At 58.8% G+C, this 57,671-nt stretch carries 53 protein-coding genes (1 of these 53 running past the window's edge); 14 read left to right on the top strand and 39 right to left on the bottom strand.

What is annotated here, in order from left to right:
• The 4 genes from tal to pgl form a co-directional block, all read left to right on the top strand.
• Positions 1-236, top strand: partial view of a transaldolase gene (gene tal / locus QP324_RS04505; RefSeq protein WP_239277701.1) — the end only. The gene continues 850 nt to the left of window position 1, outside the view; the window shows 236 of its 1,086 coding nt (coding positions 851-1,086); the start codon falls outside the window, past its left edge; it ends in the stop codon at positions 234-236.
• A 99-nt stretch (positions 237-335) separates the two neighbouring features.
• Positions 336-1,868, top strand: a complete 1,533-nt coding sequence (zwf, locus tag QP324_RS04500; protein WP_284814735.1) for a glucose-6-phosphate dehydrogenase — start codon at positions 336-338, stop codon at positions 1,866-1,868.
• Between the two features lie 14 nt (positions 1,869-1,882).
• The gene (locus QP324_RS04495; RefSeq protein ID WP_284814733.1) at positions 1,883-2,818 is read left to right on the top strand and encodes a glucose-6-phosphate dehydrogenase assembly protein OpcA; all 936 of its coding nucleotides are present in this window, start codon (positions 1,883-1,885) and stop codon (positions 2,816-2,818) included.
• 42 nt (positions 2,819-2,860) lie between these two features.
• Positions 2,861-3,622 carry a 6-phosphogluconolactonase gene (gene pgl / locus QP324_RS04490; protein ID WP_239277698.1) on the top strand — a complete coding sequence of 254 codons (762 nt, stop codon included), beginning with the start codon at positions 2,861-2,863 and terminating at the stop codon, positions 3,620-3,622.
• Positions 3,623-3,769: 147 nt separating this feature from the next.
• Here the strand turns inward: pgl and secG are convergent, their stop codons facing one another.
• The 4 genes from secG to gap form a co-directional block, all read right to left on the bottom strand.
• Positions 3,770-4,003, bottom strand: a complete 234-nt coding sequence (secG, locus tag QP324_RS04485) for a preprotein translocase subunit SecG (protein WP_005324856.1) — start codon at positions 4,001-4,003, stop codon at positions 3,770-3,772.
• 184 nt (positions 4,004-4,187) lie between these two features.
• Complete coding sequence (tpiA, locus tag QP324_RS04480) at positions 4,188-4,970, bottom strand: triose-phosphate isomerase (RefSeq protein ID WP_225746913.1); 783 nt, start codon at positions 4,968-4,970, stop codon at positions 4,188-4,190.
• 39 nt (positions 4,971-5,009) lie between these two features.
• A complete protein-coding gene (pgk, locus tag QP324_RS04475; protein ID WP_284814731.1) occupies positions 5,010-6,227 on the bottom strand; it encodes a phosphoglycerate kinase in 1,218 nt (405 codons plus the stop codon).
• Between the two features lie 118 nt (positions 6,228-6,345).
• Complete coding sequence (gene gap, locus QP324_RS04470; protein ID WP_239277695.1) at positions 6,346-7,353, bottom strand: type I glyceraldehyde-3-phosphate dehydrogenase; 1,008 nt, start codon at positions 7,351-7,353, stop codon at positions 6,346-6,348.
• A gap of 480 nt (positions 7,354-7,833) precedes the next feature.
• On the opposite strand from gap, the gene QP324_RS04465 reads away from it, so the two are divergent.
• Positions 7,834-9,540 carry an L-lactate permease gene (locus QP324_RS04465; protein ID WP_284814729.1) on the top strand — a complete coding sequence of 569 codons (1,707 nt, stop codon included), beginning with the start codon at positions 7,834-7,836 and terminating at the stop codon, positions 9,538-9,540.
• A gap of 132 nt (positions 9,541-9,672) precedes the next feature.
• On the opposite strand, the gene whiA is transcribed toward QP324_RS04465, so the two are convergent.
• The 25 genes from whiA to pyrR all read right to left on the bottom strand — a co-directional run bounded on the left by whiA (position 9,673) and on the right by pyrR (position 37,402).
• On the bottom strand, positions 9,673-10,662 hold the full coding sequence (whiA, locus tag QP324_RS04460) for a DNA-binding protein WhiA (protein ID WP_239228818.1): 990 nt from the start codon (positions 10,660-10,662) through the stop codon (positions 9,673-9,675).
• Between the two features lie 174 nt (positions 10,663-10,836).
• Positions 10,837-11,820: a uridine diphosphate-N-acetylglucosamine-binding protein YvcK gene (yvcK, locus tag QP324_RS04455; RefSeq protein WP_284814726.1), complete on the bottom strand. Its 984-nt coding sequence runs from the start codon at positions 11,818-11,820 to the stop codon at positions 10,837-10,839.
• A gap of 23 nt (positions 11,821-11,843) precedes the next feature.
• The gene (rapZ, locus tag QP324_RS04450) at positions 11,844-12,725 is read right to left on the bottom strand and encodes an RNase adapter RapZ (protein ID WP_284814805.1); all 882 of its coding nucleotides are present in this window, start codon (positions 12,723-12,725) and stop codon (positions 11,844-11,846) included.
• 40 nt (positions 12,726-12,765) lie between these two features.
• Positions 12,766-14,841 (bottom strand): excinuclease ABC subunit UvrC, encoded by a 2,076-nt coding sequence (uvrC, locus tag QP324_RS04445; RefSeq protein WP_284814724.1) that lies wholly within the window; start codon positions 14,839-14,841, stop codon positions 12,766-12,768.
• Between the two features lie 3 nt (positions 14,842-14,844).
• Complete coding sequence (locus QP324_RS04440) at positions 14,845-15,393, bottom strand: PH domain-containing protein (RefSeq protein ID WP_284769214.1); 549 nt, start codon at positions 15,391-15,393, stop codon at positions 14,845-14,847.
• Between the two features lie 75 nt (positions 15,394-15,468).
• The gene (gene ribH / locus QP324_RS04435; protein WP_239277687.1) at positions 15,469-15,948 is read right to left on the bottom strand and encodes a 6,7-dimethyl-8-ribityllumazine synthase; all 480 of its coding nucleotides are present in this window, start codon (positions 15,946-15,948) and stop codon (positions 15,469-15,471) included.
• A 29-nt stretch (positions 15,949-15,977) separates the two neighbouring features.
• Complete coding sequence (locus QP324_RS04430) at positions 15,978-17,240, bottom strand: bifunctional 3,4-dihydroxy-2-butanone-4-phosphate synthase/GTP cyclohydrolase II (RefSeq protein ID WP_284814722.1); 1,263 nt, start codon at positions 17,238-17,240, stop codon at positions 15,978-15,980.
• A gap of 11 nt (positions 17,241-17,251) precedes the next feature.
• Positions 17,252-17,866: a riboflavin synthase gene (locus QP324_RS04425; protein ID WP_284814720.1), complete on the bottom strand. Its 615-nt coding sequence runs from the start codon at positions 17,864-17,866 to the stop codon at positions 17,252-17,254.
• Between the two features lie 35 nt (positions 17,867-17,901).
• Positions 17,902-18,924: a bifunctional diaminohydroxyphosphoribosylaminopyrimidine deaminase/5-amino-6-(5-phosphoribosylamino)uracil reductase RibD gene (ribD, locus tag QP324_RS04420; RefSeq protein ID WP_284814718.1), complete on the bottom strand. Its 1,023-nt coding sequence runs from the start codon at positions 18,922-18,924 to the stop codon at positions 17,902-17,904.
• Complete coding sequence (gene rpe, locus QP324_RS04415) at positions 18,924-19,592, bottom strand: ribulose-phosphate 3-epimerase (protein WP_284814716.1); 669 nt, start codon at positions 19,590-19,592, stop codon at positions 18,924-18,926. Before rpe ends, ribD begins: the two co-directional genes overlap by 1 nt.
• 19 nt (positions 19,593-19,611) lie before the next feature.
• The gene (locus QP324_RS04410) at positions 19,612-21,165 is read right to left on the bottom strand and encodes an RsmB/NOP family class I SAM-dependent RNA methyltransferase (protein WP_284814714.1); all 1,554 of its coding nucleotides are present in this window, start codon (positions 21,163-21,165) and stop codon (positions 19,612-19,614) included.
• Entirely contained in the window at positions 21,162-22,109 is a 948-nt protein-coding gene (fmt, locus tag QP324_RS04405; protein WP_284814713.1) for a methionyl-tRNA formyltransferase, read from the bottom strand. The genes QP324_RS04410 and fmt overlap by 4 nt, the downstream gene beginning before the upstream one ends.
• 75 nt (positions 22,110-22,184) lie before the next feature.
• The gene (gene def, locus QP324_RS04400; RefSeq protein ID WP_284814711.1) at positions 22,185-22,697 is read right to left on the bottom strand and encodes a peptide deformylase; all 513 of its coding nucleotides are present in this window, start codon (positions 22,695-22,697) and stop codon (positions 22,185-22,187) included.
• Positions 22,698-22,796: 99 nt separating this feature from the next.
• Positions 22,797-24,836, bottom strand: coding sequence for a primosomal protein N' (locus tag QP324_RS04395; RefSeq protein WP_284814709.1), 2,040 nt, complete (start codon positions 24,834-24,836; stop codon positions 22,797-22,799).
• An 11-nt stretch (positions 24,837-24,847) separates the two neighbouring features.
• Positions 24,848-26,080, bottom strand: a complete 1,233-nt coding sequence (gene metK, locus QP324_RS04390; protein WP_239277672.1) for a methionine adenosyltransferase — start codon at positions 26,078-26,080, stop codon at positions 24,848-24,850.
• A gap of 109 nt (positions 26,081-26,189) precedes the next feature.
• Entirely contained in the window at positions 26,190-27,437 is a 1,248-nt protein-coding gene (coaBC, locus tag QP324_RS04385; protein WP_284814708.1) for a bifunctional phosphopantothenoylcysteine decarboxylase/phosphopantothenate--cysteine ligase CoaBC, read from the bottom strand.
• Positions 27,438-27,566: 129 nt separating this feature from the next.
• Positions 27,567-27,869: a DNA-directed RNA polymerase subunit omega gene (rpoZ, locus tag QP324_RS04380; protein WP_005324891.1), complete on the bottom strand. Its 303-nt coding sequence runs from the start codon at positions 27,867-27,869 to the stop codon at positions 27,567-27,569.
• A 40-nt stretch (positions 27,870-27,909) separates the two neighbouring features.
• Positions 27,910-28,479, bottom strand: coding sequence for a guanylate kinase (gene gmk / locus QP324_RS04375; RefSeq protein ID WP_049378220.1), 570 nt, complete (start codon positions 28,477-28,479; stop codon positions 27,910-27,912).
• Positions 28,480-28,487: 8 nt separating this feature from the next.
• Complete coding sequence (mihF, locus tag QP324_RS04370) at positions 28,488-28,808, bottom strand: integration host factor, actinobacterial type (RefSeq protein WP_005328460.1); 321 nt, start codon at positions 28,806-28,808, stop codon at positions 28,488-28,490.
• Between the two features lie 259 nt (positions 28,809-29,067).
• Positions 29,068-29,907, bottom strand: coding sequence for an orotidine-5'-phosphate decarboxylase (pyrF, locus tag QP324_RS04365; RefSeq protein ID WP_284814706.1), 840 nt, complete (start codon positions 29,905-29,907; stop codon positions 29,068-29,070).
• On the bottom strand, positions 29,891-33,232 hold the full coding sequence (carB, locus tag QP324_RS04360) for a carbamoyl-phosphate synthase large subunit (RefSeq protein ID WP_284814704.1): 3,342 nt from the start codon (positions 33,230-33,232) through the stop codon (positions 29,891-29,893). Before carB ends, pyrF begins: the two co-directional genes overlap by 17 nt.
• A 25-nt stretch (positions 33,233-33,257) precedes the next feature.
• Positions 33,258-34,439, bottom strand: coding sequence for a glutamine-hydrolyzing carbamoyl-phosphate synthase small subunit (carA, locus tag QP324_RS04355; RefSeq protein ID WP_239277666.1), 1,182 nt, complete (start codon positions 34,437-34,439; stop codon positions 33,258-33,260).
• A gap of 23 nt (positions 34,440-34,462) precedes the next feature.
• Entirely contained in the window at positions 34,463-35,800 is a 1,338-nt protein-coding gene (locus tag QP324_RS04350; RefSeq protein ID WP_284814702.1) for a dihydroorotase, read from the bottom strand.
• Positions 35,801-35,834: 34 nt separating this feature from the next.
• Entirely contained in the window at positions 35,835-36,791 is a 957-nt protein-coding gene (locus QP324_RS04345) for an aspartate carbamoyltransferase catalytic subunit (RefSeq protein ID WP_284814700.1), read from the bottom strand.
• A 2-nt stretch (positions 36,792-36,793) separates the two neighbouring features.
• Positions 36,794-37,402 (bottom strand): bifunctional pyr operon transcriptional regulator/uracil phosphoribosyltransferase PyrR, encoded by a 609-nt coding sequence (gene pyrR, locus QP324_RS04340; RefSeq protein ID WP_239277663.1) that lies wholly within the window; start codon positions 37,400-37,402, stop codon positions 36,794-36,796.
• Between the two features lie 145 nt (positions 37,403-37,547).
• On the opposite strand from pyrR, the gene QP324_RS04335 reads away from it, so the two are divergent.
• Positions 37,548-38,891: a TIGR01777 family oxidoreductase gene (locus QP324_RS04335; protein WP_284814698.1), complete on the top strand. Its 1,344-nt coding sequence runs from the start codon at positions 37,548-37,550 to the stop codon at positions 38,889-38,891.
• A 69-nt stretch (positions 38,892-38,960) separates the two neighbouring features.
• On the opposite strand, the gene QP324_RS04330 is transcribed toward QP324_RS04335, so the two are convergent.
• Positions 38,961-39,650, bottom strand: a complete 690-nt coding sequence (locus QP324_RS04330) for a 3'-5' exonuclease (protein ID WP_284814696.1) — start codon at positions 39,648-39,650, stop codon at positions 38,961-38,963.
• 616 nt (positions 39,651-40,266) lie between these two features.
• The gene (locus QP324_RS04325; RefSeq protein ID WP_284814693.1) at positions 40,267-41,361 is read right to left on the bottom strand and encodes an Lrp/AsnC family transcriptional regulator; all 1,095 of its coding nucleotides are present in this window, start codon (positions 41,359-41,361) and stop codon (positions 40,267-40,269) included.
• 102 nt (positions 41,362-41,463) lie between these two features.
• Here QP324_RS04325 and QP324_RS04320 point away from each other — a divergent pair, with 102 nt between their 5' ends.
• The 5 genes from QP324_RS04320 (at position 41,464) to QP324_RS04300 (ending at position 48,333) form a co-directional block, all read left to right on the top strand.
• Entirely contained in the window at positions 41,464-43,017 is a 1,554-nt protein-coding gene (locus tag QP324_RS04320; RefSeq protein ID WP_284814692.1) for an AbgT family transporter, read from the top strand.
• 45 nt (positions 43,018-43,062) lie between these two features.
• The gene (locus tag QP324_RS04315; RefSeq protein WP_284814690.1) at positions 43,063-44,226 is read left to right on the top strand and encodes a M20 family metallopeptidase; all 1,164 of its coding nucleotides are present in this window, start codon (positions 43,063-43,065) and stop codon (positions 44,224-44,226) included.
• 231 nt (positions 44,227-44,457) lie between these two features.
• Positions 44,458-45,477, top strand: coding sequence for a LacI family DNA-binding transcriptional regulator (locus QP324_RS04310; RefSeq protein WP_284814688.1), 1,020 nt, complete (start codon positions 44,458-44,460; stop codon positions 45,475-45,477).
• An 87-nt stretch (positions 45,478-45,564) separates the two neighbouring features.
• Complete coding sequence (locus QP324_RS04305) at positions 45,565-46,839, top strand: oligosaccharide MFS transporter (RefSeq protein WP_284814687.1); 1,275 nt, start codon at positions 45,565-45,567, stop codon at positions 46,837-46,839.
• 57 nt (positions 46,840-46,896) lie between these two features.
• Entirely contained in the window at positions 46,897-48,333 is a 1,437-nt protein-coding gene (locus tag QP324_RS04300; RefSeq protein ID WP_284814685.1) for a GH32 C-terminal domain-containing protein, read from the top strand.
• Positions 48,334-48,729: 396 nt separating this feature from the next.
• Here QP324_RS04300 and QP324_RS04295 read toward each other — a convergent pair whose 3' ends face one another.
• Positions 48,730-49,119, bottom strand: coding sequence for a hypothetical protein (locus QP324_RS04295; protein ID WP_284814683.1), 390 nt, complete (start codon positions 49,117-49,119; stop codon positions 48,730-48,732).
• A 268-nt stretch (positions 49,120-49,387) separates the two neighbouring features.
• Here QP324_RS04295 and QP324_RS04290 point away from each other — a divergent pair, with 268 nt between their 5' ends.
• Together QP324_RS04290 and QP324_RS04285 are read left to right on the top strand one after the other, a co-directional pair.
• Positions 49,388-49,879, top strand: coding sequence for a YbjN domain-containing protein (locus QP324_RS04290; protein ID WP_086587601.1), 492 nt, complete (start codon positions 49,388-49,390; stop codon positions 49,877-49,879).
• On the top strand, positions 49,872-50,381 hold the full coding sequence (locus tag QP324_RS04285; protein WP_284814681.1) for a YbjN domain-containing protein: 510 nt from the start codon (positions 49,872-49,874) through the stop codon (positions 50,379-50,381). Before QP324_RS04290 ends, QP324_RS04285 begins: the two co-directional genes overlap by 8 nt.
• Before the next feature lie 218 nt (positions 50,382-50,599).
• Here QP324_RS04285 and nusB read toward each other — a convergent pair whose 3' ends face one another.
• Both nusB and efp read right to left on the bottom strand, forming a co-directional pair.
• Complete coding sequence (gene nusB, locus QP324_RS04280) at positions 50,600-51,265, bottom strand: transcription antitermination factor NusB (RefSeq protein ID WP_284814679.1); 666 nt, start codon at positions 51,263-51,265, stop codon at positions 50,600-50,602.
• 11 nt (positions 51,266-51,276) lie between these two features.
• Positions 51,277-51,840 (bottom strand): elongation factor P, encoded by a 564-nt coding sequence (efp, locus tag QP324_RS04275; RefSeq protein ID WP_023021466.1) that lies wholly within the window; start codon positions 51,838-51,840, stop codon positions 51,277-51,279.
• 253 nt (positions 51,841-52,093) lie between these two features.
• Here efp and QP324_RS04270 point away from each other — a divergent pair, with 253 nt between their 5' ends.
• Entirely contained in the window at positions 52,094-52,990 is an 897-nt protein-coding gene (locus tag QP324_RS04270; RefSeq protein WP_284814677.1) for a GDSL-type esterase/lipase family protein, read from the top strand.
• Here QP324_RS04270 and QP324_RS04265 read toward each other — a convergent pair.
• From QP324_RS04265 to aroC, 5 genes are all read right to left on the bottom strand, one after another.
• Complete coding sequence (locus QP324_RS04265) at positions 52,987-54,093, bottom strand: aminopeptidase P family protein (protein ID WP_284814676.1); 1,107 nt, start codon at positions 54,091-54,093, stop codon at positions 52,987-52,989. The two genes, QP324_RS04270 and QP324_RS04265, sit on opposite strands and share 4 nt — an antisense overlap.
• Before the next feature lie 121 nt (positions 54,094-54,214).
• A complete protein-coding gene (aroQ, locus tag QP324_RS04260; RefSeq protein WP_284814674.1) occupies positions 54,215-54,643 on the bottom strand; it encodes a type II 3-dehydroquinate dehydratase in 429 nt (142 codons plus the stop codon).
• A 2-nt stretch (positions 54,644-54,645) separates the two neighbouring features.
• Positions 54,646-55,716 (bottom strand): 3-dehydroquinate synthase, encoded by a 1,071-nt coding sequence (aroB, locus tag QP324_RS04255; protein ID WP_284814672.1) that lies wholly within the window; start codon positions 55,714-55,716, stop codon positions 54,646-54,648.
• Between the two features lie 65 nt (positions 55,717-55,781).
• Complete coding sequence (locus tag QP324_RS04250; protein WP_284814671.1) at positions 55,782-56,318, bottom strand: shikimate kinase; 537 nt, start codon at positions 56,316-56,318, stop codon at positions 55,782-55,784.
• Positions 56,319-56,321: 3 nt separating this feature from the next.
• Positions 56,322-57,533, bottom strand: a complete 1,212-nt coding sequence (gene aroC, locus QP324_RS04245; protein WP_284814670.1) for a chorismate synthase — start codon at positions 57,531-57,533, stop codon at positions 56,322-56,324.
• Positions 57,534-57,671: the final 138 nt, after the last annotated feature.

Below are 57,671 nucleotides of genomic sequence, written 5' to 3'. Positions count from 1 at the left end.
CGCATACGGTCAACACCATGCCAGAAAAGACCATCGATGCGGTTCTTTCCGAGGGCAACCTTCACGGCGACGCCCTGTCTGATAGCCGCGAGGCTGCAGAGGACGTCTTTGCCCAGCTAGAAGAGGTCGGCATTGATTTCGATGATGTCTTTGCAGTGCTGGAGCGCGAGGGCGTAGATAAGTTTGTCGCTGCGTGGGAGGAACTGCTTGCTTCCATTCAAGAGCGACTCGCGTAAACTAGCCGTGTGACTTGTGCCCCGCCGAGAATTCGGCGGGGCATTCTGCCGCTAAAATATTAGCGAGCTTAAAGCCCATAAACTCAGGAAGGATTCTTCGTGACCGACTCAGCCGCTTGGGTCAACCCCTTGCGCAATGCCAGCGACAAGCGATTGCCGCGAATCGCAGGACCCGCGGGCATGGTCATCTTCGGCGTTACCGGTGACCTAGCATATAAAAAGCTACTGCCCGCCATCTACGACCTAGCGAGCCGTGGTCTCCTCCCCGCTGGCTTTACCCTTGTGGGTTATGGTCGCCGTGACTGGGACAAGGTCGCATTCTGTGACTACGTTCGCTCAGCCGTCATCGCTGGCTCACGTACCGAGTTCAATGAAGATGTCTGGCAGCATTTATCCCAGGGAATCGAATTTGTGCAAGGTTCCTTCGATGATGCTGGATTCGATCGCCTTTCGGCGCGTTTGGGCGAGCTTGATCGCGAGCGCGGCACCGGAAGCAACTGGGCATACTACCTTTCGGTTCCCCCGGAGTTCTTCTCCAATATCTGCCACCAGCTGGAGCGGGTGGGCATGGCCAACTCCGTCGAGGACTCGTGGCGCCGGGTAATCATTGAGAAGCCTTTTGGCCACGATCAAGAGTCTGCCCGCAAGCTCAATGAGATTGTCAACGCCGTCTTCCCCGAGTCCGCGGTCTTCCGCATTGACCATTATTTGGGCAAGGAGACGGTGCAAAACATCATGGCTTTGCGCTTTGCCAATCAAATTTTTGAGCCCATGTGGAACGCCCACTACATCGATCACGTCCAAATCACCATGGCCGAAGATATTGGCCTGGGCGGCCGCGCTGGCTACTATGACGGCATCGGTGCGGCTCGCGACGTCATCCAGAACCACCTACTCCAGCTCTTGGCTCTAGTTGCGATGGAAGAACCCTCCTCCTTCGAGCCTGAGGCCCTGCAGGCAGAAAAGGTCAAGGTGCTGCGCGCTACTCACGCTGTGCACCCGCTCAATAAGACCACTGCTCGCGGTCAGTACTCCGCCGGCTGGCAAGGCTCCGAGTTTGTCAAGGGCCTGCGTGAAGAGGAAGGCTTCGATCCAGAGTCCACGACGGAGACCTATGCAGCCTGTACCTTGGAAGTAAACTCCCGCCGCTGGGGAGGAGTGCCTTTCTACCTGCGCACGGGCAAGCGCTTGGGCCGGCGCGTGACCGAGATTGCGCTGGTATTCAAGGCAGCGCCAAATCAACCATTCGTTGACGGCCAGACCGATGCGCTGGGCCGAAACGCAGTGGTGATCCGCGTACAGCCGGATGAAGGTGTCACCATGCGCTTTGGCTCCAAGGTGCCCGGTTCCACCATGGAGGTCCGAGACGTCAATATGGACTTTGCTTATGCTGAGGCCTTTACCGAGGAATCTCCGGAAGCATACGAGCGCTTGATTTTGGATGCCCTCCTCGATGAGTCCTCGCTCTTCCCCACCAACGAAGAGGTGGAACTTTCCTGGTCGATTTTGGATCCCATCATCGATTACTGGGCCGAAGCTGGTCAGCCGGAGGAATACCGCGCTGGCACATGGGGCCCGGAATCCGCCGATAGAATGTTGCGCCGCCGGGACCACTCCTGGCGCCGCCCATAGGAGGGACGCAGACAATGATTATTCCATTGCCCAACACCACTACGCGTGAAATCTCCAAGAAGCTAGTAGAGGCCCAAGAGCATTACACCCTTACTACCGGCCGAGTACTTACCCTAATCGTGGCTGCCCGCGAGGACGATGATCTGGAAAACATCCTGGCCTCCGTGCGCGATGCCTCCCACGAGCACCCGTCGCGCGTTCTGGTCGTCGTGACGGGCGACCCGCAGGCAGATACCCACCTGGACGCGCAGCTTCGCGTGGGTGGTGAAGCGGGTGCTTCTGAGATGGTCATCATGAAGTTGCACGGCGCCTTGGCAAACCAGGACGAGGCAGTCGTTACTCCACTGCTGCTTCCCGATACCCCCTTGGTCGCCTGGTGGCCTACCTTGTGCCCGCCCGATCCAGCTGCCAGCTCTGTGGGCAAACTGGCTCAACGCCGCATCACCAACGTTGCCCATGACGGACGCGTCACTGGCGAAGATCTGCGCACCTTATCCGCCGGTTACACGCCGGGCGATTCCGATATGTCCTGGGCCGCCATCACTTTGTGGCGCGGCGTCGTGGCCTCCGCATTGGACCGCCATCCTCACGAGCCCGTGCAGTCCGTCGAGGTGGCGGGCCCTGCGGGCCACCCAGCGCCAGACTTCGCGGCCGGATGGCTCCTCGATCGTTTGGCAGTCCCCGTCCACCGCACTGTGACCGATTCTCAGGAGCTGCACTTCCCAGTGACCCACTTGCGGTTTAATCGGGAAACGAGCCACGTCGACGTTGATGTCGTCGACGAGCGCACGGTGCGGGTGTGCGTTCCAGGTTCCCCGGATTCCTTGGTGAGCCTTAGCAAACGCTCCCAAGCTGAGGTTCTCTCTGAAGAATTGCGCCATCTGGATGCCGATAAGACTTATGCGCAAGCGCTCCGTGCGCTCGCCCAAGTAGACTACAGTAAGCAGTAAAACGGCTTAACTCTGATTCTTTGCAAAGGATAGCGATACCTCATGGTAACTCTTCACCGCGTAAGCGATGTGGATGACCTTATCTCCCAGGCCGCGCTGAAATTCGTGGATACCGTAGCGCGCATCCAAGCCGCCGGTGGCGGGCTCCACCACGATGGGGTCGCGCGAGTTGTCCTAACCGGCGGTGGCGCTGGAATTGGCGTTCTTCACGAGCTAGCTCGTTTGGATTTCGCGGCACAGCAACAAGGCGAGAATTTTCCCGCCCAACGCATCGATTGGTCGCGCGTTCACGTCTTCTTCGGCGATGAGCGTAATGTACCCGTCTCTGATGCAGATTCTAATGAGGGTCAAGCGCGCAGTGCCCTGCTCAACCACGTAGATATTCCAAACCAGAATATCCACGGTTTTGATCTGGGCGCGGTGTCTATGGAAGCCGCGGCGAGTGCGTATGAGCCAGAGCTGAAGGAATTTGCCCCGAACGGCTTCGATCTCCATCTGCTGGGCATGGGCGAAGAGGGCCATATCAATTCCTTGTTCCCCCATTCTGAGGCGGTTCGGGAGCAAGAAGAGCTAGCTGTTCCCGTTCATGACTCTCCCAAGCCGCCGAGCGAGCGCATCACCCTTACTCTTCCCGCAGTCAACAAGTCTGATCGGATCTGGCTTCTTGTAGCAGGCGAGGCCAAGGCGGAAGCTGCCAAGCACGTCGTTGAAGGCGCTGAGCCTGAAGAATGGCCAGCTGCAGGCGTGCACGGTAAGGAAGAAACCATCCTCTTCCTTGCCGATGACGCCGCATCCGAGCTCTAGGCACGTCAGCCTAGAGCATAGCCGAGCTGAACTTTTGGGCTCGGAGCCACGCAAAAAGCGCCGGTACCGCTTCCCCACCTACAGTTCCTACAGGAAACCAGGAGGTTGGAAGCCGGTACCGGCGCTTTCGCTATTCCAGCTGGTGGCTTAAGCGAATGCTTGGATGAGGTTGAGGCCTACGATGCACGCAAGCCAGATAATTACCATGACCACGGTGTAACGGTCCAGGTTCTTTTCCACGACGGTCGAGCCGGACAGGTTCGACTGCACGCCACCGCCAAAGAGGCTGGACAGGCCACCACCTTTGCCCTTGTGCAGCAGCACGAAGATGGACATCAAAATAGCTGCGATGACCAAGATGATTTCCAGTGCCAAGACCATGAGGATAATCCTTATTTCTAACGTGCGCCCTGCGGTTGACTCTCGCCACCCGCTAGCGCGGAATCGTACTTTTAGGCTTCGCGTACAGCGAAGCAATCACACCGGCCCACTGTACACGATGGCGCGGGCTGGAACCATTCCAACCCGCGCCTTAGCGCGAACCTGTGACGGGTGATAACTGCTGTTAGCTCAGGGCATTAGCTGCGTTGGCAGCCAACTTGGCAAACTCCTCGCCGACCAAGGAAGCGCCACCGATAAGGCCGCCGTCGACGTCAGGCTTGCTGACGATCTCTGCAACGGAATCAACCTTGACGGAACCACCGTAGAGAATGCGGATACCTGCAGCAACCTCCTCGCCTGCGAGCTCCGTTACGAGCTCACGGATGGCGGCGCAGACTTCTTGGGCATCGTCTGCGGAGGCAACCTTGCCGGTGCCAATCGCCCAAACTGGCTCGTAGGCGATGACAGTCTTGGCAAGCTGGTCTGCGCTCAGGCCGGCCAAAGAATTGCGGGTCTGGTTAACCACGTAGTCCACATGGGTACCGGCCTCGCGTACAGCCAACGGCTCGCCTACGCACACGATGGGGCTGATGCCATTGTCCAATGCTGCAGCTGCCTTCTCTGCAACGAGCTTATCGGTCTCGCCGTGGTACTGACGGCGCTCCGAGTGGCCCACAACCACCCAGCTGCAGCCGAGCTTGGCCAACATCTTGCCAGATACTTCACCAGTGAATGCGCCGGACTCGTGCTTAGAAATGTCCTGCGCACCGTAGGTGACCTGCAGCTTGTCGCCCTCTACCAGCGTTTGGATAGTGCGGATATCAGTAAACGGGACCATGTAGGCCACGTCAACCTTCTCGTAGTAGTCCTTTGGCAGGGAAAAGGCGAACTTCTGAACGGAGCCGATGGCCTCGACGTGGTCGAGGTTCATCTTCCAGTTACCTGCGATAAGTGGGGTGCGTGCCATGAATTTTTCCTCTCTTTCTGGCAAATTAAGAAGGCAGTTTTAGGCTTCCAGGACAGATACGCCCGGAAGCTCCTTGCCCTCGAGGTACTCGAGGGAGGCACCGCCGCCGGTCGAGATATGGCTGAAGCCATCCTCATCCAAGCCAAGCATGCGCACGGAGGCAGCGGAGTCGCCGCCACCAACGACGGAGAAGGAACCGTTCTTTGCGGTGGCGTCGATAATAGCCTGCGCTACACCAGCAGTGCCCTTGGAGAAAGCTTCCATTTCGAATACGCCCATCGGGCCGTTCCAGAAGACGGTCTTGGAGGAAGCAAGCACCTCTGCAAACTTTTCCACAGACTTTGGTCCAATATCCAGGGACATCCAGCCTTCAGGGATGCTATCGAGCTCGACCACCTGGGTCTCTGCATCCGCTGCGAACTTGCTTGCAGCAGCGAGGTCAACCGGAAGCACCAGCTTGTCGCCAAAGCGCTCGAGCAGGTCCTTGCAGTTTTCGATCTGATCTTCTTGCAGCAGGGACTCTTGGACGTTATAGCCCTTGGCGGCCAGCAGGGTGTAGCACATGCCGCCACCAATGATGACCTTGTCTGCCTTGCCGGCCAGTGCTTCAATCACGCCGAGCTTATCCGAAACCTTGGCGCCGCCGAGGACAACCACGTACGGGTGCTCCGGCTCCTTGGCTACGGTGGACAGAACCGACAGTTCCTTTTCTACGAGCTTGCCCGCGTAAGCCGGCAGGCGCTTAGCGACGTCATACACAGATGCCTGCGCACGGTGGACAACGCCAAATCCATCAGAAACAAAAGCGCCGTTATCGGCTGCCAGAGCAACGAGCTCTTCAGCGAACTGGTCGCGCTCAGCCTCGTCCTTGGAGGTCTCACGGGGGTCGAAGCGGACGTTTTCGATCAACATCACATCGCCATCGTTGAGGCCGTTGGCACGCTCATGAGCGTCTTCTCCGGTGACGTCGCCGGCTAGGGCAACGTACTGGTCAAGCGCTTCAGACAGCGCTTCAGCTACTGGAGCCAAAGAGAACTTAGGGTTTACCTCACCCTTTGGACGACCCAGGTGTGCGGAAAGAATGACCTTTGCACCACCCTCTACCAGTGCTTTGATGGTCGGAAGAGAAGCGTTGATGCGTCCGGGATCGGTAATGTTTCCCTCTTCATCAAGTGGAACATTGAAGTCAGAGCGGACGAGGACGTGGCGGGATTCGACGCCCTCCTTGAGAAGATCGTCAAGAGTCTGGAAAGCCATTATTTACTCCTTAAACAATTCGGACGGGTTAAAAGGCTATAGATAAAAGAATACCGGCCGCGACGCAGCGCCGTTTAGGCTTGCATCGCGGCCGGATCCTCATTGCTAGAGCTCTAGTTTAGAGCTTGTCTGCCACCAGGTTGGTCAGGCGAACGAGCTGGGAGGTGTAGCCCCACTCGTTGTCGTACCAGCCCAGAACCTTGACCAGGTTGCCGTTGGAAACCTTGGTCATGCCGGAGTCGAAGATGCAGCCGTGCGGGGAGGTAACAATGTCGGTGGAAACCAGCGGATCTTCGGTGTATGCGAGGGTGTCCTTGAGCTCGCCCTCAGCAGCTTCCTTCAAGGCAGCGTTGATTTCCTCGGCAGTGACGTCGCGGGAAGCGGTGAAGGTCAGGTCGGTAGCGGAGCCGGTGATAACCGGAACGCGCATTGCGTAACCATCCAGCTTGCCGTCCAGCTCAGGCAGAACCAGGGATACGGCCTTAGCAGCGCCAGTGGAGGTAGGCACCATGTTTACTGCAGCGGCACGGGCGCGGCGCGGGTCCTTGTGCGGAGCGTCCTGGATGCGCTGGTCGCCGGTGTAAGCGTGAACGGTGGTCATCAGGCCCTTTTCAATGCCGAACTTGTCATTGAGAACCTTTGCCATCGGTGCCAGGCAGTTGGTGGTGCAGGATGCTGCAGAGATGACGTTGTGGTTTGCCGGATCATAGGTGTCAGAGTTGACGCCGTAGACGAAGGTTGCGTCTACTTCCTTGCCCGGGGCGGAGATGATGACTTTCTTGGCGCCAGCCTCGAGGTGAGCCTTGGCGTCGTTGCCGTTGGTAAAGCGGCCGGTGGACTCGATGACGAGGTCTACGTTGTACTCGCCCCACTTGAGCTGCTTCGGGTCCTTTTCTGCGGTTACCACGATGCGGTGACCATTAACGGTAATGGACTCATCGTCGTGAGTAATTTCGCCATCGAAGCGGCCCAGCACGGAGTCGTACTTCAGCAGGTTAGCCAGCGTGCCGTTGTCGGTCAGGTCGTTTACTGCAACAACTTCGAGGTTGTTGTCACCCTGAGCGACTGCACGGAAAAAGTTACGGCCAATGCGGCCAAAGCCATTGATACCTACGCGGATAGTCACTGTATTTCTCCTCAAAGAGTCGAGTAAATGTGTGTACGGGTATGTGCGCGGGTCCTTCGATGAAGCCTGTGTTTGAGAAGCGCCCGAGCGTTTTCCCTTACATGGCCGATACTACCGAGCGTTTTTTGTCAGCGCAGGCTCCCAGCGACCTTAAGAACTAGTGGGTGACAGACTTTCCAAAAGCGCGTACACTCTTTCCGATCCTTTTTATTTCCCACATACAAAACCGCTGGATAGGCCCGAACACGTGGGTTTATGTTGGGTTTACTCTGTTACCATGAGATATATCACTACTACACTTTAGGGGTTGCGCCCGCTTCTGTCCGATCGGACATTGAGAAATGCTGCCGTTGACTCCTATCAAGACGACCGTATTCTTTCCGTGACGCCCACCGCACGATATGCTTTCTTTACTCACTGGCTCACAAAGCGTTTAAGGCAACCCTTCCTGCTCTAGCGCCACCGTTAGTCACCGTGAGAATGCTTCAGGTGCCCGTAATTTCCTACGGGCAAGACCACCGTAGAAACCAAGGACTTCTCTTGTTCGAAATAAATACCTCTGCTGTGGGTGACAGCCTCGGGCTTACCGCCCTGGTGGCGATTCTCCCGCTCATTGCATTCTTTATCATGCTGCTTGGGGTTAAAGCACGCGCGCATACTTCTGGCGCCGTTGCCCTGGCAGTATCCCTCATTATTGCCATCGCCGGCTTCTCCATGCCGGTAGATATGGCTTTGTCCTCCGCCGTACGTGGCGGCCTATTCGGGCTCCTACCCATTGTCTGGGTCATCATTACCGCAATCTGGTTCTATGAAATCACCGTAGCCTCCGGGCGCTTCGAGGACCTGCGCAAGACCTTTGACCTTTTGGGTGACGGCGATATTCGCATCCAGGCTATCCTCATCGCCTTCTGTTTTGGCGGTTTGTTGGAGGCCCTCGCCGGTTTTGGTGCCCCCGTAGCCATTACCGCGACCATGATCATGGCCCTCGGTGTGAAGCCACTGCGCGCGGCTACAGTAGTTCTGATTGCTAATACCGCTCCGGTTGCTTTTGGCGCGGTTGGCATCCCGGTAACCACTGCGGGCGAGGTTGCCGGTCGCAGTGCCGAGCAAACCCACGACATTGCAGCACTTATCTCCTTGCAGGTGCTGCTCATCGCCGCCATCGTGCCATTCCTCATCGCCTTCATCTTGGATGGCTTCCGCGGTGTCAAGGAAACTGCCCCGGCCGCTGCCGTGATTGGCATTTCCTTCGCGTTGGCTCAGTGGTTGGCCGCGACTTTCTTTGCGTACCAGCTCACCAACGTCATCGCCTGCATCGTCTCTTTGGGCTGTGCTTTCGCCTTCCTCCGGGTATGGAAGCCGAAGGGCGTCAAGGAGTTGCGCGAGCGTCTCGAGCTTCCTGCCGCCGAGTCCACCACCGATCTCAACGGACGCCGTATCTGGATGGCGCTGCTTCCCTACGCCGTAGTGACCGTGGTCTTTGCCGTGGCCACCGCCGCCCCCGCTATCTTCGGATTCCTCAAGCTGCACTTTGCCTGGCCTTTGCTTGATGACGCGATTGTCGACGCCGACGGCAATCTCATGGATACCAGCTTCAGCTTCAATGTCTTTGGCAATCCAGGTACGCTCCTGCTGCTCTCGGGCATTATCGTTGCGGTTGTCTACCACTACTTCAATGAAAATGGCCGCTACAGCCTAAGCTTTGGGCAACCGGTGAGCGCCTTTGGGGACGTCGTCAGCCGCATGAAGTTCTCGGCCCTTACCATCATCTTGGTGCTGGCCTTGGCCTACACGATGAACTACTCCGGCCAGACTATTGCTATTGGTGAGTTCGTCTCTTCTGCCGGCAGCATCTTTGCGCTCTTCGCCCCAGTCCTGGGCTGGATTGGTACCGCGGTTACTGGCTCCGATACGTCTGCTAATGCCCTCTTTGCCAACCTGCAGGTTGCAGCGGCAGAGCGAATCAGCGTGAATCCTGACCTTATGCTCGCGGCCAATACCGCAGGCGGCGTTGTGGGCAAGATGATCTCCCCGCAGTCCCTTGCAATTGCGGCTACCGCCGTCAATATGGAGGGCAAGGAATCAGTCATCCTGAAGAACGTAGTGGGCTACTCCGTGGCTTTCCTAGCCATTGTATGCGTCATCGTGTTCTTGATGACCAACGTCCTAGGATTCCTCGTGCCCTAGTTCTTTAACGCTTCTGGCTAGCCGGTTGCGCACCTGCTAGCCGGGAAGGCACTAAAAATCTCCCCGCAGCTGCGTCTACCGCTTTGGTATCCGCACTGCGGGGAGTTCTTTTAATGTAAGCGAATCCGAGGGTCAGGATTCGTTGAAGAGGTCATCTGTAATCGCTTGGTTGGTATCGGGGATATCCAGCTCCTCGGCTCGCTTATCGGCCATCGACAGCAAGCGGCGAATACGCCCAGCTACTGCGTCCTTAGTCATAGGAGGCTCGGCCAAGCGACCCAGCTCTTCGAGCGAAGCCTCGCGGTGCTGAACTCGCAAGCGGCCCGCGTCTGCCAAGTGCTCAGGAACATCGTCACCTAAGATCTCCATGGCGCGGTCAACGCGCGCTGCCGCGGTAACCGCAGCGCGAGCAGAGCGCCGAAGGTTGGCGTCATCAAAATTGTCCAAGCGCCGAGACGTATCGTGCGCCTCCCGCTTAACTCGCTTCTTTTCCCAGCTCAATCGAGTCTCCTGAGCACCCATACGCGTAAGAAGCGCCCCGATAGCATCACCATCGCGTACAACGACGCGATCTTCACCGCGAGTTTCCTTGGTCTTCGCAGAGATACCAAGGCGGCGGGCGCAGCCCACCAGTGCCAACGCAGCCTCTTGGCACGGGCAGGTAACTTCCAGCGCGGAAGAGCGGCCTGGCTCCGTGAGACTGCCATGGGCAAGGAAGGCTCCGCGCCATGCTGCTTCGCTATCGGCGACGGTGCCGGAGATGACCTGCGGCGGCAGACCCACTACTGCATGGCCGGAGCGGGTGATAAGACCCAGCCGACGGGTCAACTCTTTCGCGCCGGTGGAAATGCGAACCGTTACGCGAGTCTTCTTGGTGGTTCCTGCCGGGCCGGCAACATGGCTATCGGCAGTGATCCCATAAAGGTCATCAAGAGCGTTCATGAAGCGCCGCGCAATGGCGTGGCTTTCTAGCTCCAGCTCATAGGACATGCTGTCACCGGAAATATCTAGTTCGCCGGCGAATCGCAACATCGCCGCCAGTTCGGCAGCGCGAGCGGACTGGCGTGGCACGACGACAGCCGTCAATTCTTCTTTGACCTGGTCGGTCAATGGTGTGGTCACCTAGTTCGCCCCATTTCTATTCTCACAGTCACAAAGTACGCATACCGGCTAGAGCCATTGCTTCCAGCCCAGTGCGGTGAAAGGATTTCTGACATCATACCGCGCGGGCTCGATCGCCGCGCAGTCGGTCGAGTGCGGCTGTTTGCACGATACCGCGGTGAATTAGCGCCGGTTCTAATCGCGAGTGCTGCGATAGTCCGAATATAGGTCCAAGAGCGCCGCAGACAGCTTTTCCGGATCGTGCTTATTGATGCTGCGACCATTGGCATCAACTTGGCTCACATCCGCGAAGGTAGCGCGAGCGCCTAGGGACTGCGCGGCGCGCTGAATATAGACGCGCTCACTATCGGTGGGCAAAGCCGCCTCGTCCACCAAAATACGGTCAATCCGCAGATCAGGGGCGTGCTGCGCGAGCACGTGCAAGTGACGCTCTGCGGAGAAGCCATGAGTTTCGCCCGGCTCGGCCGAAAGGTTCAAAACAACGACGCGCAACGCATCGGAAGCAGAAATCGCATCCACTACCTGCGGCACGAGAGTATGCGGCAATACCGAGCTAAACCACGAGCCTGGGCCGATGGTAATGAGATCCGCGCGCTGGATGGCATCGAGGGCATCCGGATTCGCGCTGGGTCGTTCGGGCACGATGCGCACGCGCCGCACCTGGCCCGGTGTGGAAGCGACCGCAACCTGGCCGCGGACCTGGCGCATGACACGGGGGTCGTCGTCAAGCCCGGCAACATCCGCCTCAATCTCTAAGGCTTGATTGACCACTGGGAAAACTCGCCCCTGGGAATTAGTAAGTTCTGCGATGGTATCCAGGGCAGCTTGATAATCGCCGAGCACATCCGTCAATCCCGCAATCATCAGATTGCCCACCGCATGCCCTGCCATAGCGCCATTGCCACCGAAACGGTGTTGCAAGGTTCGCGCCCACAAGTCCCCCACTGGGTCACTATTGGCCAAGGCAGCCAGCGCCATGCGCAAGTCACCCGGGGGAATGATTTCCAGCTCGCGGCGCAAACGGCCAGAGGAACCGCCATCATCCGCGACGGTAACGATCGCAGAAATATCGGTCGCCTCGCTAAAGCGTGCGGACAGAAGGGTTTGATAAAGTCCATGGCCGCCGCCGAGGCAGACCATGTGTGAAGGATTGGTCATAAAAGCGTTAAAACTCCTGTGCTCTAGCCTCGTGCGATATCCCTATGCAAGGTGCTGACGTCCAAAGTGTCATTGTCCCGCAGTCGCGCCGCTATAGCCTCTGCGATGGCGACGGAACGGTGGTGGCCGCCCGTGCAACCGACGCCAAGCGTGATGAAGTTCTTGCCCTCATGGCGGTAGCCATCCAGCATGGTAGAAAACATCTGCAAGAAAGTATCCACGAACTCCTGCGCCGCTGGCTGCGAGAGCACATAGTGGGCAACCGGTTCATCCGTGCCGCGGTATCCCCGCAGTTCTGGAACCCAATAGGGGTTGGGCAGGAAACGCACGTCTACCACTAAGTCAGCATCGCGGGGCGAGCCATTCTTAAATCCAAAGGACTCAACGGTGACATGTTGCTTTTCATTTTGCATCTCACCAAAGGCCGCCTCAATGGCGCGGCGGAGATCATGAATGGATAGGTTCGTCGTATCAATAATCATATCCGCATGGGAACGCACGTCTGCCACCGCCCGACGCTCGCGTTGGATACCTACTTTGAGCGTGTCGCCCTCCTGCAGTGGGTGGGTGCGACGCACCGAATCAAATCGGCGAATGAGCACATCATCACGAGCATCCAAAAAGAGCACGGTGGGCTTCATATTTAGTTCCGTAAGCTCATCCATAATCTCTAACAAAGACCCTGGAAACATGCGCGAGCGCACATCCGTTACGGCTGCTACCTTGCCCACCGGAGTTCCCTCTTGGTTGCACAGCTTGAGCAGGTCAACAATGGCGCGAGGCGGAATATTGTGGGCCACGTAGTAGCCCTTATCCTCAAACACTTTGGCAGCGGAACTCAACCCGCCGCCGGACATGCCGGTTATCAAAATGGGTGGAGTTTCGAAATGCGTCATGCCCAACAGTCTAGCGCTTTAGGATTCGCCGCTTCTAGGAGAACTCCACTTAGTTGCCCGAAGAATCATGCAAAGTCTCGTAGACGGTCTGGGCCAGTTTTGGACCGAAGCCGTTTACCTCGCAGATCTCATCCACAGTGGCGGCCTTGAGCTTCTTCACCGAACCGAAATGCTTAACCAGATCGGTGCGCCGCTGCGGTCCCAATCCCGGCACGGAATCAAGAGCTGAGGAACGCATCCGCTTTGAGCGCTGCTGCCGGTGGTAAGTAATGGCAAAGCGGTGGGCTTCATCGCGAATCTGCTGCAAGAGGAATAGCGCTTGCGAGTTTCGCGGCAGAATCACCGGCTCATCATCGCCGGGAACCCAGATTTCCTCGAGGCGCTTGGCCAGGCCCACCAGGGTTACATCCACGATGCCTAACTCATCAAATACCTCTTGAGCTGCGGCCACCTGGGGCGCGCCGCCATCCACAATGAAAAGCTGCGGTGGATACGCAAAGCGGCGCCCCGCCTCGGCGGATTCTTCCGCCACCTTCTCCTCTGCAAAGGACGACTCTTCTACTTCCTCATCCGGATGGGCCAGCTTATCTTGCTTGTGACGCTTAAACCGACGGCGCGTAATCTCTGCGATAGAACCGACGTCATCCGAGCGGCCATCACCAGCCGCCTCCTTGATGCGGTAGCGCCTATAGTCCGACTTCTTGGGCAGGCCATCTTCAAAGACCACCAGGGAAGCAACCACATCTGTGCCTTGAATGTGGGAGATATCAGTACATTCGATGCGCAATGGGGCTTGCTCCATACCCAGAGCTTCTTGAATATCCTGCAAGGCCGCCGAGCGTGCGGTGAGGTCTCCTACCCGCTTGAGCTTATGTTGGCGCAATTGCTCCTTGGCGTTCTTCTCCACCGTGACCATAAGCTGCTTTTTATCGCCGCGCTGGGGAACGCGCAGGTCCACTTGGGCACCGCGCAGCTCCTCCAGCAACGCGACGACCTGCTCCGGTTCATCCGGCAGGGCCTGAACCAAAATCTGGCGTGGAATAACCTGCACGCGGCGGGATTTCATGTGCGATTCTTGGTCCACCCCGCGCCGCTTCACGTCCGCGGCGAGTGCAGCGTCTTCGCGCGCTTCTTGCTTCTCACGCTCAACTGCATCGGAATAGAACTGGATGAGGAAGTTCTGTACCAACGCTGGCAGCGCGGGATCAGGCTGCCCTTCTTCCAAGGGCTCTGAGCTTGCCTGATCGCCGGCGCGTTCGACTACCCAACCGCGCTGACCACGAATGCGCCCATCGCGGACATGGAAGATCTGCACCGCTGCCTCAAGTTCATCGGAGTTAAAAGCAATGAGATCAGCATCCGTGCCGTCTGTGAAGACCACGGCCTGCTGTTCCATGATCTTGTCAATCGCGCCCAAGTCATCGCGCAGGCGCGCCGCGCGTTCGAACTCTAGGTTCTCGGCGGCCTGCTCCATGTCCTGGGTGAGTTTGCGGCGCACTGAACCGGTGTTGCCATTCATGAAGGACACGAGATCGTTGACCGTCTCGCGGTGGTCTTCCTTGCTTACTCGGCCAATGCAGGGTGCATCGCACTTTCCGATGTACCCCAAAAGGCACGGACGCCCGAGCCGCTCATGCCGGTTATACACACCCTTCGAGCAGGTGCGCATGGGAAAGACGCGGGTAAGCAAGTCCAAGCTTTCGCGCACGGCCCAGGCATGGGAATAGGGGCCGAAATAGCGCACGCCCTTGCGCCGCGGGCCACGGTAGAAAAAGGCGCGAGGGACCGTCTCCCCGACCGAAACCGCGAGCATAGGATAGGTTTTATCATCGCGGTACATGACGTTGAAGTGTGGATCAAAACGCTTGATCCACGTATACTCCAACTGCAAGGCTTCCACCTCGCTGGCAACTACCGTCCACTCCACCGAGTTGGCGGTGAGCACCATTTGGCGAGTACGCGGGTGCAGTTGCGTGATGTCCTGAAAATAGTTAGACAGCCGAGCGCGCAAGTTCTTGGCTTTGCCCACGTAGATAACGCGGCGGTTTTCATCGCGGAACTTATAGACGCCCGGGTCGGTGGGAATGGTTCCCGGAGCTGGGCGGTAGGTGGTGGGGTCAGCCAATTGTTAATCCTGGGGCATGTACTTGGCTTCCACGTCGCGGAAGCGGCGGACGTTGTCAATGACGGTGTCCTTATCGCCGGACTGCAACGCCCAGACGGGAACGAACTCGAACTCGGGCAGCTCAAGGCGTGCCATACGCTGGCCTACGGGGAAGGAAAGTCCGTAGACCACCTGCCACGGATAAAAGCGGGTGCCCACGATATTGCGGACCTCTACCCCATCCTCATTTGCGCGCAAGCGTGGACGGTTAAGAGCGATCCAGGACAAAACGGAAATGAGAACACCAACGCCGGGGAAGGCGAATTTGTCGATGGTAGTCACGTGCGCACCGGTAAAAGACACATCCAAGGTGATTCCCATGAAGATATGGATGGCCAGAACGAGGATCACCCAGGCGATAGCCACCTTGCGCAAGAAGGGCGAGGTCGCCGTAAATTCCCACGGTTTAGAGGTGGTCTGTGCGAAGGGATCGGCACTGGTATAGGCCAATACTTCGGCGTCGCTAAGCTGGTGGCTGTGCTGCGGATTCTTTGGGGCCTGCGCCTCGTTCATGTGCATACTCCTTTGGGGCGCGCCCCGCCGGCCACCTTAGTGGTCAAGCATCGGGCGCTGACGCATTGCTAGAGGTTACTTCTGTGCTGCGTTTAGTGTACGCAACTGCAGCGCGGTATCTAAAGCCGCAATCATGGCTTCGGCGCCCTTGTTTTCTACCGAGTCTGCAAATCCGGCGCGGTCGATAGCTTGCTGCTGGTCGTTAACGGTCAGGACGCCGTTAGCTACCGGGGTGGATTCATCGAGGGAGATGCGGGTCAGCGCCTGGGTGACGGAATCGCATACGTAGTCAAAGTGCGGGGTGCCGCCACGGATAACGCAGCCTAGTGCCACCACGGCATCGTAGGCGCGGGCTGCTGCTTGGACGACAACGCCAAGTTCCAGGGCACCTACAACTCGGTATTCGGCAACCTCGGCACCATTATCGGTAGCGGTCTGCACTGCCTGGGCATGGAGCTGGTCGCAAATTTCTGCGTTCCACGTAGCAGTAACCACGGCAACGCGCAGTCCGCTGCCATCTACCTGGGCAATATCAGGTAGTCCTTCTTTACTCATCGCTATCCTTTCGATTGGACGTCAAAGTTCTACTTATGTTCGGCGTCCCACTGGGCAACCTGCGGAAGGTGGTGGCCCATGCGGTCGCGTTTAGTACGCAGGTAGTCAATATTATCCGCGTGGGCAGGGGTTGCCAGCGGCGTGTGGTGGCTGGCGTCCACTCCAAAGCCACTCAGCCCCTCGCCCTTATGCGGATTATTGGTTAAGAGGTTTGCGGATTCTATGCCGAGCTCGCGAAGGATCTGCCCGGCCACGGAATACTCGCGGGCGTCCTCGGGCAGTCCCTGCTCCAGGTTGGCATCGACGGTATCCATGCCCGAATCCTGCAGGCGGTAGGCCTTCAACTTATGCAGAAGTCCGATTCCACGGCCCTCTTGACCGCGCAGGTAGATGACCACGCCGCGGCCTTCTTGGCTGATAAGGCGCATGGACTCATGCAGTTGGGGCCCGCAATCGCAGCGCCGTGAGCCAAAGGCATCACCAGTTAGGCATTCGGAATGGACGCGCACCATGACGTCGCGTGCGCCGCGCAGTTGGGCGGGATCCCCTGCGACCAATGCAACGTGTTCCTGCCCGTCTACCTCATGGCGGTAACCGATGGCGGTGAAGTGGCCGTATTCGGTGGGGAGCTCAGTGGCAACCTGGCGGGTGACCTGCGTTTCATTATGGCGGCGCCACTCGATGAGCTGCGCGATAGAGATCATGGAGAGTCCATGCGTATCGGCAAAGCGACGCAACTCTGGTGAGCGCGCCATGTCCGTGGGGTCATCTTCGGAGACGATCTCGCACAGCACACCGGCTGGGCGCAGGCCCGCTAAGCGGGCCAGATCAATGGAGGCCTCAGTATGTCCGTCCCGCTCCAGAACGCCGCCTGGGCGGGCGCACAGCGGCACGACGTGGCCTGGGCGGGTGAATTCGCCGGGTGTGGTGTTTGGGTCTGCCAGACGCCGGATGGTTTCTGCGCGCGAGGTCGCAGAAATACCGGTACTACCCGTCGCTGCATCCACGGTCACCGTGTAGGCGGTGCCGCGAACATCCTGGTTGACCGCCAGCATCGGCGGTAGGTTCAGCCGGTTGCAATCTTCTGGCAGTAAGGGTGCGCAGATATATCCAGAGGAATAGCGCACCATGAAGGCCACAAGTTCCGGGGTGGCTAGCTCTGCGGCGAAAATCAGATCGCCTTCGTTTTCGCGATCCTCATCGTCGATGACAACAACCGGCTTACCAGCGGCGATATCCGCGATGGCCTGGTCGATGGAATCAAGACGGATGGAATTCTCACTCGCGCTCATAAGGTAGCAGTCTAGTCCTTAGCCTCAGGGGGTTTAGCTTCGGGGTGAAGCATCTTTTCTACATACTTGGCCAGCACATCCACCTCGAGGTTTACCTCTCCTCCCACCGGCAAGGCGCCGTGAATGGTATCGCGCAAAGTGGTGGGGATAAGGGATACTTCGAACCAGTCGGGGCCCACGGCTCTCACGGTCAGCGAGGTGCCGCTCACGGCAATGGAGCCCTTTTCCACGACGTACCGGGAAAGCCCGGACGGCAAGCTAAACCGCAGCACATCCCAGTTCTCGGAGCTAGTTCGGCTCTGCAGCGTAGCGGTACCGTCCACGTGTCCTTGCATGATATGCCCACCCAGCCGGGTAGTGGGAAGCAATGCCGGTTCGACATTGACAGGATCACCCTCGGCAAGGCGCCCCAGTGCGGTGCGGTCCAAGGACTCCTGCATCACATCCGCACAAAAAGTATCCGCGGACAGATCCGCCACGGTAAGGCATACGCCGTTAATGGCAATGGAATCACCCAGTGCGGCCTCCGCAACGGTACGCGGGGCACGAATGCTCAGGCGAAGCGCGTCTGCGTGCGGCTCCATTGCCTCCACGGTGCCCAACTCTTGTACTAGCCCAGTAAACACTTCCAACCTTTCTCGCTCACTGCTATGTCCAGCGTCTAGCGCACGTACTCAATAAGAACGTCATCACCCAGCGCCTTCATTCCCACCCGGTGGAAACGGGTGGCCTCTGCCAGCGTCTGAGTCACGGGGTGCGCGAGTACGCCGCGGCCCTCGCCCAGCAAAAGTGGCGCAATATAGGCGGAGATGGCGTCCACCAAGTCGGCCTTGAGGAAGCTGCTGGCCAGGCCTGCGCCTCCTTCGACGAGGACGTCGCGGGCACCGGTGGCGTAGAGCTCCAAAAGAGCTTCTTCGATGCTCTCGTACTGCTCGTACCCCAACTCGCGCAGGTGGCTTGCTGCATCGCCCGCCGATGCCAAATCACGCTTCCCAATGACCACCCGTCGTGGCTGGTGCGCGCGCAAGCTGCCGTCGCTAAAGCGCGCGGTGAGCGAGGGATTATCAGCCAGCGCCGTGCCGGTGCCCACCACGATGGCATCGCGGTGCGCCCTATCGGCATGCACCCAGTCGCGCGCTTCCTCGCCCGTAATCCATTGGCTGGTTCCATCGGCCGCGGCCGTGAAACCGTCCAGCGTTTGCGCGAACTTCAAGGTGACGTGGGGCCGTTGGGTGCGCACGGCGAATACCCATGGCACCAAAGCATCCTCGGCGTGCGGGGGCTTTTCTAGCTTGGCGACGTCCACTCCAGCCTCCGCCAACACTTCTGCTCCACCCGCAGCCTGCGGGGTGGGATCGGCGTGGAGGTAGTACACGCGAGCCACGCCGGCATCGATAAGCGCCTGCGCGCAGGGACCCGTGCGGCCGGTATGCGCGCAGGGTTCCAAGGTGACCACGGCCGTGGCCCCGCGTGCCTTACCTCCGGCCTCCTGCAACGCCATGACCTCGGCATGCGCGCCACCCACGGGCTGGGTGGCGCCGACGCCCACAACCTCCCCAGCTGGGGACACGATGACCGCGCCTACCGGTGGGTTAGGGCTCGTGGTTCCACGAACTTCAGCACCCGCGGCCATTGCGCGCAATAGCGCTGCGGAGATGCTGCTGTCTTGTAACTCCGCGCCCATTAGGCACCAGCCGCCAGATCACGCAGCTGCTTGACGACGCCGGCGGGATCGTCCGACTTGAATACGGCTGAGCCTGCCACGAAAGCGTCGCAACCCGCCTCGGCGGCTGCCCCGATGGTCTCGGGTGAAATGCCGCCATCGATCTCGATGACGGTCTCAAGGCCCTGCTCATCAATGCTGCGGCGCAGCTTACGGACCTTCTCCAGCATTTCTGGCATGAATTTTTGTCCGCCGAAGCCAGGCTCGACAGACATCACCAGCACCTCATCGAAATGGTGCAGCTTGTCCAACCACGGCTCGATGGCGGTGCCCGGCTTGATGGAAAAGGCCGCACGCACGCCCAAATCGCGGATGCGCTGGGCCAAGTCCACTGCCGCCTGGTCATCGGCGACGGTCTCCACGTGGAAGATAATCGTATGCGCGCCCGCCTTGGCATAGGTCTCCACCCACTTTTCGGGTTCCTCAATCATGAGGTGGACATCTAGTGGCTTATCGGTGCTGCGATGGACCGTGGCCGTGATATCTGGGCCGAAAGACAGGTTGGGCACAAAGTGCCCATCCATAATGTCCACATGGACCCAGTCTGCGGTATCAATCGCCGCTAGCTCCTCGCCCAAGCGAGAAAAATCAGCGGCCAAGATGGAAGGGGAAATAATCGGTGCGGACATGCCCACCAGTCTATCGCGATTAGTTGGCTGCGCGGCGAAGGGCCGCAAAGAACATGGCGTCGGTACCGTGCCGATGCGGCCACATCTGCACGGATTTCTCATGGCCTACATCGCCCATATCAGGAATGAGAGCATGTGCGTCGAGTTCTTCGGCGCCGAGTTCGCGCACGGCGCGGTCAACGATGCCCCGGGTTTCGCGCAGATCTGGCGAACACGTGGAGTAGATGACCACGCCACCTGGACGCACCAGGTTTAATGCGGAAGACAAGAGCTCGAATTGCAGCTGGTTGAGCTCGGTAATGTCAGACTCGGACTTGCGCCACCGCGCCTCGGGGCGGCGACGGAGGGCACCGAGGCCGGAACAGGGGGCATCGACAAGCACGCGGTCAAAGCCCTCTCCCACCCCGGGATTGCGGCCATCTGCCACATGGACGTCCACGGGTAAATCGCTGACCGTCTTTTCAATCAGCGCCGCTCGGTGCGGGGATACCTCCACTGCATCGACGTGCGCGGAGTCGATGCGGGCAAGCGCGCCCATCAAGGCCGCCTTACCGCCGGGACCGGCGCAGAGATCTAGCCACCGGCCGGTATCCTCGCCCTCAAGGGGCGCCTCGCATACCGCGCGAGCAATCAGCTGCGAGCCCTCGTCCTGCACGGCCGCCAATCCTTGGCGCACGGGTTCCAATTGGCCGGGGTCACCGGATTCCATGTACACCGCATAAGGGGAATAGCGCCCCTCCTCATTGCCGGTCATCAGGGCCAATTCCTCGGCCGAGATTTCCCCAGGGCGCGCCACCAGATGCACCGAAGGTCGATCCGAATCTGCCGCCAGAGCAGCCTCCAACTCCCCTAGGCCCAACACGCGGCTAAACGATTCCGCAATCCAGGTGGGGTGGGCATGCTTAAAGGCGATGCCGGCGATTTCCCCCTGTGGAGCGAGCTTGTCCAGCCAGGTCTTAGCTGGCGTGCGCGTAATGGTGCGCATGATGCCATTAGCAAAGCCCTTGGCTTTGACTTCACCGGCGGCTTCTACCAAACGAACGGTGGTATCAACCGCCGCGTGTGGCTCCACGCGGGTATAAAGAACTTGATAGGTGCCTAGGCGCAAGGCATCAACCACGGCTGGGGAAATGGCCTCGAGGCCGCGCGAAGAGCACTCTGCGATGACGGCATCAACTACGCCAAGGGTGCGCAGCGTCCCGTAGGTGATTTCGGTGGCGAAGGCGGCATCGCGCCCCTTGAGCTTTTGCTTGCGTAGTGCCTTGGGCAAAATGAGGTTGGCGAAAGCATCATCCTCGCTTACCCTGCGCACCACGTCGAAGGCGACCGCACGCGGCGCATCCACGCCCGCAGCCAGCGCGGCCTGAATCAGTCCGCTTTCCTGGCGCTTGCCGGGACGCTGGCCCTTAGCAGCAGCCTGCCGGCCCCTGTGCTGCCCACCGCGGCTACCATGCGGCTGCCGTTGCGGGCGGCCGCCGCGACCCTTCACACCAGCGGATTTGTGGGAGTCCTGCGGCTTACCCGCCGGCGACTTATCCCCGGACTTGCTGCGGGAACGGAAACCTCCACTCATTGAAACTTCACCTCGGCATCCTTGCCTAGTCCGCGGGCCCAATCGGCCGCATTCATCATCTTCTTTCCCGGAGGCTGGATTTTACCCAGCTGGACTGGCTGCGTACCGGTACCGATGAATACGGCATTCTTGGCAATGTGCAGCTGCCCTGGTTCTAGTTCCTGTGGAACCACCGCCTCTTCTATGAGGCTGACCTGTCCAATCTTCACGCGGGCCTCGTCCCACATGGTCCATGCACCCGGTCCAGGCGTGTGTGCGCGAATGTGCCGATCAATGGCAAATGCCGGTTGGGTCCACTCCACGCGGGCCTGCGCGGTAGAAATTTTCGGCGCATAGGTAGCCTCACCCTGCTGCGGTTGTGCCTCCAGCTGCCCCGCCGCTAAGCCATCCATGGTGGCCACGAGCAGATCGCCACCGGAATAGGCAAGGCGCGTCAACAGGTCATCAGCAGTATCGGTGCCTTTAATCTCCTCCGTCACTGTGCCGAGCACCGGGCCGGTATCAAGGCCCTCTTCGATGCGGAAGGTTGATGCGCCGGTCACGTCATCGCCTGCGGCAATGGCCGCCTGCACCGGTGCCGCACCGCGCCATGCCGGAAGCAAGGAAAAATGCAGGTTTACCCAGCCATGCTGTGGTAGTTCCAGCAGGTCCTTAGTCACCAGATTGCCGTAGGCCACCACCGGAATCGCCTCTGGTTGCAATTCCTTTAAGCGGGCACGCAGCGCCTGCCCGTCCTCCGAGTCAGGGCGCAGGGTGGTTGGGGTCAATACTTCAATGCCGTATTCTTGGGCGAGCGCCTTCACTGGGCTCGGGTGAAGAGTGCGGCCGCGGCCCTTCTTCGCGTCTGGGCGAGTGATTACCGCCACCACCTCGTGCGACGAGGCAAGCAGCTTTTCCAAGGCCACAACGGCTGGCTCAGGGGTACCGGCAAAAATAATCCGCATGCGGGAAACTCTCCTCTTAATGTCGTTCAAAATACTAGGCTACAACGCCGCAACGCTGCCGCCACAGTGAGCGGGCTACGAGGCGTTAAACCACTCGGATTCACGGATGGCGCGCATGGCCTCCTTGCGCACTGGCGCCTCCAAGCGTTGTAGGAAGAGCACCCCATCGAGGTGGTCCGTCTCATGCTGGATGCACCGAGCCATCAGTCCTGAGGCCACCATGGACACAGGGCGCCCCTCAATATCCTGGCCAGTCACAAAAACCTGGTTGAACCTCGTGGTTTCCGCGCTAATTCCCGGAATGGATAGGCATCCTTCCGGGCCTGTTTGCTGCTGCTCTCCCACCGGAGTCCAGACCGGATTGACAAGTGCCCCGCGCAGCCCAGATTGGGTATGCGAGCAGTCATAGACAAAGATTCGCTTCAAAATCCCCACCTGATTAGCCGCTAGCCCTACTCCCCCGGCTTTATCCATGGTCTCGAGCATATCGCTCGCCAGAGCGCGCAGACCGGCATCAAATTTACTAATCTCCTCCGCGCGGCTGCCCAATACTGGGTCGCCGTAGATGCGCAGCTCTCGAAGGGACATGGCAATCACACCTTTCTCATAGCACCGAGACCAAGCCGGCCGGCGGTGGCGGCTTCCTCCGTCGAGATTAGCGCATGAGCGCCTATGGCCCCGATATGGCTAACCCACGTGGATAGGGTCAACCATAATGCGCAAAGGCAGGTCATCCTTGCGGGCGCTGCGCGCGGCGTTGGCGCTGCGCAAAGCCCGCCCCAATTGGGACCGCGGCCCCAGCGGGGTGCGCACGACCAGCCGCTGCGGTGGGCCAAAGCGCTGGCTATCGTAGTCACCAGGCAGGCTCTGCCCCGGCGGAAGGGGAACTGGTCCTAATACCTCCGCGTGGTCTGGAAGATCCACAAGCTCGGCAAAGCCATCTAGGGATGCATCCGCACCGTCGATGGCAGCAAAATGCACCGCGGGTGGGAAGCGCACTTCGCGCCGGGCAGCAAGCTCTGCCGCGGCCGCGCCCACCATATCCCAACGCAGGAAATGCTGGACTACGGTGAGCGAGTCATCGGCCGCCAGGATTACTCGACCACCCTTGAAATGCGGCTGCACCAAGGTAGCCGCCTGCGCCCACTTCGCTAGGGTATCCTCCGTGGCGCGCAGGTCTTGCCGGTTGAGCAATGCCCCGGCATCCAAGAGCAACGCCGCGCCATAGGCTCCATCTTTTACTCTCGGTTCCGCACCAGGGGTGGCAATGACCAGCGCCGGCGCATTGTCCACCGCATCGAGCACCTTGTTTCCGCCTGAGACCACCACCCGCGTATTGGGAAAGGCTCGGCCCATTTCTTCCGCAGTGCGCTCCGAGCCCAACACGATGGCCCGCAGGCGCGGAGACCCGCATTCGGTGCACCGATGCCGCGCCTCAATGCGACCGCACCAGCGGCAGGTAGGCATTCCCGCTTCGTCCGAGCCTGCGCTTGCCGACGCCCCCTTGGGCGGCAGCCCCAATGGCCCATTGCAATGCCGGCAGCGAGCCGGCGCTCGGCACTGGCCACAGGCCAAAATGGGCGCATACCCCTTGCGCGGGACCTGCACCAACACGGGCTCTCCTCTATCCAGCGCTTGGTGGGCGGCTTGGAAGGCCTGCGCCTGTACTTTTGTGGTGCCGCCCTGGAGGTCGCGGGCGATAGACAGACCGAACGACCCCACCGCCTCGATAGCCGGGCAACGCGCCGATATGGTCTGCTCTTTGGCCACCACGTCGTGCGCCCATCCTGATTCCACGAGGAGCTGTGTCTCCGCCGTCCGCGAATGGTTGGCCAAAACCATGCTGCAGCCTTCGAAGGCTGAGCGGGTGGTAAGTACTTCCCTCGCGTGGACATAGGGCTTGAGGTTGTCGACCAAATTATCATTGCCATCATCGAGGATCACCGCCAGTTGCAGGTCTTTGACCGGGGCAAAAGCGGCGGACCTGGTACCAATGACCACGCGGGCTTGGCCCACTAGAGCGGAGAGATAGCGGCGATAGCGCGCCTGCGGGCCCATGCTATTTGTCAGCACCGTAATCTGCTTTGCCCCAAGTACCTGGCGAAGCGCGGCGTCTAAAGCATCAACGCCCTTCTGGTCCGGGGCGACGAGGAGAACCCCTCCTCCCCCAAGCGCCACTTTGGCAGCGAGTGCAGCCAGCGCATGTGCCCAATCATCGCCCGGGGCGATTTGCCAGGCGGCACGGGCGAGCTTGCCGGCCAGAATCGAGTCGACGAAAGCCTCGCCATGTTGATAGGCCGACCATCCTGATAGGTCGGGCTCGCTCGTGGTGCCGAGCTCCTCCCACGGGGTTTCTAGGTCGGATTCCTCCGCCTTGGCGTGCCGCGGCGGGATGGCGGAGCGGATAATGTCTGAGCGCACCCCGCCGTAGCGGTCAGCGAGGGCGTCGACAAGCCGGGCCAGTTGCGCCGGATAAACCTGGAAGGGTGAGATGATGCGCTCGATAAAGCGCAGGTTGCCGCCAAATTCAGAATCATGCCGGCGTTCTATGACAATCGCGTCCACCAAGCGCCCGTTGAAGCGGATGCGAACTTTAATCCCCGGTTGGACTTCTTCCGAGTCTGCCTCTTCAACGAGGTAATCAAATCCTCGGTCCAGGTGCGCAACCCCTAAAAGAGGCAACACCCGCGCAACCGGCTTCCGGGTGGCGGGTGTTTTCTTAGGCATAGGCCTCGATTCTACAGACCAGCGGCAGCACGCAATGCTTCCACTCGGTTCAACTGCTCCCACGGCAGCTCAACGTCGGTGCGGCCAAAGTGTCCGTAGGCCGCAGTTTGCGCATAGATGGGACGCAACAGGTCGAGCTCGCGAATGATAGCGGCCGGGCGCAGGTCAAATACCTGATTCACCGCAGCCTGGATATTCGCATCGCTCAAGCCTTCCTTGGCGGTACCGAAGGTCTCCACGTACAGACCCACCGGCTTGGCGCGGCCGATGGCGTAAGCCACCTGAACTTCAGCGCGATCTGCCAAGCCCGCGGCGACGATATTCTTAGCCACCCAGCGCATGGCATAAGCAGCGGAACGGTCCACCTTGCTTGGGTCCTTGCCGGAGAAGGCGCCGCCGCCGTGGCGAGCCATACCGCCGTAGGTATCGACGATGATCTTGCGGCCGGTAAGACCGGCATCGCCCATCGGTCCGCCAAGAATGAAGGAACCGGAAGGGTTGACCAACAAGGTCGTCTCTTCGGTGTAGTACTTGTCCAAGCCGGCGTCCTTGATAACCCATTCAAGGACCTCACTGCGCAAGGGACCTTCCAACCAAGCGCTATCGACCTCGGCATCGTGCTGCGTGGAAATGACCACGGTATCCAGGTGGGACGGCTCATTGTCGTCGGTATAGGCAAAGGTCACCTGGGTCTTGCCATCCGGGCGGAGGTGATCGACGATGCCTTCCTTACGTACCTGCGTCAGGCGGCGGGACAGGCGGTGCGCCAAAGCGATAGGCAGTGGCATGTACTCAGCGGTCTCATTGGAAGCATAGCCGAACATCAGGCCCTGGTCGCCTGCGCCAGCGGTATCGTTTTCGGCATCATAGTCCTCGTCATGGGCGCGGGCTTCAGTGGAGTTATCTACGCCCGCGCCAATTTCCTGGGACTGCTCGCCGATGGCGATATTCACACCGCAAGTGTTGCCATCAAAGCCGACTTCTGAAGAAGTAAAGCCGATGGATTTAAGGGTGTCACGCACCAGCGCCGGGATTTCTACGTATGCCTCGGTGCGAACCTCGCCCACCACGTGGACCTGGCCGGTGGTTACCAACGTCTCAACGGCCACGCGGGATGCTGGATCCTTTTCTAGCAGGGCATCAAGGATGGCGTCAGAAATGGCGTCACAAATCTTATCGGGATGGCCTTCCGTAACGGACTCGCTGGTAAAAAGACGAGTTGCCACTGCAGCGTTATCAGTCACAAAAACTTCCTTCGTTCTCACTGTTGATTCGATGCTGTGGGTTTTCTACGCCCAAGCCTAATACCTCGCAAGCCTAGACCAAGCGGTCTATAAATGCAATTTTAGTTGTCTACCCCTGAAACATTTCATTCACGGCCAAAAGAATCTGAGCGGCAACAACCTGCTTCGAGCCATGCTCCACGCGTTGCGGCGCGCAATCCGGACGCAAAATCCATCCCTCATTGGACTTTTGACCAAAGGTCTTTCCACGCCCGACCTCATTGGCCATGAGCACGTCGCAGCCCTTACGCGCAAACTTTTCCTGGGCATAGTCCAAGGCGGACTTCTGGGCATCGCCGGTTTCGGCGGCGAAGCCCACAATTACGCACTCCGCAGGGATCTCCGAGCGCTCGCGCGCAGCGACGAGCCCTTTGAGTACATCGGGGTTTTCCACCAGATGGAGCGTCGAGAGCGCATCGTCTGCCTGCCCCTTCTTCATCTTTGACTCGGCGACCTCCGCCGGACGGAAGTCAGAGACTGCAGCGGCCATGATCACCACGTTCGCATCGCGGGACTCCTCGCGCATGGCGTCCTCCAACTCACGGGTGGAGACAATGTGCCGGAGCTTCGCACCGCTTGGCACAGGAAGCTGGGCGGTATTACCCGCAACGAGGGTGACCTTGGCCCCCATCTGGGCGGCCCATTCCGCGAGCGCGAATCCCTGCCTGCCGGAAGAGCGATTACCCAAGTATCGGACCGGATCCAGCTCTTCCTGGGTACCGCCGGCCGATATGACGACTTTCTTGCCCTGCCAGGTGTGCTGCACTCGATAGCCTGCCAGTTCAGTACGGATAATCTCGGCGATTTGTTCCGGCTCCGGCAAACGACCTGGGCCAGAATCCTTGCCGGTAAGGCGTCCGTGGGCGGGCTCGATGACGGTAATACCGCGGCGTCGCAAAGTAGCCACGTTGTCCTGCGTAGCGGGGTTATGCCACATCTCAGTGTGCATGGCCGGGGCCACAATAACCGGGCACGTTGCGACCAATACGGTGGCCGTGAGCAAATCGTCTGCTCGGCCTGCAGCCAAGCGCGCGATAAGATCCGCGGTGGCGGGCGCAATGACCACTGCATCCGCATGCTGTCCTACGTTGACGTGCTGCACCTCATCCACGGCCTGAAACACACTCGTGGCGACGGGATGGCCGGACAGTGCCTCAAACGTGGCCGCGCCCACGAAGTTCAGTGCACTTTCCGTGGGGACAACGCGGACATCATCGCCCCCTTCTTTGAGGTTGCGCACGAGGTGGCACGCCTTGAAGGCAGCGATGCCGCCAGCGACGCCCAGAACAATATTGCGAGAGGTATCTTTATCAGTCACACCGCACGATGGTACCTGCCGACATAGACAAAGGCTCCACCCGCCGCGACCAAGAGGTGCACCCTAATTCGGGGATGCACATCCGTGGCGGCGCGTGGAGCCTTAAAGCTATTACACGCTTAGTGCTAGCTACTTGCCTTCCTCGTGGTCAAGCAGGCCAGCATCAATCTCGCGTAATGCGATGGACAAAGGCTTTTCGCCTGGCTCTGGGGTAACCAGCGGGCCTACGAACTCGAAGACACCTTCATCCTGCTCTTGGTAGTAGCTATTGATCTGGCGTGCGCGCTTAGCGGCAAAGATGACCAAAGCGTACTTAGAGGAAACCTTGTCCAAAAGCTCATCGATCGGGGGATCAGTAATGCCGATCGGATCATCAAATACTGGTTCCGCCTTTGCGGCTTCAGTGTTAGAAGGGGTGGTCACGTTAGTCACATGCACCTTTACATTGATTGAAGATGGTCAAAAAGGAGGTCTATGCCCGCAGGATATCACTAATGGCAGATACTGCCTCGTCCAGATCCTCGTTCACAACGACGTGATCGAACTCGTCCTGTGCGGCTAGTTCCTCATGCGCAGTTTGCAACCTACGGTCAATGACGTCTTGCGGCTCGGTACCGCGGCCGGTAAGCCGCTCCACAAGTACCTCCCATGACGGGGGTGCCAAAAAGACCAGGTCTGCCTCCGGCAGCGCTTTCTTAACACTCCGAGCACCCGCGAGGTCAACCTCAACGAGTACCGGCCGGCCAGCGGCCAAAGCTTCCTCTACCGGCTGGGCGGGCGTTCCAGAGCGCTGCAACCCGCCGTGGATATCAGCCCATTCGAGCATCTCCCCGGCATCGATTCGCTGCTGAAAGGTTTCTGGGGTGACGAAGAAGTAGTCGACACCGTCCTGCTCCCCGGGGCGGGGCTGGCGCGTGGTCATAGACACGCTGAAATACAGCCCCTCGACGTCACTGCGCAGACGCGAAACTACGGTGGATTTTCCCACTGCGGAAGGCCCCGCCAATACGACGAGGCGCCCGCGTGCAGTTGCGTCAGCCATGGTTGTGACTATTCGCCGTAGCCGAAACGCTCGAGGAGAGCACGACGCTGACGCTCACCTAGGCCGCGCAGACGACGGGTCTGAGCAATCTCCAGGTCCTCCATGATTTCCTTAGCCTTGACCTTGCCAACCTTCGGCAGAGCCTCGAGGAGTGCAGAAACCTTGGTCTTGCCGATGATCTCATCGGTCTCAGCCTTTTCGAGCACGTCCTTCAGGTCGGTCTCGCCGCGCTTGAGCGCAGCCTTGAGCTCGGCGCGAGCCTTGCGGGCCTCAGCGGCCTTTGCGAGAGCTTCCTTGCGCTGCTCATCAGTCAACTTTGGAAGGGCCACGGGTTTCCTCCGATTCATTAGATTGATTCTGTTACGTCTAGTACTTGGTACCAGATTACGGTTGCCTAACGCAGTTAATACACCGCGGAAAGTTATTAATAACCTTCGAGCAAACCGACTTCTGCCAATCCTAGCACTGCTCATTGAACGGTGACGATTAGCGGGTCCAAAAGCACGCCTATTTTAGCACGTCACCGCACATACCTTAAACAAAGTACCAGGTAAACGGCGCGGCTGTTAATCAGCCACGCCGCCTCTATTAGTCCCGAAACTCCGCCGCCACCTGAGCAACTGCTTTGCGCAGGTCAGCGACGTCCGGACCCTGCTCCAGCACTGCTCGGGACACATTGGCAAATCCCAGCGATGGATGAGCAGATACAATGCCGTGCACCTGCTCTGGGCCAGCGCCCTGGGCGCCGACACCGGGCAGAAGAACTGGACCATTGAGCGCATCGAGGCGCGGCGGATTGTCCAACGTAGCGCCGACGACTACGCCGACATCGCCAGCCTTGTCGGCCTTGTTCGCCTCGACATTGAACGCGGCGCATTCATCGACGACGCCCTGAGCGATAGTGCTCTCCTCGCCCACCGGGACCGACTGGATGGCACGCGCCTCCGGGTTGGAGGTAGCGGCGAGGACGAATACACCGCGGCCGGTTTCTTCGGCCTTGGTGAATACCGGCCCCAGTGCGCCAACGCCTAGATAAGGCGACACGGTCACAGAATCTGCGCGCAGCGGCGAGCTATCGCCGAGCCACGCATCTGCATAGCCGGCCATGGTGGAGCCAATATCGCCGCGCTTGGCATCGGCAACAGTAAGGCACCCCGCTTCCCGCAGGGAAGCCAAGACTTCTTCCAGGACCGCGAAGCCCTGAGAGCCAAAGCGCTCAAAGAAAGCGACCTGTGGCTTTACCAAGGCGGCGGTATCGCTAAAGGCTTCAACGCAGCGCATGCTAAAGGTCCGCAGACCTTCAGCGGTGGGCTCCAGCCCCCATTTCTCCAAGAGATATGGATGCGGGTCGATGCCAACGCACAGGCGCCCACGTTCCTGCCCGGCTTCTTCTAGCCGCTCGCCAAATCCTTTAGTGCTGTGGGCCATGCTCAAGCTCCTGGAGTGCGCGTACCTGCAGGTTGCCAATACGCATCGCTTCGATGCCCTGGACGGCTGCGGTTACACCCTGCACGGTGGTCACCAGCGGGATCTCCATGTGTACGGCGGCGGCGCGGATATCGTAGCCATCGTGGCGGGCACCGGCGGAGCCGGCCGGGGTATTGAGAATCCAGTCAATCTCGCCGTTGAAAATCTTATCCACGATGGACTCTTCGCCTTCCTTGGCCTCAGAGACCTTGGCAGCAACCTCGCACTCGATACCGTTGCGGCGCAGCATCTGGGCGGTGCCGGCGGTAGCGACGATGTTGTAGCCCATGTTGGCTAGGCGCTGAATCGGGAAGATCAGGGTGCGCTTGTCGCGGTTGGCAACAGAAACGAAGACGGTGCCCTCCGTGGGCGGTACGGCAAAGGCTGCGATTTCGCCCTTGGCATAGGCCGCGCCAAAGTTGGTAGCCAAGCCCATGACCTCACCGGTGGACTTCATCTCTGGCGAGAGCAGCGTGTCGAGCAGGCTACCATCGGGACGGCGGAAGCGATTGAATGGCAAGACTGCTTCCTTGACGGCAATCGGGTGCTCCAGCGGCAAAGAGCCACCGTCGTATTCGGAAGGAATCATGCCTTCGGCACGCAGATCCGCGATGCTCGAGCCCATCATGACGCGAGAAGCTGCCTTAGCCAGTGGTACGCCGGTGGCCTTGGAGACGAACGGCACGGTACGGGAAGCACGTGGGTTGGCCTCGATGACATAGAGGATGTCGTCCTTCAAGGCGAATTGGACATTCATCAGGCCCTTGACGCCAATGCCCTCGGCGAGCAAGCGGGTGGACGTGCGGACCTTTTCAATGTCCTCGGGTCCAAGTGTCATCGGAGGCAGCGCACAGGAGGAGTCACCGGAGTGGATACCGGCCTCCTCGATGTGCTCCATGACGCCGCCCAGGTAGACCTCGGTGCCGTCGCACAGGGCATCAACATCAATCTCGATGGCGGAATCCAAGAAGCGGTCCACCAGAACCGGGTGGTCCGGAGACAGCTCGGTGGCGCGCTCGATGTAGTCTTCCAGCGCCTTTTCGTCGTAGACGATTTCCATACCGCGGCCGCCCAGCACGTAGGACGGACGAACCAGTACCGGGTAGCCGATGGAGGAAGCAACCTCGCGGGCCTCCGCGAAGGAGGTGGCGGTGCCGTATTCCGGTGCTGCCAATTCTGCCTCATCGAGGACCTTGCCGAATTCGCCGCGATCCTCGGCGGAGTCGATAGCTGCGGGGCTGGTGCCCACAACCGGAACGCCTGCCTCCTCCAAGCGGGCGGCAAGGCCCAGCGGAGTCTGGCCGCCCAGCTGGACAATCACGCCAGCAACGTCACCGGAAGCGGCCTCCGCGTGGTAGACCTCCATGACGTCCTCGAAGGTCAGCGGCTCGAAGTAGAGGCGGTCTGCGGTGTCATAGTCGGTGGAGACGGTCTCCGGGTTGCAGTTGACCATGACGGTCTCGTAGCCCTGATCCGAAAGTTCCAGGGCCGCGTGAACGCAGGAGTAGTCAAACTCGATACCTTGACCAATGCGATTAGGGCCGGAGCCCAAAATGATGACCTTACCCTTGGAGCCTTCCGGTGCCGGGCGAACCTCGGTCTCGGCATCCGGGTCAAGCTCATAAGAGCTGTAGTGGTACGGGGTTTGTGCCTCGAACTCGCCGGCACAGGTATCTACGGTCTTGTACACGGGGCGGATACCCATGCGCCAGCGCAGACTACGTACGCCATCCTCGCCGTTGAATTCGGGGCGAAGGGCGGCAATCTGGGCGTCGGAAAGCCCAAAGACCTTGGCCTCGCGCAGCAGCTCCTCGGTGAGCACTGGGGCGTCGATAAGCTCCTGGCGGAAGGCCACCAACGTGGCCAGCTCAGCGATGAACCAGGGGTCAACGCCGGAAGCCTCGTGGACCTCGTCGATAGAAGCGCCAAGGCGAAGGGCCAGCTCGATGTCGTACATGCGGCCCTCGGTCGGGCGCTCCAGGTCCTTTAGAACGGCCTGCAGGTCAGTGGCACGCTCGCCCGCGAAGTACTCATCCGGCTTGGTCCAGAAGCCATTGGGCTTGCTTTCCAAAGAACGCATGACCTTGTTCAGGCCCGCGATGTAGTTGCGGCCGATGCCCATGGCCTCGCCCACGGACTTCATGGTGGTGGTCAGGGTGTCATCGGCACCCGGGAACTTCTCAAAAGCAAAGCGCGGGGCCTTGACAATGACGTAGTCCAAGGTCGGTTCGAAGGCAGCCTTGGTCTCGCCGGTGATGTCGTTTTGCACCTCGTCCAAGGTGTAGCCAATGGCGAGCTTGGCCGCCAGCTTAGCAATCGGGAAACCGGTGGCCTTGGATGCCAGCGCGGAGGAACGGGACACGCGCGGGTTCATCTCAATGACGATGATGCGGCCGTCATCCGGGTTTACCGCGAACTGGATATTACAGCCGCCAGTATCAACGCCGACCTCGCGGATGATGGCAATGCCCAAATCACGCATCTTCTGGAACTCACGATCAGTGAGGGTCAGCGCCGGGGCAACGGTGACGGAATCGCCGGTGTGCACGCCTAGGGCGTCGACGTTTTCGATGGAGGCAACAACTACGACGTTGTCGTCGCCATCGCGCATGAGCTCGAGCTCGTATTCCTTCCAGCCCAGGATGGATTCCTCAATGAGTACGTTGGCCTCAGGGGATGCGGCCAAGCCGCCGCCGGCAATGCGGTCCAAGTCTTCATTATTGAAGGCCAGACCGGAGCCCAAACCACCCATGGTGAAGGACGGGCGGACTACGACGGGCAGGCCGAGATTGTCGACGGTCTCGTGGACCTCATCCATGTTGTGGCACACAGCGGAGCGGGCGGACTCACCGCCGATGGAGGCGACGATGTCCTTGAATTTCTGGCGGTCCTCGCCGCGCTCGATGGCGTCAATATCGGCGCCGATGAGCTCAATGCCGTACTTGTCCAAAATTCCTTGGCGGTCCAGCTGCACTGCGGCATTCAGCGCGGTCTGGCCGCCCAAGGTAGCTAACACAGCGTCGATGGGGTGCCCCTCTTCGCGCTCCTTGACCAGAATCTTTTCGATATATTCCGGCTCAATGGGCTCGACGTAGGTGTGATCCGCAAACTCAGGGTCGGTCATGATGGTGGCCGGGTTGGAGTTGACCAGCGTCACGCGCAGGCCCTCTTCCTTGAGCACGCGGCAGGCCTGGGTGCCGGAGTAGTCGAACTCGCAAGCCTGGCCGATGACGATCGGTCCGGAGCCGATGACCAGGACGTGGTTGATGTCGTTGCGCTTTGGCATAGTTATTCTTCCTTTTCCTGGTTGTCTACTTATTTGGGGTGTGGTTAGCCATCAGTTCTTCAAACTGATCAAATAGCGGGTTGGCATCGTGCGGGCCCGCCGCGGATTCTGGGTGATACTGCACGGAGTAGGCCATGCCGTTGCGCAATGCCACGCCCTCCACGGTGTCGTCATTGAGGCAGATATGAGTGATCTGCGCGGGGCCGAAGTCGGTGGCGAACTCGGCGTCGTTGCTGTTTAGGTCATAGCCTTCCGGCGCCTTCAGCGCGAAGCCGTGGTTCTGGGAGGTGATGTCGATCTTTCCGGTCACGTTATTGCGCACCGGCACGTTGATGCCACGGTGGCCAAACTTCATCTTGTAGGTGTCCAGGCCAAGCGCGCGGCCCAGGAGCTGGTTGCCAAAGCAGATGCCGAAGAACGGGATTTTAGCTTCGAGCACCTGCTTGATGATGCCCACCATTTCGTCGGCGGTAGCCGGGTCGCCCGGGCCGTTGGAGACGAAGACGCCATCCGGGCTATAGGACTTCACCTTGTCAAAGGAGGTATTTGCGGGCACCACGATGGTTTCAATGCCGCGCTGGGAAAAGTGGCGCGGGGTTGCGGTCTTAACACCCATGTCGAAGGCAACGACGGTGTACTTCTTCTCCCCTACGGCTTCAACCGTGTACGGCTCGTCGGTAGAAACCTCCGCGGCGAGATCGGCGCCTTCCATAGAGTCCTGGGACTTAACTTCCTTGAGCAGCTCCTCTACTGGGCGTTGAGCATCTTCGCCGGAGAACAGGCCGGCGGCGATGGAGCCGTAGTTGCGCAGGTGGCGCACCAAGGTGCGGGTATCGATGCCGCGGATGCCGATGACGCCTTGCTTTTCCATCTCCTCGCTTAGGCTGCGCTCCGCGCGCCAGTTGGATACGCGCTGTGCAAGGTCGCGGATAACGAGGCCAGCAACCCAGATGCGGTTTCCGTGGGACTCGTTGTCCTCATCATTCCAACCGGTATTGCCAATGTGCGGCGCGGCGGATACCACGATCTGGCGGTGGTAGGACGGGTCCGTCATGGTTTCCTGGTAGCCGGTCATCGCCGTGGTGAATACGGCCTCACCCAAGGTGGTGCCGGTGGCGCCAAAGCCATAACCGCGGAATGTGCGCCCGTCCGCGAGAACGAGGATTGCTGGGGTTCTATCAGTCACGTCGTGGCCTTTCTCTGCCATATAGGTGGTTTCAGTGTGCAAGGTTAGTCTTCTTCGGAGGCTGCCAAGTCAAAAGTGACGGCACCTCGCAAAATGGTGTGGGTAACGCGGGCACCAAATTCTTCGCCAGCGTACGGATTGTTTTCGGACTTGGAGGCCAGCGTAGAGGAATCAGAGACCCAGTGGTGGTCTGGATCCACAATGGTCAAGTTCGCCGGCTCGCCCTCTGCAATGGGGCGGCCGTGGCCCGGCAGGCGGGTGATTTCTGCAGGGCGCTCGGACATGACGCGGGCAACAAAGCGCCAATCGGCCAAGCCGGTCTCGACGAAGATCTTGGCGATGACGGCCAAAGAAGATTCCAGGCCCAACATGCCAGGGCGGGCATTTTCAAACTCCACGCACTTGTCTTCGGAGCCGTGCGGGGCGTGGTCGGTGGCGACGCAGTCGATGGTGCCATTGAGCAGCGCCTCGCGCAGGGCCTCGGTATCACGCTGTTCGCGCAGCGGCGGGTTGACGCGGAAGAGGCCATCGTAGGTGCGCAGCTTGTCATCGGTCATTAACAGGTGGTGCGGGGTTACCTCGGCGGTGAGAGGAATATCCTGCTCCTTTGCCCACTTCAGTAGCTCCACGGTGCCCTGGGTCGAGGCGTGGCAGATGTGCACGCGGTTGCCGTAGTCGCGCGCCAATAGGGCGTCGCGGGCCACGATGGATTCCTCCGCCACGCGCGGCCACCCGCGCAGGCCGAGCTTGGCCGCGGTCTCGCCTTCATGGGCGGAAGCACCACCGGTCATGCGGTCATCCTCGGCGTGCTGTGCCAGCAGCACGTCCATGCCCTTGGCATATTCCAAGGCGCGACGCATAAGCTGCGGATCCTGGACGCATTTGCCGTCATCGGAGAACATGCGGACTTTGGCGTCCGAGCGGGCCATCATGCCGAATTCAGTCAGCGTCTTGCCTTCCAGGCCCTTGGTAATGGAGCCCACCGGGTGGACGTCGCACAGCGCCAGTGCTTGGGACTTGGCCCATACGGACTCAGCGATGATGGGCTGGTCGGTCACCGGGTTGGTATTAGCCATGGTGAACACGGCGGTGAAACCGCCCTTGGCGGCGGCCTTGGAGCCGGTCTCAATAGTCTCGGTATCCTCGCGGCCGGGCTCGCGCAGGTGCACGTGCATATCCACCAAGCCCGGCAGAAGTACGTTGCCCTGGCCGTCGATGACCTGTGCATCCTCGGCTTCTGCTGTGGCGCCGATGGCAGCGATAATGCCGTCCTTGATTACGACATCGGTGGGCTCGCCTTTGCCGTACAGGCGCACATTCTTAATCACCAGTGGGGTTTCCGCCGGCGCGGAAAGGCGACCGGTTTCCGGGTAAGTAGTCATTGTCTCTCCCTAAAGTTGAGTGTGGGTCGCGGGTTTAAATGCCGGCGTTTTCGCCATTGGTCAGCAGGGTAAACAGCACCGCCATGCGGGCGTGTACACCGTTGTGCACCTGCTGCAGGACCGCAGTCTTGTCCAAATCTGCGACGCCGTAGTTAATCTCCATGCCGCGCAGCATCGGGCCTGGGTGCATGACGATGGCGTCCTTATGCATGGCCGCCGCGCGATCCTTAGACAGGCCAAAGAGGTTGGCATACTCGCGGTGGGAGGGGAAGAAGCCGCCGTTCATGCGCTCCTGCTGCACGCGCAGCATCATGACGACGTCGGCGTCTGCGATTTCCGCATCAAAGTCATAGGACACGCGCACTGGCCAATTCTCTACCCCAAAGGGCATGAGGGTGGCTGGGCCCACGAGGGTTACCTCAGCACCAAGAGTGGTGAGCAAATCTACGTTGGAGCGTACGACGCGCGAGTGCAGGCAATCGCCCACAATCTTGACCTTCAGGCCGGCAAAGCCTTCGTCGCTATGCAGTCCCAGGCGCTGACGCACCGTGACGGCGTCGAGAAGCGCCTGCGTTGGGTGCTGGTGCGCGCCGTCGCCCGCGTTAATCACTGAAGGACCCTTGCCATTAGGGGCAACCCACTGGGCTAGCTGCTGGGGCGCACCAGAGGAAGGGTGGCGCATGATGATCGCATCGGCGCCGATGGCGGCCAAGGTAAGGCCCGTATCCTTCAGGGACTCGCCCTTCTTTACCGAGGAGGTGGAGGCAGACAGGTTAATGACGTCCGCGGACATCCACTTGCCGGCCGTTTCAAAGGAAGAGCGGGTGCGGGTGGAGTTTTCATAAAAGAGGGTATAGATAGTCCGCCCCCGCAGGGTCGGCAGCTTCTTTACTTCGCGGCCTTCTAGGGCCTCCCGGAAGCGATCCGCTTCATCCATTAGACCGATGATTTCGCTTCGGTCCAGCTCTGCCATATCGATGAGGTGCTTCATGGTTATGCCTCCCCCGTTTCGGAGCCAGCTCCGTCAGTTGTTGCGGCGGCTCGGGTCAATACGACCGCATCCCGGCCGTCAATCTCGCTGTTGTATACGGTGACGTCTTCTTCTCGCGCGGTGGGCAGATTCTTACCCACATAGTCGGCGCGGATAGGAACCTCGCGGTGGCCGCGATCTACCAAGACGGCCAGCTGAATAATGTCCGGACGGCCCACGTCACTCAACGCGTCCAAGGCGGCGCGGATTGTGCGGCCGGAATACAGCACATCGTCGACCAAGATGACGATGGCATTATCGATGCCACCGGTGGGAATCGTCGTCGGTTGGAGTGCGCGATGCGGCTTATTCAAAAGGTCATCGCGGTAGAGAGTGATATCGAGAGAGCCCCATGGGACTGCGACCCCGGAAAATTCTTCAATCTTGTGCGCTAGGCGCTGTGCAAGTGGCACGCCACCAGAGGGAATGCCAAGCAGAATGACCCGCGGTGCGTCCGCGGAATCGAGCGCCGTTTTTTCAATGATCTGGTGCGCGATGCGTGCAACGGTACGCGAAACATCATCGGAGCTTAAAAGCTCTAGCTGCTTCGCGGTAGCGTCAGTTCCACTCATCGTGACCTCCTTCCCCGCCTCACGGTGCGGTCTTTAAAGGATGCCGGTTGATGGTCTCAAAAATGTCTATGCTCTTAGACACAGAATACTCTAGCACCTTCCCCACCATTTGGGTGAGGGCGAAAAGAAGGAGGCGTATCAGTCAGTGAGTTTTTCCGCCGAACACATAGTCCCCGCCCCGCGCGAGCAGGTCTGGCAATGGCATACCCGCCAAGGCGCTTTAACCCGTCTGAACGCGCCCTTTGCCTTCATGAAACCCATCCAGCAGGCCCAGAGCCTAGGCGATGGCACCTCCATCCTGGGCCTTCCGGGCGGCCTGCGCTGGACTGCTCAGCATAAACTTTCCCAGTACCGCGAGGGCTATGAGTTCACCGATGTGTGCGTAAACTCGCCCATTCGCAAATTTGCCACATGGCAGCACCACCACACCTTTGCGGATCACCCGGACGGCACGCTCGTTCGCGATGAAGTCACTACCCGCATCCCTTCGGCGGCGCTGGAATCGGTCTTTGCTTATCGGCAGCACCAGCTCATTGAGGATTTTTCCTTTCTCCGGCGGCTTGCCGACGCCTCCTTAAACACCGAACCACTAACCATCGCCATGACCGGCTCCCGCGGCAGCGTGGGTGCAGCGCTCACCGCACAGCTGCGCACCGCCGGGCACACGGTGATCCAGCTCGTGCGCGGCACGGCCAGCAAAGGTCAGCGCACCTGGCGGCCAGAACATCCCGATCCCGACCTCCTGCGCGGCGTCGATGTCCTCGTCCACCTGGCAGGCGAACCCATCTTCGGCCGCTTCAACGATGAGCACAAGGCCGCCATCCGCGATTCCCGCGTTGGCCCCACCGAGCGCCTAGCCCGTCTAGCGGGCACCACGGATTCCGTCCGCACCATGGTCTGCGCCTCTGCCGTGGGCTACTACGGATCCGACCGCGGCGATGAGGTCCTCACCGAAGACTCCGCACCTGGCGAGGGCTTCCTGGCAGACGTGGTGGTCGACTGGGAGCGCGCCTGCGAACCCGCCCGCGCCGCGGGCACCCGCGTGGTCAATATTCGTACCGGCATCGCCATGTCGGGCGGTTCCGGCCTACTGCCACTGCTGCGCGCCCTCTTCTCTACCGGCCTGGGCGGCCCTTTCGGCGACGGTGAGTTTTGGTTCAGCTGGGTTGCTCTCGATGACCTGACGGATGCCTACTTCCGCGCCATCGTGGACGATTCGCTAGAAGGCCCGGTCAATGCGGCCTCGCCTAACCCGGTGCTCAACAAGGACTTCGTCAAAGCCCTCGGTGCAGAGCTACACCGCCCAGCCCTGCTCCCCGTTCCACCCTTCGGTCCCGCAATTTTGCTGGGCAAGGAAGGCGCCCAAGAGTTGGCCTTGGCGCAACAACGCGTAAGCCCCACGGTTCTACACAACATCGGGCATACGTTCCGCTACCCCACGATCGACGTCGCCTTGGCGCATGAATTGGGTGGCGAAAGCTTGCTGTAGGTACGGGCTATTCGAATGCCGCAGCAGACCCGCCGAATAGCCGACAGCACTAGAAGCAGAGGAAATGCGCTACGCAGGCAGCAAATCCGACGCCTCTCCCACCACGCTCACGAGCAACATATCGCGTGCACGCGATGCCGCAACGTAGAGCAATGCTCGCTCACGCTGCAGTGCGTCATCGGCCTCAGCGGGCGCCAGACCCTTAAATAGGTAGCGCTGCGGAAGAGCCTCGGCATTGACGTCGAGGAGGATGACGTGCGTGAATTCCAAGCCTTTGGCGTTATGCATGGTCATGACCGCAACGGGACGCTCTTGCGAGGTACGGCGGCCAGCGCTTACGGCAACGTCATGTTCGCCCAGCTGGCGGGCAATTTCTTCACCGCGCTGGTTGGTGCGGGTCAAAACACCAATGGAGACTTCTTCCTCGCTCCGCGTCCATTCCTTGATGTGTGCGGCAAGCACGGCAGCTTCTTCGGCCTTGGAGGTCGAATGCAGCACAATCGGCGCCGGCCCTCGGCGTACCGAGTGATACCCGGTGAGCTCATCTACGTCCTCTTCGGAGTCCACCCACTCCGTGCCCTCAAGAATGGCGGTGGCATAGCCTAAGTTCTGCGCGGTGGTGCGGTAGTTCACGCGCAGCTTCGAGGATGCCCGTCCGCGGGTTTCGATTCCGTAGTTGCGCAGGACTAGGCGCTGGCCGTAGATGCGCTGATGTGAATCTTCCGCAATAGAGATATCGTTCGGTCCGCGCTTGTCCACCGCGCGCAGGAACTTCCAGTGCCCGGCATGGAAATCTTGTCTTGGAAGTCACCGGACAAAAGCGAGAGCTCTTCGACGGGTTTGCTAGCGAAGCAGATTCCGCGAAGGTCTATGATGCCAAGGATGTCACCGAGATTAAGGTAGCGAAGAACATCATTGAGATGGAGCGTGAGCGGTTGGACATTGTTTCCAATAAACCAGTCAGCATAAGTAATCCAACAACACGGGCCCCAAGACTAGTCAATTTTGAAGGCCAAGCTTCAGTCTGACACCCGTCCACTCCGAAATCATCATGCTTAGACGTAGCGTCAACATGGCTAAAATTTCAAAGCGACTCATAACCCACCGGGGGACCTGACTCCTGTTTGGTAGACGCCTTAAATCCAGCCCAGTTGGATTGTGCGGAAAACTTATCTCCCACCACGCCTAGGTACCACGAACTGCTTGAGTCCTCTACGAAAACAATGAGAAGCTCACACTTCAATCTGCTTCAGCAGCGCTATAACCATCCGATGTGTCGCATATGAAAATGTTTATCGAACTGAGTTGGAAAGACGGCGACATTAGGAACTACTCTGAATGAACTGTTAGCCTGGCTACTCACTGGCTCCGCCATCTAAAGCGGTGGCAAAGGATTAAAGTTCGACATCCGTCCGACTGCATCTCTTAGCGACCAGTACCGTTTCCAATCTCGGGCGATGATGTCAGTATTCGTCGACAGCACCCCATCCAACACCGCAATCTCTTTATTCACGATATTGGATAGGTGCCTGCGAGACTTAGCTACCCCCGTCGCCACGATGTCGCCCTCTCCAGCATTCTGCGTGACAAATCGGCACGATTCATTTTTCGCTAACTGGTACATCAGCTGCTCGATTTTTGAGGGACGGGCGGTAAGTCGCATTACATAAGATGTCTCGAAACCTAGCGCCCTTAACGACACCTCAATTCGGGGGCGGAACCAGCCACGCGCTGTCAAACGCTCTATTGTCGCCTGAGCAGCAGGAACAGACAAAGAAGTCCGTTTGGCGACAGCACTAGCTGTCGCTCGGCCATTCTTTTGCAGAATTTTAAGGGCTACCACTTCCCGCGGGGTTGGCGGTGTCTCATTGGAAACGTCGAAATCGTCGTACTCAAATTGCCTTGCTTCTCGAGCAGGTCGCTCAAATATCCCTTCCCCAACAGGTTCCTGAATGTCAACTCCATCGTTCAATCCGATAACTGGACGCCAAGCCGACGCTTTAGTCGCGCATTGTAAGACAGGCGCTACCTGCATGCTGTCAACCCCGGGCCAATCCTGTATTGCGTTGACAGCGTCATAGAGCGCTCCTTCATTCGGACTATGCAGGGTGGTAAAGATTGGCGCGCTGCCAAAAGTAGATGCTACGTGCTGAGTTTCTGGCAGGTCGACGAGTTTGCTAATGACGGCGTTCGGACTCTGCCCTCGTACACGTATCCAAGCATGCACTGGGTAAGTGGCTGAAAACAACCGCCAAGGAATCTCACCGACAAAGCGCACAACATTGCTGTCCACAAGTTTTCTAATCTTGCGAGAGACAGTACTCGCAGAAACATCAGTTTGAGATGCAACCTCCTCCCAGGATGCTCGCGGACTCTGGAACAGAATTTTTAGAAGTTCTTTATCCAGTTCAGACAGCATTTCCGACAATGAAAACTCCTCCCTTGGAAAATTGACTTTACCTTCGTGCATTATTGCACTGTTTAGGTGAATTGTCGTGCATAAACACTTGACCGTGACCTGGGTCTCTTATAGCTTTAATCGAAACTTAGCTCTCGAGATGAGGAGGTCGACGTGACTACGCAAGCCCCCGTCCCACCAGGCGGCGACACGATTCAAGGCAGCAGAGCCATCAACTTTGCTTTCAAGTGCATTAATAAGATTGAGGTCTGGGGCAACAAACTCCCGCACCCTTTCTGGCTATTCGTTGTGCTTTCAGGAGTGCTAGTCGGCCTAAGCGCAATATTTGAAGCAATAGGGGTGGCAGCGACAAAGCCAGACGACGGCTCAGTTGTTGCTGTTAAAAGTTTGATTTCCCGTGAAGGCATGACCGTAATCGTCGGTGATGTAGTCGAGAACTTTGCATCCTTTCCACCTCTCGCGACAATTCTGACAACAATGCTGGGCATCGTCATCGCTGAAAAGAGCGGGTTGTTTGACACTGTTCTTAAGCTCACTGTTACGAAAGTTCCGGCTCGCTTTACCACCTTTGCGCTCTGCTATGCAGGAATGATTGGCCACGTAGCGGGCGACGCAGCTTATGTAACCTTGATCCCCCTAGGCGCTATCGTTTTTCGTGCAATTGGTCGCAGCCCTATCCTCGGCGCGATTATCGCGTTCGTCTCTATTTCTGCAGGATACGACGCTTCTCCATCGCTAACGACTACGGACATCTTGCTGTCTACTATTTCGACCGCAGCTGCCCACACAATCGATCCCGATGCATTCGTAACGCCGACCTCGAACTACTTTTTCGGTCTTGCTTCCTCCGTCCTCATCTCTCTAGTTATCACTCTTGTGGTGGAGCTATTCCTATCCAAGCGCCCTGACCTGCAAGTAGACGAAGACTACGAAGAGGACAGTAAAACACTCACTGTCACAGACGCTTCTGCTAAAGATGTACGCGCTCTGAAGGCAGCCGGACTTGTAGCGCTGCTTTTCGCAATTGCTTTGATCTCGGCACTTTCCTTCGAATCCTCCCCACTAAGAGGTGAAGGCAACGGCATCCTCAATTCGCCTGTGATGACAGGTATGGCCGGAATCATCGGACTGTTCTTCTCACTTGTCGGTGTAACCTATGGTCTCGTCTCCGGAAGCTATAAGAAAGTAGGCGACGTACTCCCCGCAATGGTCGAAGGATTCCGGTCAATGGCACCGATCTTGGTACTTTTCTTTGCTATTTCGCAGTTCCTTGCATACTTCAAGTGGACTGGTATCGGCCAAGTGATGGCGATTTCCGGCGCGACGTGGTTCAAGGAAATCAATGCTCCGGGCTGGGCAATTCTCCTAGGTATCGCCATCCTGATTTCTGTCATGAATTTGGTTCTCACCAGTGGATCTGCCATGTGGGCCTTGGCGGCACCGGTATTCATTCCGATGCTGATGCTGCTCGGCATTGAACCGGAAACAACCCAGGCAATGTACCGAGTCGCCGACTCCGTGACGAACTGTGTCACTCCTATGAGCCCTTACTTCGTGATGGCACTCGGTTTCATTCAGCAGTACCGCAAGAGCGCCGGGATCGGCACGCTAGCATCGTTCACTCTTCCCCTCGCCGGCATCGTATGGATCGTATGGATCTCGTTCTTCTTGCTCTGGTATCTGCTCGGCCTACCGTTTGGCTTCTAAGCTATTTCTACTTATCGCAGACCCTTGAAAGGATAAACACACTCCATGGAAACCTCTAACCCATCCAAATTCACCACAGCCTCCAAGGACCTCAATCAAATTGTCTCCGATATCCAGGCCCTTGTTGGTCTTGAAACTTATAGCTACGACAAGGCTTCATTAGCTGAGGGGCTGGCTCTCCTCCGGTCAACCGTTACCGAACGTGTAGGTACACCCGACTTTGAGGAAAGTTTCGATGGCGGCCAGTATGGCGATTGCCTGCACCTTCGCTTTGACGGCACCTCTGAACAATCCATCCTTTTCGTAGGGCACTACGACACGGTCTGGCCACAGGGAACCCTCGCGAAATGGGACAAAGCCACGGGTACTACTCAAGATGGCCGCGAATTCTTGTCCGGCCCGGGCATCTTTGACATGAAAACTGGTCTCGTCCAGGCCATTTGGATTACTAAGTACCTCAAAGAGTCCGGAAGGCCTTTCCCCACGATCCACCTATTTTTCAATGGCGACGAAGAACTGGGGTCCCCTTTCTCCCGGTCATATATCGAGAAGGTTGCCCAGGAAGTCGACGCAGCTTTTGTTTTTGAAGCTTCTCACCAGGGACTAATCAAGACCCAGCGAAAAGGTGTCGGCCTAATCAGTCTCGAGGCCAAAGGAATTGAGTCACACGCAGGACTAAACCCACAGGACGGTGCAAGTGCAATAACGGCCTTGATGGAATATTGCCTGGCAGCTGCCCAACTTGCTCGACCAGAAAAAGGAACCACAGTAAACGTAGGTCTCTTCAAAGGTGGCTCTGGCTCTAACGTCGTTGCCGGAGAAGCAAGCGCTGAAATCGACATCCGTATCAGCACTCAAGCTGAGCTCGAACGGCTCGACAAGGAACTCGATAGAATTTCCTGGGCAGACTCAAAAGTGACGGTAAGCGTGAAAAAGGATTGGAATCGTCCTCCAATGGAGTTCACCGACGCCAACAGGTCGCTCTACGAAAAGGCGCAGGCAACAGCAGCAGAGATCGGCTTCGAGCTCAAATCCACATCGGTTGGCGGGGCTAGCGATGCGAACTTCATTTCCGCACTCGGTGTCCCCGTCTTGTGCGGAATTGGCGCTGAAGGCGCCGGTGCTCACGCCCGATACGAATACGTAATCCCTCAAGCTATTCCGAAGTTCATCGAGCTGATTACCGGTACCGCTCTCAAAATTTCCTAGCTAAAGCACAACCTCTTTGGCCCACCCTTTGCCGCTGCCCTGAAGCGCACCCCTTCCGGACAGCGGTTCTCTGGTGCAAGCTCGTTTGCTTTCGCGGAAACTATACCGCGCGAACGATAAGTCTCACATCTGAAGCCGGACTGTCGCTTCGAACAGGTTCACCTGTTATTGCACGGTGCCGGTGAATGAGTTTTAATCCGAACCTCACTGCCCGCACTTATAATATTTAGCGTGGTTAAACGCATAACTTTGGGTGACGTCGCACGGGCAGCCGGTGTCTCGACAGCAACGGTCAGCATGGCACTGAACGGCAAACCCGGCTCGCGCATTCCTGCGGCGACAGTTGAAAAGGTGAGGAGAGCTGCCCGCGAGTTGGGATACCGTCCTAATGCTGCGGCGCGTGCGCTGAAGACGGGCAAGACTGGAATGCTTGGGTTCGTCTCGGACGAAGTCACTATTACACGCTTTGCGTCGCCTATGATTTCCGGGATGCTGGAGTTCGCCGAACAGGCGGGCTTGTCAGTGATGATGGCAGAAACCGCGCACAAAGATGTCCAGCTTGAAAACGCGATTGAGAGCTTAGTAAACAGAAACGTTGATGGAATCATCGTCGGGTTGATGGCCTCACGCGAAATCCGCCTTCCAGACGTCGATAAGCCGCTCGTTGTGTGTAATGGTGTCTCCACCAGGTACCCATCCGTTCTTCCGGATGACTACACCGCTGGTTATGATGCGATCGCCTACTTAGCGGCCAAGGGGCATCACCGGATCGCGGTGATTGGCCGGTACCCTTCAGAAACCGAAGTGCAGCCGTCCTGCAGTATTCGTGACCGTTTCCGAGGCATCGATGATGCAGTTGCTGAATTCGGGCTCGATGTCATCACCGAGTTCCCGGGCACCGAATGGGAACCCGAGCTTGGTTACCAAGGTGCGCTCGACATTATGCAGTACCTTTCCCCCACAGCCATTCTGACGGCTAACGACCGTATTGCTTTCGGCACGTATCAAGCGTTTCAGGAACGACAGATCTCAATTCCCCAGGATGTCTCCGTCCTTTCCTTTGATGATGAGGACCTCGCCAGCTTGGTGCGACCGGGCCTCACGACCCTGCAACTCCCCTATCAGCAAATGGGAAGAAAATCTGCGGAGCTCATTTCCAATACCACTTCCCTTAGCGACCTAGAGCACGTTTCCCCCCTTCACATCCCCCTGAAAGTGGTGGAAAGGGAGAGCGTAACCACAGGTCGCTAAAACGTTTAATCTAACTCACTTCCCTTCCCCCTTGTGACGCTTATGCTCATGTTTAAAGGATTAAGCACCGCTTGAAGGGAGCGAACCATGAACAGGTTCGGGCAACAATTTGCCAACCCGGCCTACCGATTCGGGTCGGCATCAATCTTTCTGTTTTTCGCTGCGTGGGGAATTTGGTGGTCCTTCTACCAAATCTGGCTCACCTCAAAATCTGCCGGGATTGGGCTCAATGGTTCCCAAGTAGGAACCGTCTACGCTATCCAAGGCGCTATCACTATGGTTTTGATGGTGGTCTACGGCATGCTTCAGGACAAGCTCGACTTGAAGCGCCCTATCACCATCTTCATCGGTATCGCGGCCACACTCGTCGGCCCATTCGTTGAGTTCATCTACAAGCCACTGCTCCAGAGCAGCTTCCTCCTTGGCGCAATCGTCGGCTCACTCATCATCGCCGCTGGCTTCGTAGCGGCCGCCGGTCTCCTCGAGGCCTATGTTGAGCGCTTAGCCAACCGTACAAACTTTGAGTACGGACAGTCCCGCATGTGGGGGTCCTTTGCATACGCCATCGTCGCCCTCGCCGCTGGGCTCTTGTTCCCCGTCAACCCGATGCTCAACTTCTGGATGGGCTCCGTATTCGGTTTGCTCTTCCTTCTAACGCAGCTGTTCTGGCGCCCAGAGGAAGCCACCCAGGAACGTTCCATCGAAGAAGTCGCTGCAACCACACCTCCTGTCGCCGAAATGGTCGGCTTGCTGAAGAACTCGCACGTATGGAAAGTCATCGTCGTTGTCTTCATGTCGTGGACTTTCTACACCATCTTCGACCAGCAGATGTTCCCGGACTTCTACACTTCGCTCTTCAGCAGCCCCGAAGTAGGCCAGCGCGCTTACGGCACCCTCAACTCCATTCAGGTGTTTGTTGAGGCCGCAATGATGGGCCTCGTCCCTATCCTGCTGCGCAAGCTGGGTACCCGAAACACCCTGCTGCTCGGTATCGGCGTGATGTTCATCCGTATTCTCCTGTGCGCGGTCTTCGCCGGTCCGGTCCTGATTTCCGCGGCCAAAATGCTGCATGCACTGGAAGTTCCGCTGTGCATTCTGGCTATCTTCAAGTATTTCGCCATCCACTTCAACAAGGCACTGTCCGCTACGTTGTACCTGGTTGCCTTCCAGCTCTCCTCGCAGCTCGGCAACGTCATCATGTCCAACCCTCTGGGTTCCCTCCGCGACAACATTGGTTACCAGCCGACCTTCCTGGTCATTGCCGGCTTGGTCCTCGTGGCCGGTACCCTCGCATTCTTCCTCCTCAAGAAGGACACCGAGGAAGTCATTAACCCTGAAGAACTAGAACCCGCACGCCAATAGCATTTCCACAGCTATTGCTCTACCCGCTCTATCTACTACACAGAGAAGGAAAAACTCATGTCAGAGCCTATTCAGCTCAGCAATGACCGGTGGTACCCACAGTTCCACATCACAGCACCAAGCGGTTGGATCAACGATCCGAACGGCCTGAGCTTCTTTAATGGCCGATACCATGCGTTCTTCCAGCATCATCCCTACTCCGCCACGTGGGGACCGATGCACTGGGGTCATGTCTCCTCCACTGATCTGATCTCTTGGCAGCATGAACCCATCGCACTAGCACCCGGCGAACCAAACGAGGATGACGCCGACGGTATCTGGTCCGGTTCAGCCGTGGTCCACGATGACACCCTGTATGCGTTTTACACCGGCAATCGCTGGGTCAACAGTGTTGACGATTCTGAAGGCAAGTACCAAACCCAGATGCTGGCTACCTCGACCGATGGTATCCACTTCACCAAGCATGGTGCCGTTGTTCCACCGGTTGCTGCCGACGCGCGTGATCCTAAGGTCTTTTGGGTTAAAGACCGCTGGTACATGACCATCGGCGCAAGCATCGATGACCGCGGACACGTACGCCTCTACTCCTCTCCGGATCTCCTTAACTGGACCGGGGAAGGCTCTCTCTTTGAGGATCCAGATTCCACGGTCTTCATGATTGAGTGCCCTGATTTCTTCCCTCTCGGCGATAAATGGGTTCTGCTCTACGGGCCGATGGTGAATAAACCGGTCCGATCCGGCTACGCGCTTCGCAATGGACACAACGCCGGCTACGTTGTGGGCTCCTGGACCCCTGGCGAGAAGTTCGTACCGGAAACCTCCTACCGCCCGCTCGATTGGGGACACCACTTCTACGCCACCCAATCCATGGAGGCACCCGACGGCCGGCGCATTGCCTTCGGCTGGATGGGAGAATTCGCCAATCCCCTTGGCACTCAGGCCGACGGCTGGTCGGGACAACTGGCGATTCCCCGTGAACTCACTCTTGATGATGATCTCACCCTGGTAAGTACGCCGGCAAGAGAACTCTCGGCTCTCTTCGCATCTCCGACTACTCACAATCACTCGCTCGGCGCGAATAAGGGATTCGAGGTTTCTGACATCCCTGCTGCCAAGCTATCTGTGAAGGTTGACCTGGATAAAGACGTGCCGCTGCAGGTGCCGACATGCGAACAGGTGGTCTTAAGCTTTAAACGCGGTTCTTCATCGGCGACGAAGCTGGTGTTCGACACCTTGGCGCGACGCGTTCATCTTGTCCACGGCGACGACAACGACGCCGGGCGCGGTTACCGCTCCGCTCCGTGGACGCCCGGTGAAGACCTCACCGTTTACCTCGATAAGGGGTCAATTGAGGCCTTCATTGGGGAGGGAAGAGAAACCCTGTCCTCTCTCGACTTTAAAGGCGAAGGAAACCGAACACTTAGCGTCGAAACGGTTAACGGTCCCGCAGATGTCACGGTCGATATCGCGGCGCTCACGCACGAAAGAGATTAAGGCTGCTAACACCAGAGTCCATCTGCTGACTCGACGGGACTAAGAGAGGACGAACGGTAGTCAGACCAGGGCCAACGCCGTTCGTCTTCTTCCTTCACGGCCTAACATGCGATTCACAGACACTGGGGATCATGGTCGACGGCAGCTAAATGACCTCCTCGATTTCCACAACGGGGTGGAGTGTTAGAAAGTAGAGTTGATGACTACTTCCAAGCCCCACGCAAATGGCACCGGCGATAGTGGGCAGGGTCGGCGCGGATAAGCAGTGCAGCCACCAAGTCCGACGGCACCGCCTAGAGTTAGGTCCTCGCGCTGTTTGGGACAGCCATGGGTACCGGCATCCTGTTCCTGCCTCTACAGGCGCTCATCGGAGAGCCCCGACTTCAACGCAGACAACTAATAGTCCAGCGGGTACGCAAGCATCTGCGTGCCCACCTCCAGCTGCTTTTGGTACAGCGGCACCGGCGTGCGACGCAGCGTCGACTCCAACCACAAGCGAATATGCCGAAAATGCGAAGACTCATCCGGGGTCACTGCGTCATTGACCGGGTCGAAAACCGCAATGTCATCAAGTGCGGTAAAGAAAGTGGCCGTTGTATCACGCACGTAGTCACTCACACCACGGGCACGAATGCGGAAACCATCAGTGGTACGCGCGACGTTGCTGACCAGCCAATGCTCGTCGCGGCAGGAAATGATCACGCCGGGGGCAAGCTGGGAGAAATCGGAGAGACTCATGGACTCCGAGGTAGCAGCTGGGGTGGGCTCCACTGTGGTTTGTCTCACTCAGACGCTCGAAACTAGTGATTGCTGATGTATTTTACTGCTGCCCGTCCTCAGCTGGACAGTCCACTAACACGTATATGCGCCACTGGACTTGCAGTATGGGAAACTACAGACCGGCCTAATCGGCCGTTGGCCACGTCGAGCTGTGAGCCGAGTGACGGACAAGACCCGCGACATTCCTGGCCTGCCGGAAAGCAACGGTGCGGTTAGGTAAACTAGTAAAGGTTGACCTTTATCCCCGATTAGTACATGGATTGAGACTACTTAAGTGTCTGAAGAACCAACCCTGTATCCCGATACGCCGGTAGAACCCGTAACTCTCGAGCGCATCGGCGAGATCTTTGCATCTGAGAACCTAGAATACCGCCTCGAAGAGCAGCCAGTGAGCGAGGAAGAAACCGTGCAGATCCTGCGCACGGGTTTCTCCAACGTCGCCATCGCCATGCAGGTGCGCGATGATGTGCTCGTGGCAGATTCCGTATGGCGCGGCAACGTGCCTTCTTCTGAGGGCCCAAGCCTGCTCATGGTACTCAACCAATGGAACCAGCAGCACTTCGCGCCGACCCTGCGCTTCTTTGAGTCTGCCGAGAATAACCTCGCCGTCTCCGGCGTGCGCGAGATCAACATTGCCCACGGTTTGTCCCGTAATCAGATCGGCGCCTTCGTGATGTCCACGCTGGATTCTATGCTGCAGTCCTTCGCCTTCGTGGAAGAACACTACCCACAGCTCGTGACTTGGGAGGAGCACAACCATGACTAATGCCTCTACCGAAAACAATCTGCCGGAGATCACCCTGGACCGCGTGGTCGAGGCCATGCGCACCTTCGACATCGAATTGACCAAGATGGACAGCGATATTGAGGCAGCTACCGCCAACCTCAACGGCCTGCCCACCATGTTCGCCGTTCTCGACTCCGTAGTTATTGTCCGTTGCGATGTGCCTACCGACGCCGCCTATTCCAAAGCCGACGCCGGCCTCTTCCTCGCGGCTAACCAGATCAACTCCGTAGCCTTCGGCGCCCGCGCAGTTATCTCGGAGCACGATGACATGCTCGTGGTGCGCACCGAGCGCGATATCCCTGCCGCCGCCGGCATGACCGACGAGCAGCTGCAGGCTGCCCTGAAGACCGCCGTAGATGGCGTCATCCGCGGCCAGGATGCCATGGTTTCTGCCGCCGAAGAGATGGCCAAGCTTGGCTCCGAGACCGCAGCCAAGGCTGGTTCTGACGATGCCGCCGCAGGCGACGCTGCGCAGAGCTAAGCCGCCCTAGTCCCCACTGCTCTCCCCTCTCCTTCCGCCTTAACAACGGCGCAAGGATGACGGGGAGAGTTCTTTTTCCTCTTGGCCGTTCTGGGCACATGGAGACACGAAAATGGGCGTCGATTGGCTCTGTCTTGGCCATGAAAATACCGCCCGCCACAGCTCTTCACCATCGAGCTGGGCGGGCGGTTTAAGTATGCGGGCCAGTCTAAATCTGGCTATTCCGCAGTGGCGTCCTGCTGCGCAGAACCGTCTGCTACAGCCGAGCCGTCGGCCGCGGCAGCGGAGTCCGAAGCGGTGGATGCGGAGGTATCCTCGGCCGCATCTTCCGCGTTCTTAGAGTCTACCGACTCCTCGTCGGTCGTATCCTCGCCGTCGGCATCCGCATCGCTGCCCTGGTGTTCTGCGGACATCGGGTTTTCCGCAGAACGGGATTGTGCCACGTCATCCAACACGGCGTGAATGTATGGAGCCGCTTGGTCGTTAGAGTACTGGGAGGCAATCTCCACGCCTTCCACGACTGCAGTAGCGGTGGGAATATCCGGGTTGAACAGCAGCTCCCACACCGATAGGCGCAGGATCGCACGGTCAACGGCCGGGATGCGGTGCAGTTCCCAGTCCTCGGCAAGGAAGCGAGAGATGGTGTCATCGATGGCATCCAGCTCTTCAGCGACGCCCTTGACAATGACCTGCGTGTATTCGGCGACAGGTGCTACCGCATTGCGATCCTCACGTGCCAATGCGATGCGATCCTCCACGATGGCAACGGGGTCAACGTCCCTGTTTTCTGCCTCGTAGAGGATATCGGCGGCACGACGACGCGCGCGGTACCGCGCGGTGTGCCGCTTGTAGTTGATATCGCGCTTAGGGGTGTTATCAGACACAGTCAGATGCCCTAGTTGTTAACGCGGGAGAGGTACTCGCCGGTACGGGTATCGATCTTGAGGACGTTGCCGATCTCAATGAACAGCGGAACCTGGATCTCAGCGCCGGTTTCCAGAGTGGCGGGCTTGGTGCCGCCGGAAGAACGGTCACCCTGCAGGCCAGGCTCGGTGTGCTCGACCTTAAGGTCTACGGAGATAGGCAGTTCGGCAAACAGTGCCTCATCCTCGTAGAAGGAAACCTGAACGCGCATGTTCTCCAGCAGGAAGCGAGCGGCATCGCCGAACTTCTCCGGCGGGAGCTCGAACTGCTCAAAGGTCTTTTCATCCATAACAACGTAGCTGGTGCCATCGTTGTACAGGTAGGTCATATCGCGGCGGTCCACGGTAGCGGTCTCTACCTTAACGCCAGCATTCCAGGTCTTGTCCACGGTCTTACCGGAGACAACATCCTTGAGCTTGGTACGCACGAAGGCTGGGCCTTTGCCCGGCTTGACGTGCTGGAACTCAACGATCTGCATCAGTTTGTTGTCGATCTTCAGAACGAGGCCGTTCTTGAAATCAGTAGTATCAGCCATTGCGGTTAAACTCCCGAAAATTGTGGACTAAAGGTTGAAAACAATGTTTAAGCCTACCGGACAACTGCCCCTTGGGGTATTACCGGTCCCCCATTTCTTCCCCACAGTTACCAGCGGAGTGACTTTCGGGGCCTGTCGCCTGCCCTAAGCGGTCAGACACACGAGCAATCAAAGGTTTTTATCTAGCAATAACTCGCTGTACGATAAGGCTTTACTTTATTGATTTTTCACATATCTACCAAGGATTTTTGCAATGTTTCTCAAGAAGCTCTACGCCGCGGCTACCGCTACTGGCGCAACCGTAGCAGCACTATCCGCTCCGCAGGCCATGGCGGCAGACGCCCAGACCGTGATGTTCGGCGATTCTGTCTTTGCCAACCCAACCTATGGCCAAATTGGCACTACCTCGAGCCTGTCCCCTTCGGCAAGCACTACGCTCTCGTCTGCTACCCACGGCATCGAAGACGCTCCTGGCGCGCCGTCCCCACAAGGCTGCCCGCAGGGTCAGAGTAATGTCGGCCGCGAATTGGGCCGTGTTTCTGGTCAGCACGTAGCCAACTACGCATGCTCTGCGGCGAAGGCCGCTGGCCAGTCGCACCGCAAGGACTTCACTGAACAGATCAACGGAGCCATTGCCAATAATGATCTCAATGGCGAAACGAAGAACGTATTGATTCAGTTTGGCGCCAATGATCTCCAGGAAATCGTGCGCCCATCTCTTTCTTCTTCCAATCCCTACTACGACGGCATGAAGCATTCGATCCAGCGGATTCGCCACGCCGCCCCGAATGCCCGCATCACCGTTGTAGGCTATCCCGCCATCTCCGCCCGCAATGGCGCAGTATGCCCGCTACGCACCTCCGCACCGGGCTCCTCTGAAGCCGGATTCAACATGGACTACGCGGGCTTGGTTCGCACCGGTGAGGACCAGGTCAATAGCGCCATGTACAAGGCAGCACGCGCAAACGGCGTGCAGTACTACGACCTACGCGCCGACTCCATTGATCACGGTATGTGCGCGCCGGACAGCTCCCGCTGGATTTCCGGCAAGTGGGAGTACTCCGTACCGCACAACCTCTTTAATCACCTCACGCACCTGGGCAATCGCAATGTCGCCCAGCTGCTTAACTCCAAGGTGCTGGCTCACTAGGCGGGCAGTTCAGTAAATTCCTTCGTCGCGGCGGTAATGATTTTCGGCGCACCATCGGTAATGATGAGGGTGTCTTCGATGCGCACGCCACCCTTGCCTGGCACATAGATGCCCGGCTCGATGGTCAGGGTCATACCTGCGGCGAGTTCGCCCTTACCGGTTTGTGCCGCGAACGGGGCTTCGTGGACGTCGAGGCCCACGCCGTGGCCCGTCGAGTGCACAAAGTAGTCGCCATAGCCGGCGGCGGAGATGACATCGCGGCAGGCTGCGTCGACGTCGGCAAGCTTAGCGCCCGGCACCGACGCTGCCACGCCTGCCTTTTGGGCGCGGAGCACCACATCATAGATTTCCTTGGCAAAATCATTCGCCGTGCCCACGACGTAGGTGCGGGTGCAATCGGAGTTGAATCCGCGCAGGTGGGCACCGAAGTCGATGGTCACTAGGTCGCCGTCCTCGATGACCCGGTCATCGGCACCATGGTGCGGCATCGCCGAGTTCGGACCGGACGCCACGATGGTATCGAAGCTCACTCGCTCCGAGCCGAGCATGCGCATACGATACTCCAAATCGGCGGCCACTTGGCGCTCGGTGCGGCCGGCACGCAACTCACCAGCGGCGAGTAGATCCTCCAGCGCCTGATTTGCCAGCGCGGCAATCTCTTCCAGCTTTTCTAGCTCGAGCGAATCCTTGACCAAGCGAATTTGTTCCATGACCCCGGCGATGGGAACCAAGGTAACCGACTCCGGGGCGGACTCTTCCAGCTCCTTCAGCTCGGAGACCGAGAGGTAGTCTGCTTCAAAACCGACTCGAATCGGTCCCTCGACATCGGCAAACTGCTGCAGGAGCACCTTTCCTACCGCGCGGCCTTGGATAGCCTCCAGATCGGGAACTTCGCGGGCGATCTGCGTGGTGTACCGGCCGTCGGTAGCAACCTGCGCGGTAAGGTCCTTGCGCAGCAATAGCCCGCCATTCGAGCCGGAGAATCCCGAAAGGTAGCGCACGTGCGTGAGGTGGGTGACCAGAACGGCATCGATGCGCTGGCCGGCTAGTTCCGCGGCAAGCTTGCGGCGCCGGTCACTAAAACGGGTATCTGCCAAAGCCATGATTTCATCCTTTTAGGGTCGACTGCGGTGTAGAAAGTATCCACCCAGTATATCGACCCTGCCCCTGCAGTTGGGCGGAATTCTTTCTAGCCGGCTGCCGCCCAGCCCGTTCGAGGGGTGCCTATTGGCAGAGGTAGTCCACTGCCGCCACGTAGCCGAAGACCCCCAACCCCGCGATGACGCCGCGGGCGATAGGGCTGAGATAGGAGTGATGGCGGAAGGGCTCGCGCGCATGCACATTAGAAATATGCACCTCTACGAATCCGGCGCCATCGGCTACCTCTGCCAGGGCATCCCGCAGGGCCACTGAAGTATGGGTAAAACCGCCGGGATTGATAATCACTGGGTGGCCCGCATCCGCGGCAGCATGCACCTTCTCAATGAGCTCACCCTCATGGTTGGACTGGAAGCACTCTACCTCTGCACCGTGCGTGGCGGCGCGCGAGGAGATCATCTGTTCTACATCCGCCAAGGTGGTGGAACCGTAGACATCCGGTTGCCGCTTTCCTAAGCGGTTCAAGTTCGGGCCGTTGAGGACAATAATCTTCATTTCTACTCCGAAATCGCGGCGTAGGCCGCCTCTAGCTCTTCCGTGGTGGGGCCTTCGAGACGGGTCGTTTCGCCCACCCCGGTCAAGGCTACAAACCGGATCTTTCCGTCGCGGTTCTTCTTATCGTGGGTCATTGCCTCATACAGGTCCGCGAACTGACCTGCCTTATACGAGGTTGGCAGCCCAATGCTGTGCAGGATTCGGCGGTGCTTTTCCACGAGTTCCGCGTCAATGAGGCCGCGCGCATGCGCTAGGTGGGCGATAAACATCATGCCCACCGCCACCGCGTTGCCATGGCGCCACTGATACTGTTCATGGCGCTCCACCGCATGGCCAAAGGTATGGCCGTAGTTGAGCGTTTCCCGCAGGCCCAATTCTTTGAGGTCCTCGCCCACCACCGCGGCCTTCACCGCGATAGAGCGCTCAATCAATTCTGGAAGATAGCCCTGCGGGTCCACGCATGCACCGGGGTCACTGTCATAGCGTTCAAGGATCACCGGGTCATGGATGAATCCGGTTTTGATGATTTCTGCCGAGCCTGCAATGATCTCCGCCTCGGGCAGGGTATCGAGGCGCTCGAGATCCACAAACACAGAATCTGGCTCATGAAAGGCTCCAACGAGGTTCTTACCGGCTGCGGTATTGATGCCGGTTTTGCCGCCGACGGCCGCGTCAACCATGGCCAATAGCGTGGTAGGCACCTGAATAACTTTGATGCCGCGCATCCACCCGGCTGCGGCGAACCCAGCCAAATCGGTGGTGGCGCCACCGCCGAGGCCGATGATGACGTCACGGCGGTTAAAGCCCTTCTCTCCCAGCTGATCCCACACGCTGCCGATGATGTTGAGTTGCTTGGCGGCCTCGGCATCGGGGACATCGATAAGCGTAGGCTCCACCCCCTCAGCGGCGACGAGTTCTGCTAAGCGCTCGGCCGCGGCACGCAGGGGCGGCTGGCAGATAATGCCCGCCTGGCCTGCACCAATCTGCGCGCAGCGCTGCGCGATGTCCCGATTGAGATCGGCGCCAATGCGAACTTCATAGGGCTGTGGTCCATTAACGGCAATGCTGGGCATGATGGTCCTTTCCGTTCGCCGTCGAGGCAATGGGGCGAGAAACTAGTGTTAGCGCGGCGGGGAATCTACAGGGTATCGAGGAAGCCGAGAATATCGCCCACTACCTGCTGTGGGGTCCGGGCATCGGTGCGTACCCGGTAATCGGCCACCTCCTGGTAATACGGGCGACGCGCCTCCACAAGGTTGCGGTAGTGCTCGAGGGGATCGGCGGCCGCAAGCACTGGCCGATTGCTATCCCCGGACGTCCGCCGTGCACCTTCTTCAGGAGAGATATCCAAAAAGATGACACTATGGCGCTCCAGCAGCTCACGGGTGGAGTCCGTCAGCACTGCCCCGCCGCCGAGGCTGACTACTCCACCAGTGCGCAGCGCCGCAGCAACGTGCTCGGCTTCGAGCGCGCGAAAGTCTGGTTCACCCAGCTCGCTAAAGACTTCCCCGCACGGCTTGTCTTTATCCTGTTCAATGAGGTGATCCGAATCCACCAGTTCGCAGCTCAAGGCGTGGGAAAGGCGGCGGCCAATGGTGGATTTACCCGCACCTGGCGGGCCAACCAAAACAACGCGTGGACGGGGCAGGCCCGTAACGGCGGTTGGGGTGGTCATAACTTACTCCTGGTCAAAAGCAAGACGGTCCGAAACGTATTTATCATACGCGGCGATGGCTGCAGAGGTTTCTTCGAGGCTATCGCCACCGAACTTTTCTAGCACGGCGCGCGCAAGGACGAGGGCAACCATTGCCTCTGCAACGACGCCCGCCGCGGGAACCGCGCACACATCGGAGCGTTGGTGAATGGCAGTAGCTTCAGCGCCGGACTCCATATCAATAGTGCGCAAGGCACGCGGAACGGTAGAAATCGGCTTCATCGCCGCCCGCACGCGCAGCTGCTGCCCGTTCGTCATGCCGCCTTCAAGTCCGCCTGCACGGTTGCTAAGGCGGGATACGCCTTCTTCGGTTCGGACCATCTCATCGTGGGCAGCGGAACCGCGACGTCGGGCCTCGGCAAAGCCATCGCCAATTTCCACGCCCTTGATAGCCTGAATGCCCATCAAGGCGCTAGCCAATTGTGCGTCCAAGCGGTCATCGCCGGAAATATGCGAGCCCAGCCCGATAGGCAGACCATCGACCACAACCTCAACGATGCCGCCCAAGGTATCGCCCTGCTTCTTTGCGGCCTCAATTTCCGCAATCATGGAGGCTTCAGCCGCCTTATCGCAGGCGCGGACCGGCGAATCATCGATAGCCTCGATGTCCGTGAACGCTGGCGCAGGCCCCTCATAAGGCTCGGAAGCGCCAATGGAAATCACGTGAGAGAGAACCTCAACGCCCAAGGTCTCGCGCAGGAAATTGCGCGCTACGGTAGCTGCGGCCACACGGGCCGCCGTTTCACGCGCAGAAGAGCGCTCGAGGATGGGGCGTGCTTCACTGTGGCGGTACTTCACCATTCCGGCAAAGTCCGCGTGCCCGGGGCGCGGCCTCGTCAAGGCGGCACCGCGGCCGGAGTTCATCGCTTTAATAGTGTCTTCATCGTCCATATCCAGCGGATCAGCCGACATAATGGTGGTCCACTTGGGCCACTCCGTATTGCCAATCATGATGGCGATGGGACTACCCAAAGTGAGCCCATGGCGGACTCCACCCAGCACGGTGACCTCATCGGCCTCAAACTTCATACGGGCACCGCGGCCATAGCCTAGGCGGCGCCGGGAAAGCTGATGGGAAATATCGGCGCGGGTAATTGGGACCCCAGCGGGCATATGCTCCAACATCGAAATAAGAGCTTGGCCGTGGGATTCACCTGCAGTAGTCCAACGAAGCATGCGGGTATTATCGCACGGCCTGGCCAATCCAGTACCAACTTGGCCCCGCAATATATTCTTCCACCCCCTCAAAGAGGGTGCGCACATGCGAGAACGACCGTTGCCGCTAGCAACATCGCAGGGCCGTGCGGGCTCTCC

Origin of the sequence: Corynebacterium sp. UMB0012 (genome assembly GCF_030216265.1) — a bacterium.
Lineage (GTDB): Bacteria > Actinomycetota > Actinomycetes > Mycobacteriales > Mycobacteriaceae > Corynebacterium.
Note: the sequence above shows the minus strand (reverse complement) of the source record. Positions and strands in the feature narration are given on the sequence as shown.

Bases quoted from the DNA above. Each gene is read 5' to 3' on its own strand.
- QP324_RS04495 (WP_284814733.1), top strand. From the start codon at position 1,883: ATGATTATTCCATTGCCCAACACCACTACGCGTGAAATCTCCAAGAAG.
- pgl (WP_239277698.1), top strand. From the start codon at position 2,861: ATGGTAACTCTTCACCGCGTAAGCGATGTGGATGACCTTATCTCCCAG.
- secG (WP_005324856.1), bottom strand. From the start codon at position 4,003: ATGGTCTTGGCACTGGAAATCATCTTGGTCATCGCAGCTATTTTGATG.
- tpiA (WP_225746913.1), bottom strand. From the start codon at position 4,970: ATGGCACGCACCCCACTTATCGCAGGTAACTGGAAGATGAACCTCGAC.
- pgk (WP_284814731.1), bottom strand. From the start codon at position 6,227: ATGGCTTTCCAGACTCTTGACGATCTTCTCAAGGAGGGCGTCGAATCC.
- QP324_RS04465 (WP_284814729.1), top strand. From the start codon at position 7,834: ATGCTTCAGGTGCCCGTAATTTCCTACGGGCAAGACCACCGTAGAAAC.
- yvcK (WP_284814726.1), bottom strand. From the start codon at position 11,820: ATGACCAATCCTTCACACATGGTCTGCCTCGGCGGCGGCCATGGACTT.
- QP324_RS04440 (WP_284769214.1), bottom strand. From the start codon at position 15,393: ATGAACGAGGCGCAGGCCCCAAAGAATCCGCAGCACAGCCACCAGCTT.
- ribH (WP_239277687.1), bottom strand. From the start codon at position 15,948: ATGAGTAAAGAAGGACTACCTGATATTGCCCAGGTAGATGGCAGCGGA.
- QP324_RS04430 (WP_284814722.1), bottom strand. From the start codon at position 17,240: ATGAGCGCGAGTGAGAATTCCATCCGTCTTGATTCCATCGACCAGGCC.
- ribD (WP_284814718.1), bottom strand. From the start codon at position 18,924: ATGGGCGCGGAGTTACAAGACAGCAGCATCTCCGCAGCGCTATTGCGC.
- rpe (WP_284814716.1), bottom strand. From the start codon at position 19,592: ATGTCCGCACCGATTATTTCCCCTTCCATCTTGGCCGCTGATTTTTCT.
- QP324_RS04410 (WP_284814714.1), bottom strand. From the start codon at position 21,165: ATGAGTGGAGGTTTCCGTTCCCGCAGCAAGTCCGGGGATAAGTCGCCG.
- fmt (WP_284814713.1), bottom strand. From the start codon at position 22,109: ATGCGGATTATTTTTGCCGGTACCCCTGAGCCAGCCGTTGTGGCCTTG.
- def (WP_284814711.1), bottom strand. From the start codon at position 22,697: ATGTCCCTTCGAGAGCTGCGCATCTACGGCGACCCAGTATTGGGCAGC.
- QP324_RS04395 (WP_284814709.1), bottom strand. From the start codon at position 24,836: ATGCCTAAGAAAACACCCGCCACCCGGAAGCCGGTTGCGCGGGTGTTG.
- gmk (WP_049378220.1), bottom strand. From the start codon at position 28,479: ATGGCTGACGCAACTGCACGCGGGCGCCTCGTCGTATTGGCGGGGCCT.
- pyrF (WP_284814706.1), bottom strand. From the start codon at position 29,907: ATGGCCCACAGCACTAAAGGATTTGGCGAGCGGCTAGAAGAAGCCGGG.
- carB (WP_284814704.1), bottom strand. From the start codon at position 33,232: ATGCCAAAGCGCAACGACATCAACCACGTCCTGGTCATCGGCTCCGGA.
- carA (WP_239277666.1), bottom strand. From the start codon at position 34,439: ATGGCAGAGAAAGGCCACGACGTGACTGATAGAACCCCAGCAATCCTC.
- QP324_RS04350 (WP_284814702.1), bottom strand. From the start codon at position 35,800: ATGACTACTTACCCGGAAACCGGTCGCCTTTCCGCGCCGGCGGAAACC.
- QP324_RS04345 (WP_284814700.1), bottom strand. From the start codon at position 36,791: ATGAAGCACCTCATCGATATGGCAGAGCTGGACCGAAGCGAAATCATC.
- pyrR (WP_239277663.1), bottom strand. From the start codon at position 37,402: ATGAGTGGAACTGACGCTACCGCGAAGCAGCTAGAGCTTTTAAGCTCC.
- QP324_RS04325 (WP_284814693.1), bottom strand. From the start codon at position 41,361: ATGCACGAAGGTAAAGTCAATTTTCCAAGGGAGGAGTTTTCATTGTCG.
- QP324_RS04315 (WP_284814690.1), top strand. From the start codon at position 43,063: ATGGAAACCTCTAACCCATCCAAATTCACCACAGCCTCCAAGGACCTC.
- QP324_RS04305 (WP_284814687.1), top strand. From the start codon at position 45,565: ATGAACAGGTTCGGGCAACAATTTGCCAACCCGGCCTACCGATTCGGG.
- QP324_RS04300 (WP_284814685.1), top strand. From the start codon at position 46,897: ATGTCAGAGCCTATTCAGCTCAGCAATGACCGGTGGTACCCACAGTTC.
- QP324_RS04285 (WP_284814681.1), top strand. From the start codon at position 49,872: ATGACTAATGCCTCTACCGAAAACAATCTGCCGGAGATCACCCTGGAC.
- efp (WP_023021466.1), bottom strand. From the start codon at position 51,840: ATGGCTGATACTACTGATTTCAAGAACGGCCTCGTTCTGAAGATCGAC.
- QP324_RS04270 (WP_284814677.1), top strand. From the start codon at position 52,094: ATGTTTCTCAAGAAGCTCTACGCCGCGGCTACCGCTACTGGCGCAACC.
- QP324_RS04265 (WP_284814676.1), bottom strand. From the start codon at position 54,093: ATGGCTTTGGCAGATACCCGTTTTAGTGACCGGCGCCGCAAGCTTGCC.
- aroQ (WP_284814674.1), bottom strand. From the start codon at position 54,643: ATGAAGATTATTGTCCTCAACGGCCCGAACTTGAACCGCTTAGGAAAG.
- aroB (WP_284814672.1), bottom strand. From the start codon at position 55,716: ATGCCCAGCATTGCCGTTAATGGACCACAGCCCTATGAAGTTCGCATT.
- QP324_RS04250 (WP_284814671.1), bottom strand. From the start codon at position 56,318: ATGACCACCCCAACCGCCGTTACGGGCCTGCCCCGTCCACGCGTTGTT.
- aroC (WP_284814670.1), bottom strand. From the start codon at position 57,533: ATGCTTCGTTGGACTACTGCAGGTGAATCCCACGGCCAAGCTCTTATT.